This window comes from Kocuria aegyptia, assembly GCF_039530085.1.
GTDB classification, from domain to species: Bacteria; Actinomycetota; Actinomycetes; order Actinomycetales; family Micrococcaceae; genus Kocuria; species Kocuria aegyptia.
In genome coordinates, this window is sequence record NZ_BAAAOA010000005.1 from 86,784 (window position 1) to 138,930 (window position 52,147).

Here is a 52,147-nt window from a genome sequence, read left to right on the forward strand (position 1 = left end):
GCCCCCGCACCCCGACCCCGTACCCGGACCCCCACCCCGATCCTGGAGGAACACCCCGATGAAGCTCGCCACCCTGCGCACCGGAACCACCACCACGGCCGCCCGCCTCGACGGCGAGGTCTACACCGAGATCACCGGCTACCCGGACCTCGGCGCCCTGCTGCGGCAGGAGGACTGGCGCGCCATCGCCGCCGACGCCTCAGGGCCGACCCACCCGGCCGCCGACGCCGAGCTGGAGAGGATCGTCATCGACCCCGGCAAGATCCTGTGCGTGGGGCTCAACTACAAGTCCCACATCCAGGAGATGGGCCGGGACCTGCCGTCCTACCCGACGATCTTCGCCAAGTTCACCGAGACCCTCACCGGCCCGAACGACCCCATCGAGGCCGTGGCCGAGGACCCGCAGCTGGACTGGGAGGGCGAGCTCGTCGTCGTCGTCGGCAAGCGCGCCCACAAGGTGGACGAGGCCGAGGCCGGCCAGTACATCGCCGGCTACGCCGCGGCCAACGACATCTCGATGCGCGAGTGGCAGTTCCGCACCAAGGAGTGGCTGCAGGGCAAAATCTGGGCGGCCTCCACCCCGGTGGGCCCCGTCATGGTCACCGCCGACGAGTTCGCCCCCGAGGAGGCCACCCTGCACACCCGGGTCAACGGACGGACCATGCAGGAGCACTCGATCGGGGACCTGCTGTTCACCCCGGAGCACCTCGTGGCCTACTGCTCCACGATGCTGCCGCTGAACCCCGGGGACATCATCCTCACCGGCACCCCCGGCGGGGTGGGCCGGGCCCGCGACCCACAGGTCTTCCTGAGGTCCGGCGACGTGGTCGAGGTCGAGATCGACGGGATCGGCACGCTGAGCAACCACATCGTCGAACCGGCCGAGCCGTCCGCACCGGCCCCGGTCCAGCAGCACGTCCGGGGATAGGGGATCACCATGGCCGCCCGTCAGGACCGCACCACCGACGAGGAGCTGAAGGCCCAGCTGCTGCTGGTGCGCCGCGGCACGGCGAACTGGACCCGGAAGGTCAACGAGCTCACCGACGACGAGCTCGACGGCCCGTCGCTGCTGCCCGGCTGGTCCCGCCGGCACGTCATCGCCCACGTCGGCTACAACGCCCGCGCCCTGACCCGGCTGGTGCAGTGGGCGACCACGGGCGTGGAGACCCCGATGTACTCCTCCCCGGACGCCCGCAACGCCGAGATCGCCTACGGCGCGACCCTGCCGGCCCGGGCGCTGCGGCACCTCAACGACCACGCCGCGGTGTCCCTGAACGTCGAGTGGCGCGACACCCCCGAGGAGGCGTGGCACCACGAGGTGCGCACCGCGCAGGGCCGGACCGTGCCGGCCACGGAGACCGTCTGGATGCGCAACCGCGAGGTCTGGCTGCACGCGGTCGACCTCGACAACGGCGCCCGCTTCTCGGACGTCCCCCGCGAGGTGCTGACCCGGCTGCTGCGCGAGGTCGTCGGCAGCTGGGCCGCGAAGGACACCGACCCCGGGCTGCGGATCCAGGTCACCGACGCCCCGGAGCTCGGTGAGCTCGGGGCCGGCGCGCACCAGGACGCCGGGATCCCGGTGCGCGGGGACCTGCCCGCGGTCGCCCAGTGGGCCACCGGGCGCGGCGGTGCCCGCCTCGAGGCCGGCGCCGACGTGCAGAGCCCGCGCTGGATCTGAGGCCCGCAGGCCACCGCACGGCCCCGGGGCGAACCCCGGGGCCCGGTGCCGTCCCCGTCCGTGAGAGAATTCCCCGGTGATGGACACCCGTACCGAGAACCACCCCACCCGGCTCGACCTGCCGCCGCTGCACCTGGGCGAGCTCACGATCGACGTCCCCGTGGTGCTGGCGCCGATGGCCGGGGTCACCAACAAGGCGTTCCGCCGGCTGTGCCGCGAGTACGGCGGAGGCCTGTACGTGACGGAGATGGTCACGGCCCGCGCCCTCGTGGAACGGCGGCCCGAGTCGATGCGGATCATCGACCACGACCCGGACGAGACGCCCCGCTCCATCCAGATCTACGGCGTGGACGCCGTGCACGTCGGCCAGGCCGTGCGGATGGTCGTGGAGGAGGACCGGGCCGACCACATCGACCTGAACTTCGGCTGCCCCGTCCCCAAGGTCACCAAGCGCGGCGGCGGCTCCGCCCTGCCCTGGAAGACCGACCTGTTCACCGCGATCGTGCGCACCGCCGTCCAGGAGGCCTCCCGCGGGAACGTCCCCGTGACGGTCAAGATGCGCAAGGGCATCGACGACGGCCACCTCACCTTCCTCGAGGCCGGCCGGATCGCCCGCGACAGCGGCGTCGCCGCCGTGGCCCTGCACGGGCGCACCCTCGAGCAGCACTACTCGGGCACCGCCGACTGGGACGCCATCGCGCAGCTGCGGGAGGCGCTGCCGGACGTGCCCGTGCTCGGCAACGGGGACATCTGGAGCGCCGAGGACGCGGTGCGCATGGTCGAACAGACCGGTGTGGACGGCGTGGTCATCGGCCGCGGATGCCAGGGACGGCCCTGGCTCTTCGGCGACCTGCAGGCCGCCTTCGAGGGCCGCTCCGACCGCTTCCGCCCCGGGGTGGACCAGGTCGCGCGGACGATCTACCGCCACGCCGAGCTGCTCGTGGAGATGTTCGGCGACGAGGCCAAGGGGCTGCGCGACATCCGCAAGCACGTCGCCTGGTACTTCAAGGGCTACCCGGTGGGCGGGGAGCTGCGCGCCAGGATGGCCCAGGTGCCGGACCTCGCGACCCTGCGCGAGCTGCTGGACGAGCTCGACCTGTCCCTCGGCTACCCGGGCGAGGCGGTCGAGGGCCCGCGCGGCCGCGCCGGCTCGCCGAAGAAGCCGCACCTGCCGGACGGCTGGCTGGGCTCCCGCGAGCTGGGGGACGCCGAGCGGCTGGGGCTGGTCGCGGCGGAGCTCGACGCCTCCGGCGGCTGAGCCGGCCCCACGACACGGAAAGGACCGGGCATGCACCACACGTCCATCGAGATCGACCGCACCGGCGCGCCCGCCCCGGGCTACGAGGCCCGCGACGTCGCGCGTTGGGTGGCGGAGGACCACCACAACAAGTACCGCTCCGACTTCGAGCGGGACCGCGCCCGGATCCTGCACTCCTCAGGGCTGCGGCGGCTGGCGGCCAAGACGCAGGTCGTCTCCCCGGACACCGACGACTTCGTGCGCAACCGCCTGACCCACTCCCTCGAGGTCGCCCAGATCGGCCGGGAGCTGGGCCGGATGCTGGGCTGCGACCCCGACGTCGTCGACGCCGCCTGCCTCTCCCACGACCTCGGCCACCCGCCGTTCGGGCACAACGGGGAGTCGGCCCTGCACCGGCTGACCCAGCACATCGGCGGCTTCGAGGGCAACGCGCAGACCCTGCGCCTGCTCACCCGGCTCGAGCCCAAGGTGCTCGACGACGACGGGGGGCCTGCCGGCCTGAACCTCACCCGCGCCGTGCTGGACGCCGTGTGCAAGTACCCGTGGGAGGCCCACGAGGCGCCGCTGCGCCCGGACGGGACGCGCTCCCCGAAGTTCGGGGTCTACGCGGACGACCTGCCGGTGTTCGCGTGGCTGCGCGACGGCGCCCCGGCCCGCACGAAGTGTCTCGAGGCCCAGGCCATGGATCTCGCGGACGACATCTCCTACTCCGTGCACGACGTCGAGGACGCCATCGCCTCCGGGCTCGTGCAGCTGGGCTGGCTCGCGGACACCACCCAGCGGGACAAGGTGCTCGAGCTCACCCGGCGCTGGTACCTTCCCGAGGCGGCGCCGGAGTCCCTCGACGCCGCCCTGACCCGCCTCGAGGACTCGTCCCTGTGGGTGCGCGAGATGGACGGGTCCCGCAAGGACCTCGCCCGGCTCAAGAACATGACGAGCCAGCTCATCGGCCGCTTCGCGATGTCCGCGGTGGGCGCCACCCGGGACATCTACGGCGAGGACCCGCTGACCCGCTACGACGCCCAGCTCGTGGTCCCGGAGGGGACCACGGAGGAGATCGGCGTGCTCAAGGGCATCGCCACGACCTACGTCATCACGGTGCGCGACGCGCAGCCGATCTACGACAACCAGCAGGAGGTGCTCTCCATCCTGGTGAGCGCGCTGATGGACTCCGACGGCCGCCACCTCTCGCCCGCCTTCGCCGCCGACTGGCACGACATCGGCGAGGGGCCGGGCACGGAGACCGCCCGGCTGCGCCTCGTCGTGGACCAGGTCGCCTCCCTCACCGACCTGTCCGCCGTGTCCCTGCACGACCGGATCCGCGGCACCCACTGGCGCGTGGGGGACAAGCCGCTCTGGTGACCCGTGCCGCGCGGCCGACCCAGCATCCCGATCAATGACTGTGGGCCGGGTCGCACACGGCGGCGCTCCTTGGACTCGCCGCGTTCGTGCTCCTCCTCACGAAGGTCAGAATGCTCATGGGAAACCCCGCCCGACCCGCCCCGCAGGCGGCGTCATCCTCGTCCTCCCGGGCCCGGCCCGTCCTCCGCTCCCGCGCGTGGGTGGCGCCGCTGTGCTGGATCGCGGTGCTCCTGGACGGCTTCGACGCCGTGGTCCTGGGTGCCGTGCTGCCGTCCATGCTCGAGAACAACGACCTCGGCATGACCACCGCGCAGGGCACCGCCGTGGCGACCGCCGGCCTCGTGGGCATGATGCTCGGCGCGCTGACCATGGGCTACCTCACCGACAGGCTCGGCCGCCGCAAGATGCTCATCGGCGCCGTGGTGCTGTTCTCCCTGCTCACCTTCGCCGCCGCGTTCTCCCCGAGCGTCCTGGTCCTGGGCCTGCTCCGCTTCCTCGCCGGCCTGGGCCTGGGCGGGTGCCTGCCCACCGCGATCGCCATGGTGACCGAGTTCGCCCGCCTCGGCCGGGGCTCCAACGCCACGACCCTGGTGATGACCGGCTACCACGTCGGTGCGGTGCTGACCGCGGCGCTCGCCATCGTCGTGGTCCGCCAGTTCGGCTGGCAGGAGATGTTCGTCCTGGGCTCCCTGCCGGCGCTCGTGCTCGTGCCCCTCATGCTCGTCTTCCTGCCCGAGTCGCCCGCCTTCCTCGCGTCCAAGGGGCGCACGGCCGAGGCCCGCGCCGTGGCCGAGCACTACGGCCTGCACCTCGAGGACCACGCGCCAGGACAGGAGCAGACAGGGAAGGTCGGCGCCACGATGCTGCTCTCCACCGGCTGGCGCCGGAACTCGGTCGCGATCTGGATCGCCTCGTTCATGGGCCTGCTGCTCGTCTACGGCCTCAACACCTGGCTGCCGCAGATCATGCGGGCGGCGGAGTACGACCTCGGGAACTCCCTCGGCTTCCTGCTGGTCCTCAACGTGGGCGCCATCGTGGGCCTGACCGTCGCCGGGCGCGTGGCCGACCGGATCACCCCCCGCGCGGCGGGCATCATCTGGTTCCTCGGCTCCGCGGTGCTGCTGGCCGCCCTGGCGATCAAGCTGCCCGTGCTGGGCATCTACGCCATGGTCTTCGTCACCGGCTGCTTCGTGTTCTCCTCCCAGGTGCTCGTCTACGCGTTCACCGCCGCCAACCACCCGCCGCGCGTGCGCGCCACGGCGCTGGGCATGTCCGCCGGGGTGGGCCGGCTCGGGGCGATCTCGGGACCGATCATCGGAGGCACCCTGCTGACCGCGGGCCTGGCCTATCCGTGGGGCTTCTTCGCCTTCGCCGCGGTGGGCGCCCTGGGCGGGCTCGCCCTGACCGGCACCAGGACCCGGCAGGACCTGCGGGAAGGTCCCGGCTGAGCCCCTGCCGGCGGTCTGCCCGCCGCGGGCCGGCCCGACCGTGCGGTGCTCCACCGCGGGGTCCGGCCGGCCCTCGGGCGTCGGGCCGCGCACCTAGACTGTCGGTGTGGCAGGACTGATCAGACGCGAGGACATCGACGAGGTGCGGGCGCGCACCGACATCAAGGAGATCGTCGACGGCTACGTCACCCTCAAGAGCGCCGGCATCGGCTCCTGGAAGGGACTCTGCCCGTTCCACGACGAGCGCACCCCGTCCTTCCACGTGCGGCCGCAGATGGGCACCTACCACTGCTTCGGCTGCGACGAGTCCGGGGACGTCATCTCGTTCCTCATGACCATGGACCACACCACCTTCTCGGAGACCGTGGAGAAGCTCGCGGCCCGGGTGGGCTACGAGCTGCGCTACGAGCAGGGCTCCGGGCCGAACAAGGAGGAGGTCGGCCGCCGCCAGCGCCTGCTGGACGCGCACAAGGTCGCGGCCGAGTACTTCCAGCGCAACCTCTACACCCGCCAGGCCGCCCCCGCCCAGCAGTTCCTGGGCGAGCGGGGCTTCGACGGCGAGGCCGCCCGGCGCTACGGCGTCGGCTACGCACCCCGAGGCTGGGACCACCTCCTCAAGCACCTGCGGGACCGCGGCTTCACGGACCAGGAGCTCAAGCTCACCGGCATGTTCTCCGAGGGCAACCGCGGTCTCTACGACCGGTTCCGCGGCAGGCTGGTGTGGCCCATCCGCGCGGTCGCCGGGGAAGTCATCGGTTTCGGCGCCCGCAAGCTCCACGACGACGACCAGGGCCCGAAGTACCTCAACACCCCCGAGACCGCCCTGTACAAGAAGTCCCAGGTGCTCTACGGCATCGACCTCGCGAAGCGGGAGATCGCCAAGCAGCGCCGGCTCGTCGTCGTCGAGGGCTACACCGACGTCATGGCCTGCCACCTCGCGGGCGTCACCACGGCGGTGGCCACGTGCGGCACCGCCTTCGGGGCCGAGCACATCAAGATCGTCCGGCGGTTCCTCTCCGACGACGGCGGCGGGGGAGAGGTGGTCTTCACCTTCGACGGCGACGCCGCCGGGCAGAAGGCCGCCCTGCGCGCCTTCGAGGAGGACCAGAAGTTCGTGGCGCAGACCTACGTGGCGGTCGAGCCGCACGGGATGGACCCGTGCGACCTCCGGCTCGCCCGCGGGGACGCCGCCGTGGCCGAGCTCGTGGAGAACCGCCGACCCCTGTTCGAGTTCGCCATCCGGGCGACGCTGAAGAACTTCGACCTGGACACCATCGAGGGCCGCGTCCGGGCGATGCGGGCCTGCGCGCCCATCGTGGCGCAGATCCGGGACCGCTCCCTGCGCCCGGCCTATGCGCGGCAGCTCGCGGGCTGGCTCGGGCTCGAGCCCGCGGAGGTCCAGCGGACCGTCGACTCCGCGGGCCGCGCCCAGCGCGAGGGGGGCCCCGCACCGCACCGGCCGGTGGAGCCGGAGGCGCCGGGGCCGGTCCCGGTCGAGCTCCCCGACCCGCGCGAGCCCGTGGCCCGGATGGAGCGGGAGGCCCTCGAGACCGTCATCCAGTGCCCGGACCTCATGCTCGAGCGGCACTGGGAGGAGTTCGGCCTCAGCGCCTTCCGCTACCCCGTGCACGGGGCGGTGCACGACGCGGTCCTGGCCGCTCGTGCGGAACTCCTCGGCGACGGGACCGCCGTGCCGAACGGGCAGGTCTGGGTGGATGCGGTGCGCGGGCACCTGCCGGAGCCGCTGCACGGCTATCTCGCCGAGCTCGCGGTGACGCCGCTGCCGGCCACCACCCAGCAGCAGCTGGAGCGCTACACCGCGGACATCCTCAACCGCCTCTTCGAGCTGCAGATCAACCGGCGGAAGTCGGACCGGCTGGCGGAGCTCCAGCGCACGGATCCCACCGGTCAGCGCGAGCGCTACCAGCAGCTCCAGCGGGAGCTGCTGGAGCTGGAGATGCAGCGGCGCGGCCTCCGCCAGGACTGACGCGACCGGACGGGTCCGGATTTGTCGAAGCCCGGCGGGGACGGTAAAGTGATGGCTCGTTGCACGCGTGCGTGCACGGTCCCCCGTAGCTCAATTGGCAGAGCATTCGACTGTTAATCGAAGGGTTACTGGTTCGAGTCCAGTCGGGGGAGCGAAAAGAAGGGTCTCACCAGGCGTCATGCCGGTGGGGCCCTTTCGCTTTAGCCGAATTGCCGACACTTTGGCCACATTTTCGTCTCGTGAATTTCTCTGCTACGAGTTGTCAGTGGCCACTCACTCCTCCTCGGTTGCCCCCGTTAAGCCCATGCGGAGCGAATAGCGGTTCGTTGCGGCAGAGGCTTCGGTGCCCGGGGCGGACCGCAGATGCAGATGTCTCGGTGTCCCGAACTATGCAACCTCACACCATGCCACGATTCTTGCCGTTCAACATGCGAGGGGGCAGCCGCGTCGCGTGTCTGATCCGCGCGATATGACAGCCCAGTTGCGAGCGTGCTCGCCGGGAGACCACGAGCACAGGAGCTCCCGCATGTCTGTGGAGATCACCGAGGTCGGCGCCGTCGTGGCCGCCGGCCAGACCATCGGCTACGCCACCGCCTAGGATCGGGCCGTGGACAACCCGGCGAAGAACACCTCCCTGGTGGAGAACACCAAGGCTTTCGTCACGGTGATCGCCGAAGCGGGGACCGCCCCGGGCGAGCAGCAGAAATCCGCGGTGCGCGAAGCATGCACCGCTGGGCGTCCGAAGCGCCCTGCCGCCTCCTGGAGCGTTGGAGCACGGGGCAGGAAAACAGGGGAAGCCCCGTCCTCCTGAGCCCTCATGGGATCGGAGAGCGGGGCTTCGCCGTGTTCGCAGGGAGGTCTCGTTATTCGCAGGCGACCCCGTCGCCGTCGCGATCCATCTCGGGCGAGTAGCCCGGCGAGCCGGCGTAAGGCGGAGCGGCGCCGGCTGCCCTGGCCTCCGTGCAGTTGGCGAACCCGCCGGCCGGGGCAGCAGGAGCGGCGGGTGCCGGCTCAGCTTCTGGCGCTGGCACCACCGGGGCGGGCTCGGGCGCCGGGGCTTCGTTCACCGGGGCCGGTGCCCGGACCTCTTCGACGGGGGCCAGGGTGTTGCTGTCGACGTCGCCGTAGGCCGCGCCGGTCGGGACCTCCCGGCCCTTGCAGCCGGCCAGCACCTCGGTCATCGCAGTGTTCTCCGGAGCGGTGACCCACAGCTCGTACTCGGCCTTCACCGCAAACTGGATGGCGGCGAACTCACAGCGGAAGTCCACGTTCGGCGGCAGCCACTCAATTGGCCGGCTTGTCGGACCTCGCCTGATGGGTCGGCCCGTCCACCGCCAGTAGGTTCAGCGGGTCATGGGCCAGCTCGACACGCTGGTCCTGGGAAAGGCTCCAGGCCCCGGTGATCCACGTGTTGCCCAGCGACACGACGTGGTCGATCTGCACGTCGGACGAAGTCGCCGGCCCGCGCACGAAGTGGATCGTGGTGCCGGCCCAACCGAACTCAGGCGCGCTTCCATGACCGTCCTCGCTCACAAACAAGCTGCAGCCGGGCTCACTGTCGTCCACCCGGACGGTCCAACCACCACCCGCGTCTTCGTCGACGACTCCCGCCAGGAGCTCGACCCGTTCCACCGCGCCGAGCAGCGCCGCGACGCGATGCTGGCCGAGCACCCGATGTCGACGGTGACCAATGGGATCAACGAGCGTGCCCTGGACGCGGCGACCGTGACCAAGAGGCACGCCGCCGGCCCCACCGACTGGGACCTCCTCGACGCCGAGCAGACTCGCCAGGCACTGGAAGGACGCAGAGGGCCAGTCGTGAGTGTGATGACCGAGCAGGCCGTCGTCACGCGGATCGTCACCCGCGGCGACGGGTCCAGCTGACCACCCGGGTCACCGACAGCGAGGTCGCCACCGACCCGTTGGCCCAGGCGGCTGCCGTGGCGTCCTCGCTCGTGAGGGTGCGCCCGCAGCTGACGGTCTTGGTCACCGGCAACGACGCCGCCCGGCACCAGCACGCCTGCCAGCTCTGCCTGCTCCGCCTCATCGGCCGGAAGCCGTGCACCTGCCCGACGACCTACCGGCTGATGAACCAGTCCTGCCGGGTGGGCGATCAGGCGCGCCCGTTCGTCCAGGACATCACCGACCCGCAGTGCGACTGCCCGCGCTGCGGCCACTACCCGGCCGCGATGTGATGAGCACCGGCGAGCCCCGCGGCGCCCGCGCCATGCCGTCGATACGGTGGCGGCATGGCTGAGACAGGGGCGCCCGAGGTCGAGACGCTCACCCTCGGGGAGTTCTCCCGCACGCGCGGGATCGACTCCGCCCTGCTGCGGCTCCTGGCCGAGGGTGGGCACATCACCTCGATCACGAAGCGCAGCAACAGCTACCGATTCCCTGCGAATCACCCGCTGACGGCCGCGGAGGCAACGGCGAAAGGCCGTCACGCCTACGACGAGACGCTCGAGGCGGTCGGCCGGTTCGCGATGAAGACTCAGTCCCGGATGCGTCGGCTGCTGGCGGAGATCGAGGACCAGCAGGACCACCTTGACGACGTCATCCCGCTGGGCCCCGGTCTGCAGAGCGCCGTCGAGGACCTGCGCGGGCATGACCAGGTCAGCCGGGAGACGATCATTGCCGTCTATGAGCTCATCGCCTGGAACCGGGTGGTGTGCAACGTCGCCGAGGCCCGCCGCATCCACGCGGAGACAGACGGTGATGCCGAGATGGTCGAGCAGTACACCGTGCCGCTTCGCGATCAGATGGACATCTCCCGGCGACCCCCTCACAACGGTCCACGGGAGCGCCCCACCTCGTTGGCCGACGAACTGCCCGACGGCGTCGACGACCTCTCTCCAATGGCGCGGCGGACCGTGCTCGACCTGTTGCGCGTGCTGGTGGTCGCCGAGACCGGCAACGAGCCGCGCTGATGGAGGTGGACGAGATCTTCCGGCTGGTCGGCTGCTCGCTGCTGCTGGCCGGGTTCCTGTTCATGATCCGCTGGTGGGTCGAGACCCGCGGCAAGGACCGCACCGCCAGGGACCGGAAAATCGCCATCGTGCTGATCGTCGCCTCGGTGCTCTGCACGCTGCTCGCCGTCGTTCTCAGTACCGGAGGTGGCTGATGCCGACGTCGCTGAAGCTCAACTTCATCGCCCTCGGGTTCCTGTTCGCCGGGGCGCTGTTCATGGCCCGCGGCCTGGCCGAGGGCAAGGGCACGATGCCGAAAGGCCGGGACCGCCGGGCTGCTGCCGGGCTGCTCGCCGTCGCGGCGGCGATGTTCCTGACCGCCGGTGTCTTCCTCATGTCCGGGGACTGAGCGCCGGCTGGAGCTGGGCCAACGACTGGTCTGGGGATGAGGGCGGCGGCTCGTGAGCGGGCAGAGGGCGCGCCCGTCGTGCCGTGTCAAAGGCTTGCCGCGGCGGGACCTGGCGCGCACTCTGGTGGCGGTGAAGGCGGCATCGCCGCACGAACGCAGGAGGGGTCATGAAGAGGCTCGCTGCAGTCTCGGCAGCACAACTGTGTCTGGGCGCGATGGGGCTTCGCACAGCTCTCCGCGACCGGAGATCCTACGACGTCGGATTCCGGCGAGGCTCGGCGGAGAACATCGAACGTGACCAGTGGTTCATCGGCACCGCCCTGTCCGCGCCCAACTACATGCTCGTCCTCCAGGGAGTCTGCACTGTTGCTCTGCTGGTGCGTCCCCGACGCTGGGTGGCGCGAGTGCTGGGCGTGCTCGGCGTGGGGATGACGTGCGGCCAAGCCGCGGAACGATCGGCGCAGGCGGCCTGGCGTCACTGGGACGCCCAGATCACGCCCCTGACTGCTGCCGCAACCGTCCTGTCCGCGGTCATGGCGTGGTGGGGTCTGGCTGGTGACCCTGCTGAGAGCTGATCCGGTCGCTCGATCGACGGCGCCGGGCAGCGACGGATGGTGGGCGTGACGGCGCCCCTGTCCACCTGCGTTTCGGCGCCCAGTGGTCGCGGCTGCTGGTCTGGTCGGCTCCGTGGCGGCCCCGCCAACACATCGGGACCGCCACGGGCGACGCGCGCCGAGCAGGGGCGCTGCGTGCGACGAGACCACGCCCCCCGACGGGTCTCGCGCTGTGCCGGGCCGCTTGGGAGCGGCTCACCGACAGCTTCAGCTTAGAGAGCCCGACGGCGGCCCGGCAGCCCCACTTCTGTGCACAAGCATGAGTCCAACGGCGCCAGACCATGACCCTTTCCGTCGCCAGCAGCGGTGCGCCTTCGGGGCCCTTTCGAAACGAGGGGATCCAGGTGAGTCGACGCTGGGAATCACCCGACCCGTAGGCCTGATCGCGCCAGAACACCCCGCACCACGAAGCGATGCTTGCAGACCCGTCCTGTCTTCTCATCGGACGCGTACATATCCTCGTGGCGCAACGGGCGCAGCTCGATGGTAGTGACCAGCGGTGCCGAGACGTCGGAGCCGGCCGCGGAGGCAGCGGCTCGGTGGACCCCATCAACCCGGTGGGGGAGAGGGCGCGTGACGGTCGGGGTCTCCGGCCCGGCACCGGTGGATGTGGGACAGCTCGTGCCGGTAGCCCTCCTCTGGGTCCTCGGGCGGCCCGGGAGGCCCCAGGACGTGCTCCCGCTTGAAGTCCTCGTAGTCGTCGATGGAGGAAATCTTGTCGTTGCCGGCTAACCGGTCCAGCGCGGAGAGCATGTTCGCTTCGGCGGCGTAGCGGGTTGGGCCTGGAAAGTCCACCGCGACCCGCCCGGCGGCCTGGATCTTGAGCACGGGGCGGTCGAGGATGTCGAAGCAGTACTCCCCGTCCACCGCGGCGTCCGGTGCGGCACCGAACTGGGTGCGGAACGCCACTGCGCCGCGCTCGGAAGGGGTGTACTCGTAGGCGGGCCGGGGGTCCATGTCGTGGAAGCGCGGACCCCAGTCGCCGGTCGCCTCGGACAACGTGATGGCCGGCGCCGCGAGCTTAAGCTCGGCCCCGGCGTGATCCTTGGCGGTGAAGCGCCCGTCGTCGGCGCGCGGGTGCTGGTGGTCTACGAAGGTCGTCATGACCGGAATGTGTGCGGCCGGCTTCGGCGGTGTCCGTCCGTGCATGGCACCGCCCCGCTACCCGGTGCGGGCGGCGGGGCGGTGCAGGCGCTCAGGAGGCTGCTGCGGTGATGTAGGCGTAGGCCCGGTCGGAGCGTTCCAGCTTGCGAGCCTGCTCCTGACTGTCGACGTAGATCGGCTCGTTGCCCAGCAGGCCTAGGCGCACCGGGATCTGGCGGACCTCCGACGGCTTGGCCAGGACCATCAACACATTGGGATCAAGGTCCAGCGCCTGGGCGGCGGCGTCGATCTTCTCTGCGGATACGACCATGTCGCTCCTCCTCTCAGAGGGTCATGTCGTCATTATCGCTCTCCTTCCTGGGCGCCGTCCACGGCGGCGGACCCACCGGGCTGCGCCTCGCCCTCGATCTCTTCGACGGCCGCCGGATCCTTGCCGGCCGCGGTGAGGATCTCCTCCTTGAAGGTGTCGGTCACGGTGTGCGCTGTGTCCACGAAACCCGGCAGTTGATCGCCGCTGGCTTCGGCGCTTCGCTGGAGATCCACGAGGGCCTGACGTCCGACGTGCTGCTGCTCCGGCTCGCCCTCGGTGGCGCGGTCCACCGCCGAGCGGGCGTGCTCCAGCTGCTGCGCGGACTGGGTCGAGAGGTAGTTGAGGTAACTCACGGCGGCGACCGCGGCGGCGACCACCCAACTCATCACCTGGAGGCGTTCTAGGCTGCCGTCGAACCACCGCCAGAAGCCGTCGATCGCCCCACGGGCGCCGGGGCCGCCGAAGACGTAGACGAGGGTAGGGAGCACGATGACTGCGGCCGTGACGCCCAGGAGCACGCGGAACCACCGCCGCCGGAGCATGGGTGCTGGCCTGGACAACTTCCGTGATCGGATCGGACACTCACCGAGCGTACCGACGGGCCCGGACGGCCTTCACCGTGCCGAGCGGGTCAGTGCCGGCTCGCCTTTCATGTGTGCGGAGACAGCGCGCGACCGGGCTGACTACGCTGAGCCCACAGGCGATCCGACGGCGGGGGTGGCGCGGTGAGCACGGAGGGAACCGGCGACAGCGGAAGTGCCAGCGCGCCGCGGAAACGATGGCCGTTCCGGTGGTGGTGGGGGATCCCGGCGTACTTCGCCGCCTCCATCGTCTTCGACATGGTCGGAGAGGTTGTGTGGAACCGGCTGATCGTCATCGGTGGGTACGGGCTCACCAACTCCGTCGCCGGGCTCATCGCCCTGGCGGTCTGCTTCGCGATCTACTCGCGCACCCGGGCCCGTTACAGGAAACTCGAGGCTGAGGGCGACCCGGAGCGACTGCCGGCGACCACCGACTACGTGACCATGTCGATGCCCACGGTGGTACTGGGCTGGATGGCTGGAGTGGTGGTCTGGGGCGTCACCCTGCTGCTGCTCGTGATCGCCGGGTTCGGCTCAGCCTGGGTGCTCGGGCCGATCATCGGCACCGCCTTGATCCTGGGGGCCCGGATGGAAGCCGCCCACGCCCGGACCATGGACGCCCGCCGTGGAACGCCGCCGGTCACCACCTCGCGATCATGAGCTCGAATCCGTGCGATCAGAACAACGTGGGGTGGTTCGGGTCGACGTCGTGGACCAGCTGGCGGATGAGGTGCTGGTCCCAGCCGTGCTTCTTGAGCTGCTCGCGCAGGTGCCGGGACCGGTTGGCCCGCTCGGCATGGCTGAGCTTCCGCCATCTCACGGTGTTCGGGGTGGGGGAGCGTCCCTTGCGCGAGCGCTCCTTCATGTTCTCCGACCGGGCGCCCAGCCGCAGGTGCGTGGTCGGACCCAGGGAGGCGCGCACGCACAGCGGCACATCGCACCGGTGCAGGGCGGTCTGGTCCTCGATCGCCTCCAGTCCGCCGTGGACGGTCGCCAGGGCGAAGCGGTGCGCGGAGACGACCTTCTGGCCGGCGGTGGTGCTGACCCAGAACCGGCGCGTACCCGTCGTCGCTGATCGCTCTCGTCCGCAGTCCGCACGAATCCGCAGACGGCCCCTTGAGCACGTGGGCGTAGAACCGCTCGACATCGACCGGGTTCACGGCATCCTCCTCTGCGCCCCGGAGCCGCCATCGGCTCAGCCGCCGCGGCCTTCTCCTGGTGCCGAGTGCGGCACGCCGCCGACCGGTGCACCACGGCTGCCCGATGAGGGAAGAAGCGACCTCGATCGCCTCGTGGCACGATGCGTAGACCAGCCCGACGAGCACGGGGGATACCGATGGGCCAGGACAAGCAGCTGCGCGGGTATCTGGTCGCGATGCTCGCTGGCGCCGGGATCATGGTGCTCGCCCTGGTGGCCGGCTGGCCTCCGGGGGGACGCCTCGAGGTGCTGTTCGCCTGGTTCACCGCGGGCGCGACGGTCGTGGCTGTGTCGTTGACGCTCTACGAGTGGCGGCAGGCTCGGCGCCGGCGCGAACAGGATGGCCGGCCATGACCGTACCCGATGACCGGCCCGAGGGAGCGTGGTGGTCGGGGGCGCTGGTCAACGCTCTGGTCGTCTTCGTGACCGTCGTGGTGGGGCTGCTCTACGGGTGGGGTGTCTCCGTGCCGCTCGGCGTGGCGCTGTTCTTCCTGAGGCTGCGGTGGCAGCTCGGCCCATTCTGGACCCGGGAGCAACGATCGCAGATCCGCCGGCGGGCCCAGCAGCACGCCGGCGGCTGGCAGGGTAGCCGACACAGCGCGAACACCCTGGGATGCCACCGTGAAGCGTCGGTGCGTTCACTCTCGCACCGACTCTGAAGCATTTGTGACAGCGCATCCGGGGACCCCATAACGATCTCATCGCCATCCATTCGGCTCCAGCCCCCGCGCTCCTACGAGATGACGAGACTGGGCCCGTGGGCGCCGATCAACGCCGCCTGCGACTCCAGCTCCCATCCACTGCACCTTGCCGTGGACAGCGTCCGGTTCGTCCTCGGCACCCAGCCTTGAGGACCGCTCATGAACACCACCCAGCGCATCGTCGCCGCGGCCGCCGCCGCCCTCCTGCTCGCCGCCACGCCGGCCGGAGCCACCACCCACGAGCCCGCCCCGCCGGCCGAGCAGCCGGCCGGGGCGCAATGGCCTCCGGCCAGCACCCACGGCAAGTTCGTGCCCTACCCCGACGAGGCGAGCCAGCCCATCACCTTCCCCGCCTGCGACTCCGAGATCACCATCGCACCGGGGGACGTCGACGAGAGCGAGTACCGGGCCCTGGTCACCGCCGAAGGGGACCTGGTGGTGGAGCACCGCGGCGAGACCACGGCCGACATCACCCGTGCCTCCGACGGCGCCATGCTCGATGAGGTCGGTACGGACGGCCGCAGCTTCCAGACCTTCGCCGCCGACGGGACCTCGCTCACCGTCAGCGGGTCGGGATCCGGGATCGTGTTCCCCTACAGCGAGCAAGAGGCGCAGGCATTCGCCGAGGCGGGGCTGCCGGAAGCCTTCCTGTTCCTGTCCGGGGACCTGGCCGGGACACTCACCTTGGAGCCCGCATCGGAGCCGGGACAGGAGCCGACGGTGGTGTCGGCAGAGATCACCGAGAACACCACGGAGTACGTCTTCGACCTGTGCGACCTGCTCGACCAGGCGGCCGCCGACCAGCAGACCAGCACCTCGTGACGCAGCACCGCTGATCGCCGCGATACTGGCCCAGCTTCCGGGGGAGCAGAACGCCCCGGGCTCCGTGGTGGAGCCCGGGGCGTACTCGTCGTCTCGGTGGTCAAGTCAGTCGACGTGGCACAAGGTTCACCGCTGTCACCTCGCCAGCCTCAATGCCTCCTTCGATCAACAGGGCAACCGAGACTGCTTCCAGCAGTGTGACTGGACAACGGTATGCAGTGACCGCTTGGGTAGGTCGGGACTCGACTCAGGTGTGCACGGATTGCTGGAACCGCAGCAGACCGTGCGGGTCGTAGTGGGCTTTGGCCGCCGCGAGTCGGGCGTGGCCTTCCGCGGTCCAGACATGGGCAGAACCCGGTTCTCCGCCCAGGGCGCCTTGGAAGTTCACCATCGTCCGCTCGGAGACGTGCTCATCCAGTGCCCCCAGCAATTCGGTGATCGCAGGCGGCACCCGCTCGGCATCAGGCGGGACCGCGAGACCGACCAGGTTGATCAGGTAGGCGGCATCCCGGCCGGCCACCACATCGGCGGGTCCCTCCGGGGTGCGGCTGAGGGCCCCGCCCATCAAGCGGATTTCCACCAACAGCAGCGGACAGTCGGTGTCTGGTCCCGCGTGCGCCAGTAGCGCCTCGATCGTGGCGTCACTCATGTCGTTGAGTAGTCGCCCGGCGTCGAGGTATGGCAGGGGCACGGGTGGGTCCATATGGATTGCGTCCACGTCCCGGTAGCTCATGGGCCCGACGGTGTCCATGACCGGGCGGGAGATGGTGCGCATCGGCGACAGCAGCCGGGCAGCCTCTTCTTCGGGAGCCGTGGATGCATAGCGCAGGTGGACGACGAACTGGTTGCGCAGCGGTTCGGGGACGATGTCCATCTCCGGCAGCCGCAGCAACGCGATCGAGGTGGCAGCCGTCTCGGGGAGGTCCGCGGACCACTGCGACCACGCGGCGAGCACCTCCCGGGCGTCGGCGCCGGGGTAGAAGATGCCCCCGCCGTAGAGGCCCTCGAGCGGGATGAGCTGGAACTCCATCGCGGTGACGATCCCGAGGTTGCCCTTGCCCCCGCGCAGCAGGCCGAAGAGCTCGGGTTCGTGTTCGGCGTCGACCGTGCGGTGGCGTCCGTCCAGGGTGACGACATCGAAGGAGCGGACGTGGTCGGCGGCGAAGCCGAAGGTTCTTCCCAGGACGGGCAAGCCACCACCGAGGGTGGACCCGACGACGCCGACGTCGGTGGTGGACCCGTTGAGGACGGCGAGTCCGTGCGGCACGGCGGCCTCGAGCACGGTCTGCCACCGCACGCCGGCGCCCACGCGCGCGATGCGGGTGTCCGGGTTCACCGTGCAGTCCTGCAATCGGGCGGTGTTGACGAGCATCCCACCGTCGATCGGACGGTCGGCCCCGTGCCCGGTGGCCTGCACCCCGATGGGCACCTGGCGCGCGGCCGCCCAGGCGACGGCGGCGGCCACGTCGTCGGCATCCGTAGCGCCCACGACCACATCCGGGTGGATCGGTGTCGCGAGGTTGTAGGCGGCGGTCTCTCGTTCGTAGCCCTCATCCTGGGCGGTGAGCACCGGTCCGGTGACCTGCTGGCGGAGTTCGGCCACGTCGTCCGGGGAAATGCTGGGTGATTTCATCGAAGACCCCTCTGGTAGGACGCGCTCCCGCGAGGACGGGCGGGGGCATATGTTAAGTGACTCGGGAAGCGCGGAACCCGGAGCGTCGGTCTCAGCCCTGGCGGTAGTAGTGCTCCTCCAACTGCCGGTCGATTCCCTTGCGCCGGGCCGCACGGGCCAGCAGGTGCATCATCGGCATCAGCAACCGACCGACCCCAACGAGGTGGATGTCGGACTCCACCAGGATCAATGCACCGTGGTAGGGATTTTTCGGCCGCCCGTCGGGTGCCGTCTTCCCATCGGCGACCAGGCCCGCCGCGACCACTAGCCACTTCTCGAACACGGCATGGGCTGGGCGGACCTTCACCATGAACCGAGTCGTGCCCTCGGTGGGATTGCGCCACTGGTGCACTGCCCGCAGCGGAACGGTGACTTCCTGCCCAGCCTCCAGACGGTGACTGTCGCCGGCAACCCGCAGTTCAAGAACTCCCTCGAGAACGTGGAAGGTCTCCTCGTAAAGCGTGTGGAAATGCGGGAACACCGTGCTCCCAGCAGAGGCCTCCGCGTACAGCAGGCTGTACTCCCCGTCGGTTTCCTCGCTGGTGCGCACCCAGCTGATCAGGCCCTGCACGTCGTTGCGGTACTCAGGACGGCCGGTGCGCATCGTGGTGATCTGATCCTCGGTCCAGTTCATGACCATCGCCCCCAACATCCAGTCTAAAAGGGGCTATTTCGCACGGAAGCGTTGTACCGAAAGGCGCGGCAATGTGAACGAACCGGTCTCCGTCCCGCAGCACAGGTGCGTCATTCGCGCGCAACCGGAAAAGTCAGGCATCCTGAGCTTCGAGCTCGGCGATCTCGTCCTCGTAGTAGCGCACGGCCAGGGCCTCACGCAGCTCGACGGTGGCCTTCAGCAGCAGGACGTTGTCCGGGCGCACACCCACGACCTCGTAGCTCATCTGGAGCGGGAGGAGGGAGTCCTTGACCATCTGGTTGACGATGACGTAGTCCTCCCCGGGCTCCTCGTCCTCGTCGACGCGGGAGTCGATCAGGGACCAGATCCCCACCGGCACGACGGCAGCCAGGAAACCGTCCTCGTCCATCTCCTTCATCGCCGCGGCGACGCTCATCGGCTCCTCGAGCACGGTCAGGGCGGGGTCCAGCAGAATCTCGGTGGGGGCCTCGACGGCGGTCGTGGTGGCGGTGTCAACGGTGGTGTTCGCAGTGGTTCCCATACCCCTCATGTGTGCGGACACCAGTGGAATCCAGACAGCGCGGCGCCCCGATCTCCTGGCCGGTGGACGGTTCTGGGGCCTCAGCTCGGGCGGTAGTACCGCTCCTCCAGATGCCGGTCAATGCCCTTGCGTCGAGCCAAGGCCGCCAGCCCCCGGAACGCCGGCATCAACACCCGGCCTGGTCCGGGCAGGTGGATGTCGGACTCCAGGAGCACCAGTGCCAGGTGGTAGAGGTTCTTGGGCCGCCCGTCCGGAGTGGTCAGGCCAGCGGCGGTCATGTTCTGCAGCGTGACCACCCACTTCTCGAAGCCTGGGTGTGCCGGCCGGAGCTCCACGATGGCGCGGCCCATCCGGTCGCCGGAGATGCGGAACTCGTGCACCGCCCGCTTGGGCGCCACGGTTTCGTCCCCGGCCTCCAGCCGAACCGGTCGGCCCGCAACCTTGCCCTCGACGAGCCCCTCGAACACGTGGAAGGTCTCCACATAGCTCGTGTGGTAGTGCGGGAACACCCCGGCGCCGGCGGAGTACTCCACGTACATCAGGCCGTACTCCCCGTCGGTTTCCTCGCCGGTGCGAAGCCAGCTCAAGGACGTTCCCAGGTCCGGGTTGCGGTACACCGGCCGGCCGGCCCGCATCTGCATGATCTGACCTTCGGTCCAGTCCATCATCATCGCCCCTGCTCACCAGTCTAGGAACGAGCACGCGAGGCGAACACGGTTGCCGTCAGGGCGCGGAATTGTGAACACCCCGGTCTCCGCGTCGGGGACCGGGGCGCGCGGTGGGTGGATGGGACATCAGGCCATGCCTGCGGCGGTGATGACCGCCGGGTCATCGTCGGAGTTGGAGAAGGCATCCTGGACGTCGAAGCGGGCGACGGTCAGCGCGTTGCCGTTGCGGGCCCCGAGCACTCGTAGCCCGTCTGGAACGGGGCCGGGCAGTTCTCCACGAAGCGGCGGTCGATCAGGCGCTCCTCCCCGGAGTCCTCGCGCACACGGGCGACGAGGACCCGTCGGCCTCGGTCGCCTGCATGGCTTCGACGACGGCGTAGGGCTTCTCCAGCGGGGTCGGTTCCAGGGCCGCGGCGTGGGCGCACAGGGAGTCAGGGGGGTAGGTGGGTGCGGTGTTCCCCATGCACCTCATGTGCGCGGACCCGGGCCCTGACCACGCCTGGCGCGCCACCGAAGTGGGCCTGACGCAGGCCGTAGGGCACATGGCAGGATGCGGGAACCACGCCGGCGACTGGGGGAGGGGCATGCTGCGGCCGAGATCTGGTCGGCAACCCGTGGACCGGGCCGTGGTCGCAGCTGCGCTGCTCACTCGCGGGCAGGTCGCTGGAGCTCACCGGTGTCGCCGGCGATCTCCACGGACCCGGTGTAGTACTGGGTCTCCGGGGTGAGCCGCACGACCGGCTCATTGGGGGTGCCTCGGTGGGGCTTGTCGGGGCGCTGGCCGATGACCGTGGTGTAGCCGGCCGCCTCCGCCGCGGTCGTGAGCTCCTCGGCTGTCTCGTGGTCGTGGGCGGTGATGGCAGCGGGGTCCTGAAGCTCGAGGTCGGCCTCGACACGGGCGTGCGTGCCGAACTTGCCGTCGTGCTGACGGGCGTTCTCGCGGGCGGTGTCGACTGTGCTGCTGGCGTCCTGAATCATGCCTTGAATGTGTGCGTCTGGCCCCGCCTAGCGACAGGTGACGAGCGCCCGAGGCTGTGCCCGCGCAGCAGGTCGGGGCACCGGGGTTCTACGGGTCCTTCGGTGCCTGGTCGAGCAGATCGCACAGGTCGAAGACGTAGGCCGTGGAATCCTCGGTGATCTCCGCCGAGAGCATGGGTGGGACGTCCTGGCCGAGCTCGGTCGGCGCCGTCTCGTAGGTGACCGTCTCCATGAGGTCCCCGGAGAGGAACAGGAAAGCCTCCGGCAGCCCGGCGTCGGCGAACGCCTGGGCCTCCACCTCGTTGGAGGCCGCCACGATCGCCGGGCCGGTGCGCGCGTAGGTCACCGTCGTGCCGCTGGAATCGTAGACCTCGATCCGGGAGGCGGAGACGCCGACTTCGTCGAGATCGGCACCGTCGGGCAGGCGGCGGACGTCGAGGGTCAGGTCGCCGCGGTACTCCACCACGGTCTCACCTCGGTCGGTGACCAAGGCGCGGTATTGGAGGTCGAACACGTCCCCGGGGGAGACGTCGATGTGTGCGCCACAGGACGGGTACGAGCCGAGCAGATTGACGTTCTCCGGGTAGGGCAGGAACCGGCCGTGCGTGCTGGGCGGCGGCCAGGGCACCTGGGCCGGCGGCACGGCAGGGGAGCCGGAGGCGGCAGGGGTGGCGGCGACGATGAGGCAGACGGCCACTGCGGCCGCGCGGCGGGTGGTGTTCATAGCGAATCCTTGACTGGGGCCACCGGTCGGGGATCCGCGGGGTCGAGCAGGGCCGTGGCCGGCGGCGGTAGGCGCGGTGAGGTCGGATCTGCAGAGACGGCAGCATGGCAGCGTCGCCCCTGGGATCAGTGTCGTCCTGCGCCGCCAGTCCGCGTCCGGCCGCGGTGCGGATCAGCCCTGGATCGTTATGGCCCGGCTGCACGGGCGCGTCACACTCCGTGACGGGCGATCAGGGAACTGGCCTGAGGTTGGACACGGCACCGCCCTTGGACCGTCGTGCGGCGCGGGGGCGGTGCGTGCAGCTTGGAACGGGGCTACTGGACGAGGCCGGTGGCACGAAGCTGGTTGATCTCCTTGGCCTGCTCAGTGCGCTCCAACGCGAACTTCTCCATCTGCGGACCTTCCGGGCGTTCGCGGGCAACTCGTCAATGGGCTTCGACTGAAAGTACCGCTGCACCTGGCCGGTGTCACCGGCGATCTCAATCGAGCCGAGGTGCTGGGCGGTCTCCGAGGTGAAGCGCACGGTCAGGAACGCCGCGACCGGCGATGCCAGCAGCACGAACAGGGAGGCCCCGGAGATCACGGAGTAGACCAGCAACAGAGCGCAGAGCGCAGAGGGCGGGGACTGCGGCGAGGAACAGGCGCAGGTTGGCGGGAACGGGCATGGGAGTCTCCTTTTGGGACAGAACCAGGGTCAAGGGATGGTGGGAAGGTCGATGCCGGCGTCGATGCGCAGCCGCACCCGTCCCCGTTCCGGACCGGTGCCGGGCCCGACGTAGAGGCGGTAGCGGCGCCCGGCGGCGTAGGTCAGGGCAGACTCACCTGTTCTGTGGGCGACGGCGGACCATGGCCACGCTGTTGCCGGCGACGATTCCGTACATGAACGCCCCGACCAGCTCGAAGCCGTGCTCGTGGACCTGCCGGGCGATCTTCTCCTGGCCCTCATCAACCCCGGTGTAGTCGGTGACGGTGCCCGTGGCGAAGACCGGGCCGTCTCCCGTCTCGGACTCCACGACCTTCCACCGGGTGGGTCCCTCGTACCCGGGCCCGGCGTCCGCACCCCACTCCACGACCAGGGCGTAGAGGGTGTGGGTGCCCTCCTCCAGTTCCTCGATCGCGGCAGCGACGCTGTTGCGCAGGACGTGGATGTCCCCGCCGCAGTCCTTCTCCAGGTGCTCGCGCAGGAAGGCCAGCAGGGCATCGTAGTCAGGCAAGGGGGCTCCTCCTTCGGCTCCAGGGCGGGTTCTGTGGCACAGATGGTAGTTCTGATCCAGCGCCAGCAGAATGCCTCGCGGGGCGCCGCCGGGTCGCCCGCTCAGCGGTGGATGAGGTGACCCCAGTCCAGGGCCCGGCTCAGCGCACGGTCGCTGAACTCGGGGTGCGCGGCGCGCAGGTGAGCCATGTTCGGCTCGTGGTCCCAGGAGCCGGCGCCCATGCGGATACCCTCCTCGATCAGCGCGTCGGACCGGGCCACCGCCTCGTCGATCTGCTCGCGGGACCAGAGGTCGCCCAGCGCTTCGACGAGGTCGATCGGTCCCAGCCCGTACTCTCCGATGTGGCCGGAGAACCGCCAGTTGAAGTAGTGCAGGTCGAAGACGGCGTTGAGCAGGTCCAGTTCACGGGCCTCGGCAATGTCCTTGGCGCGGCGGGCTGCCACCCGGACCTTCTCTTTCTCGATGCCGGCCAAGGTGGCGTCGAGCTGAGTCTCGTAGCGCTCGGGCGGGAAGCCGCCGATGGTCTCTCGCATGTGCGCCAGCGCCCCGGCGCGGTCGGTCTTGCCTTCGGCCATCCGGGTGCCGTTGAACCAGGCGGCCGCGTACAGGCTGGACTCCCGCTCCTCCTCGGTCAGCATCCGCGGCGTGGGCTTGCGGCGCGGCGGCGGGGTCGTGGGAAGTCTCAGGGAAGGCGTGGGCGCCTGCGTCCGGGTGCGCGCGCGGCGCCGGCCCAGGAGGAATCCGATGCCGGAACCGAGACCGACGCCGGCAGCGATCCAGGACAGAGCCCCGGTGAACGCCCAGAGGGCCGTGCCGAGCCCGAGCCCGATGAGCAGACCCTTCTGATGAGGCTCCAGGCTGGTCCAGGCGTCCTCCTTGAAGATGCGTCGCCGGGAAGTCACGGGGTCACCTGCTGTCTGCGAAGCAGAGTGGATGCGGCCACGATGGCGGTCGCAGCCACGGTGAGGAAGCCGTCGAGCCCCGGGGCGAATCCGATGGACAGCGCGAGGGCTACCGCGGCCAGGCAGGCCCAGGACCCCCACGTCGCCTGACGCAGCCGGCGTGCGGTGACGGCGCCACCAGCCAGGACCGGCCAAGCGGTGACGGTGAGGGCGATCAGGCAGATGATCAGACCGGCAGGCACCACCAGGGGAATTTCGGTGAGGATCGGGTCAGTACCCACCGTAGCCTCCGTGCGATCCGGAGCCGTGCGTCTGGTGAAGCCGGACCAGGGTGAAGATCGCCGGGATGATCAGCAGTCCCACGAGAATCAATCCGAGAGGACTACCGGACAGCGCGGACGGCAGCGAGGAGAGCCCGCTGAGCAGGCACATCAGGGCAAGAACGCTCGCCGCGGCACGGCGTGGTGGCGTGAGCTCCCCCGAGCCGCGTAGCACCGGCCACGCGAACGCCACCATGGCGACGACCATGGCCAGCGGTACGCCCAGTCCCATGACGTAGTAGCCGACGCCGGACAGGTAGTGCAGCACGTTTTCCACGGGGAACCTCCGGTCAGGAAGTGGGTTCGGTCGGTGGCTGCTGGTGCAGGCGTGCGAGGGTCATGATGGACGGGATCGCCAGCCCGCCGAGCAGCAGCAGTCCGAAGAGTCCCAGGGACCAGGACATCACCGCCAGCGGGGCCGCGATGACCAGCGCGATGATCGACAGTGCGCGCGCCGCGGTACGGCGCCGTGGCGTGGCTGGTTCCCGGCGCAGCACCGGGGTGGCGACGATCAGCAAGGCGATGATCAAGCCCGTGGTGCCCAGCAGCGGCAGCGCGAGGGCCAGCCGCTCGAGCGCGGTGAACTGGAACATGGGATCAGTCACCGGTCCCGCTCAATGGTCTGTGGTTGAGGCGCTCTGCGGCCAGGACAAGGACCGCTGAGCCGATCAACCCGACCATCAGCACCACGCCGTAGACGCCGAGGCCCTGGAACCAGCCGATCAGCTGAAACGCCCAGAGCAGGCACAGGATCGCCATCAGGAGCGCGGCGATGCGGCGCTCGCGGCTCACCGGCGGCTGACGCCGACGCACCAGCGGGGCGGCGACGACGAACATGGCGATGATCAGCGCCGGTCCGATCAGGTGCGAGATGAGGAAGATCAGTCCGAAGATCGTCTCGATGATGGCGTTGTCACCCATGGCCGCCTTCCGGTCGGTGAGCGTGAGGGTCGCTCTTGGTCTGAACCTAGCGGTGGGGCGGGCGCTCAGGCGGTAACCGGGTCGGTGAGCCAGCCGCGCTCGCGCAGCAGTGCCCGCGCCTGGAGGGAGGGACGGCGTCGGGGATCTCCTGCCCTGCCCAGGGCCACTCGTCCTTGGAGGCAGAGAGGTTCCTGGCTGTGCGGATACCGTCGATGATCCGCCGTCGGGCCATCGCCGGGCGCCAAACGCGCGCGGCGAGCTCGTACCCAGCGCACGCGAGGACCCGACCCATCCCAGGCAGATGGGCCGTGCCACATACCAGGGCCGCATCATGGTCTTCTGCCAGCACCGCGTCCATGACCCGTTCGTTGCGCAGGTCCAGCAGGACTCGCTGTAGAACACCGAGCCTGGCTTCGCCGAAGGCGCCGGCCAGGACCAGCGCCGGCACCAGCACGGGCCTCATCAGGGCACCGACGGTGATGGCCGATCACCGGTCGTGGAGCGAGGCTCCCGGTTCGAGCACCTTCTTCAGCTCAGCGGGATTGTCGGTCCGGGCGAGCAGCTCCTCAACGGTCAGGTCCACGTTGCGCCAGTGCTTCTGCGGCGGCGGCGCGATGACCTGGTGGACGAGGTCCCCGAAGATCTCGTGCAGCACCAGCGTCTGCAGGATTCTCGTCCCGGGCACCGTGCCGTCGGCGTAGCAAACCCCTTCGACATAGACGACCGACCCGTCCTCCCCCAGGTTCTCGAGGATTCGGGTGGTGTCGGTGTGGAAGCGCGGGTCGGCCACATGGCTCATGCCGATCAAGGTGACGACACGGTCACCGTGGACCCAGGTCTCCACGAGGACTTCCAGGGCGTTGCGGGTGGCTCGGATGCACCGGGCCATCAGAGCTCTCCCTGCTCGGCCTGGAGCTGCCGGGCCCGACGCGCGGCGTCGGCGGCCGTGGCCTGGACGGCGGGGTCTGCGACAGCGCCGACGGCCACCGGGGAGGCACCGGTCGGCGCGGTCTCGCGGATGATGTCGACGAACTCGTCCTGGACCACGATCAGCAGGGGCGCGGTATCGGGCTGGGTCAGGGACACGGATCGGTCTCCTGTTCTCATGAGGGCAAGCCTGGCACACCGACGTCAGGTGATCTGAGCGAAGGGTGTCTGTCCGCGCAGAATGCAGCCGCGGTGCGGGCTGATGTGGGGGCCGTGGAGGCCGCAGCAGTAGTCGGTGTGGTTGCAGGCCAGGAATTCCTACTCGGTCTCCAGTTCGGTGATCGGCAGGTAGTCGCGCAGCTCCTGGGAGGCGCCTCCGGGAGAGTGCACGAGTCCGACGCGGGCCCCAGAGCGGCGAGCGACGAGCGTCCACGTCTTGCCGGCGACCCGCTCACGGTATGTGTAGCCGGACCCGACGGGGATGGACGGGGCCGGGGGACGTGTCAGGGGCTCAGGCATCGGTGGTCCTCTTCGTCTCGGTGAAGGCGTCGCACTCGCACGGGCTCATCGCTCCGTAGTACGAGCTGGTCTCCGCCGCGCACGAGGCGTCGAAGCTGTCGTGGTCGTCGCGGTCGTGGTAGCAGTCGGCGCAGGTGTCGTCGGGCCTCGGTTGCGGATCCGGGTCCTTCTCGGCGGCCAGGGACTCCTTCGTCATGGGGAACTGATGGGCGGTCATCTCCTTCTCCTGATCGACAGTCAGGTCCAGCTCGGCCAGCCGTGCGGTCAGCCACGTGCGCAGGGTCTCGCCCACGGCGGCGTTCAGCTTGGATATGTCCGGGACGACCTTGATGACTGCGCCGATCCGGTAGCTGGCGCGGTTGCGGGGCTGACAGGACTCGGCCACCGGGGCGGGGATCTTCAGCAGACCGATCGTGTTCTCGGGCAGGCCCCGGCGACGGTCCACGGCGTCGCTCAGGTGCCGGTCGATCACGGAGATCCGCTGGTCCTCTTCGATCGGCGGCAGCCACTCCACGACGAGCGATCCGTGGTCGAGCAGGCTCTCCAGCGTCATCCCGGAGCCGGAGCCGGAGCCGGCCGGCCAGCAGGTGCCGCGCCCGTCGACGAGCCAGCGCATGTTCAGCGCGCGGATCAGCGTCTCGGTGGGCAGGCCGTGGGCCGTGGCCAGGTCGGTGATCTCGGACGGGAAGACGTAGCGCATCGGGTAGATGGGCCGCGGCGGGCGCGGGGTGTCGGTCATGGCAACCATGTGTGCGGCGCGGCGGTCACAGGCAGTCACCGGGTCACGGTTGCGTCCCAGCCTGCCTGCCGGCGGCCCGCGCACGCGCGCCGGACCGGATCCTGGTGGCATGAGAACCACCGTCTACGGCCCCGTCGGGCCCGAGGCCGGGCACCTGTCGCTGATGGGCCCGCTGACCGCCCGGACCATGCTGCCGGCTGAACTGACCGAAGGCCGGATGTCGATCGTCGAACACTACCTGAACCCCAAGGAGCTGGCCGCACCCCTGCACCGCCACGCTCGGGAGGACGAGTACACCGTCGTGCTGGAGGGCAGGATGGGCGCGATGCTCGGTGAGGACGTCTACGAGGCCGGGCCAGGGGAGCTGGTGCTCAAGCCGCGGAACCAGTGGCACACCTTCTGGAACCCCGGTACGGAACGGGCCCGGCTGCTGGAAATCATCTCCCCGGCCGGCTTCGAGCAGTTCTTCCAGGAGATCGGTCAGTACTACGGCCCCGAGAGGAACATGGACCTGGAGAAGCTCATGGCCGCCTGCGACCGGTACGCCCTGGAGATGAATCTGGAGTCGATGCCGGAACTGATCGGCCGCTTCGGGCTCACCCCGCCGCCGGAGATGACCGCCGGCGGCGGGTGACGCGCTCGCCGGTCAGCGGCCGCAGGAGGCCAAGGCCAAGGCGGCCAGCGTCATCGCATCGCTGATCCGCCCACCGGTGATGAGCTCTGTCAGCTGCCCGGCCGGGATCCACACCTGGGTGGCGCCGGTGATGTCCTCGATGTGGCCGGCGGCCGGGGCGTGCTCGAGGTGGGCGGCGTAGACGGCGACCTGCGTGGTCAACAGCCCGGAGTCCGGGTGCAGAAGCCCCAGGCGCCGGTAGTCGGCGCGAGCCCAGTAAGGACCGAGCTCCTCGACCGCTTCGCGGATGGCGGCCGTGAGATAGCCCTCGCCGGCGTCAGCACCTCCGCGGGGGAACTCCAGCAGCGTCGCTGACACAGGGAAGCGGTGGACGGCCAGCAGTCCGTAGGAGGTCCCGGGGATCCCGGCGACCCCGTCCGCGGTGGGGACGATCAGCACACCGTGGCCGGTGCCGATGGTCACGGTCGAGTAGTTGCCCACCGCCCCGTTGGGGAAGGTCACCGGGGTGGTGTCGCCCCGGATGAACGGGTTTCCGTAGGCAGTGGTGGATCCGCCGGCGGCGACGGTGGCGGGGGCGTCGCGGAGAACGTGCGGGGCGGAGGAGAGTGTCTCGGTCATGGCCGGTATGTGTACGGGCGGGCACCACGAGCCCCGCGCCGGGTGTGCGGTGCGTGGCGGCCGTGGATCGGCCACCCCTTGGAAAGGACCCCCATGGCTGAACTCTCCTGGCTTCCCGAGCCGCTTCACCCGGTCGCCTACCGCATCGGCCGCGCCGACGAGCTGGGCTACCAGCTGGGGCTTGAGTCCTTCCAATGGTCCCGGTCGAAGCCGCTGGCACGTACCCGGCGCCGCGAGAACGGGACGGAGCAACTGGTGGTGACCGGCATCAGGCCGGTGCCGCCGCGGATCTCCATGATGTTCAGCGAAGCGGTCAACCATCTGCGAGCGGCAATCGACAATGTCGTCTTCCACCTGGCCGGCCAGACCGAGGAAGGGCCACTGAACGTCAAGCGGGAGAAGGCGGTAGCCTTCCCGATCTACGGCGATGAGGGGAAGTACGAAGAGTGGTGCAAGACCACGCGGCGCCGAGTGCCGCAGCTGACCCCGGGGGCGCAGCTGGGAGACCGGATCCGGTCCCTGCAGCCGTTCGCGAGTGCGGGTCGGGCGATCGCCTCCGTGGAGCCGCGGGTGGCGTACCTGAACGGCATGGAGGTGCACCGGGAGCATCCATTGTTGCTGCTGCAGGAGTACTCGAACACGGACAAGCACCGCGCCTTGCGGGTCGCCGTGCATCGCAGCCTTGAGACGGTGCGGGGCGACAACCCGGCCGGCGATGCACGGCCGATGCGCACGATCGAGGTCGGGGACGTGCTGCCCTCCACCCGGATCGGAACGCCGGTGTTCGCAGAGCACAGCCCGTTCGTGGCGATCGAACGCCCGGGGATCGAGGACGTGGTGGTCAACCCTGGTCACCGGGGAGCACCTCACAGAGAGCCTGCCGCCACAGCTGGACCTGGACGACACGGGCGCACCCAACCTTCAGCGCCTCAAGGCAGCCGGCTACGTCTCCGCGCACCAACGCATCCAGCCGGTGATCGCAGCTGGGCTCCGTGAGGCGGATGAACAACAGCTCTACATCCCCCCGCCGATGGACTGATCCGCAACGGGGCGAGCCCCGCATCGTGAGAACGATGCGGGGCTCGCGGCCCTCCTTGCGGGGTCAACAGGCGGACTCGACCGACAGCCCGTGAGAAGCGCTCGTCGGCCGACGCCGGCGGCGGAGCATCTGCCAGGCGACGTAGACCAGGACGGCCAGCGCCATGACGGCGGCCAGGGCGTTCACCGCCCACAGCAGCGCGTGGAGGTAGAAGTGCAGGGCCTGGTCGCGGATCAGCTCAGCGGCCGCAGTGAAGCTGAACGGCGAGGCATCCGACTCGAGCGGGCCCGAGACCAAGGTGGTAATGATCAGCATCAGCATGACCGGCAGCGACGCCCCGAACATCACCAGGTCGCTGGCCCTGTTCCGGCGCTTGCGGCGCTCGCCAGCGGTCTCGCCGGCCGGGGTGTCCAGTCCCGCCAGGGCGGCAGCGGTGAGCAGTCCGAAGCAGGTCACGGCGGAGGCTGCGACGGCGACGGCCTCGGCGGTGGAGGTCAAATCCATGCTGGGTCCTTCGGGGCTCGGGTGAAGTGGCAGGTCCCATGTGTGCGGCGGACGGGACGAGCCCCGCACCGCGGGGACGGTGCGGGGCTCGCGACGGTGACGGGCTACCCGGTCACAGGGCGCAGGAGACGCAACCCTCGACCTCGGTGCCCTCCAGGGACCGCTCACGACGCCGCGGCGTTCGCCGCCCTCTACGGACCCGCGGCCGTCGGCTGCGACTGCACCGTGCCGGATCCGATGCGTGAGCGGGAGGCGATCCGGCATCCGAGCAGTTCATGGTCGCGTTCCCGGACACAGTGCTGCAGGTGGAGGAGGTTCTCGTGGACGGTGACAAGGTGGTGACGCGCTGGGTGTGCGCGGGCACCCACACCGGCCTTCTGGCCCCACCCGCCGGGGAGATCCCGCCCACCGGGCGGAGGGTCTCGATCCCCACGGCGGTCGTCAGTCGCTGGGGCGAGGATGGCCTCATCGGGAGGAACACCGCTACTTCCACCTGATGAGCATGACCCGACAGCTCGGCCTCAGCTGAGCGTCCTGGACGCTCAACGCTCCGGTCTCCGTCGTGGAGTCCCAGAGCGTTCGCATCCGCAACGACTCCGCGGTGTTTGTGACGGACTGCCGGGCGCGACCGTAACGATCGTGCGGTCAGGTGACCTCGTGGCACCCATGCTCTCGCGGAGACGGTGACACTGGGCCCGTGGGCGCCGCACGACGCCGCCTGCAGCTCAAGATCCCATCCACTGCACCTGCCGTGGACAGCGTCCGGCCCGTCCTCGGCACCCAGCCATGAGGACCGATCATGAACACCACCCAGCGCATCACCGCTGCGGCCGCCGCCGTCCTGCTGCTCGCCGCCACACCGGCCGGGGCGACCGCTTCCGAACACGAACCGCCGGCCGAGCAGCCTGCAGAGGTCCAGTGGCCGCCGGCCAGCACTCACGGGAGATTCGTGCCCTTCCCCGAGGAGTTCCAGCAGCCCTACACCGTCCCTGCCTGCGACTCCGAGATCACCGTCGCCCCGGGCGACGTCAATGAGAAGGAGTACCGTGTCCTGGTCACCGCCGAGGGCGACACCGTCGTGGAGCATCGGGGAGCCGCCACGGTCGACTACACCCGAGCCTCCGACGGAGCCATGCTCGATGAAGTCGATGTCTCCAGCCACGTATTTGACACCTTCTACGCCGACGGCACCACCATCACCTTCAGCGGCTCTGGGCCGGGGGTTGTGATCGCTTCCCGGGAGGCGGAGTTGCAGGCGCACACCGAGGCCGGGCTGCCGCCGGCCTTCCTCTTCCTGTCCGGGGAGGTGACCGGGGCCATCACCTTAGAGTCCGCACCCGAGCCGGGACAGGAGCCGGCGGTGGTGTCCGTGGAGATCACCGAGAACACCACGGAGTACGTCTTCGACCTGTGCGATCTGCTCGACCAGGCGGCCGCCGACCAGCAGGCAACCTCTCCGTGAGCCGGCCTCGCTGAACATCAGCGCACCGCGCCGGGCCACCGGTGGCACGCGCAACGCCCCCCGGTCTCCGTCGTGGAGCGCCGGGGCGTTCAGCGTCTCGCGCGGACGGTTCCAGCTTCGGTGCCGAACATCTCGTCGTCTCCTCCTGGTGATAGCGGAAGGCCAGGGCCGCGCGCAGGTCGGAGCGGGCGAACAGGGTGAGCAGGGTGGTCGGGGACGCGCCGATGACCTCGTCGCGCGTCCGCACCGGCTCCGGGTCCTCCTCGACCATCTGCCGGGCGATTGGACAGGCCTCCCCGGATCCTCGTTGGCGCGGCCCTCCAACATGCCTAAGAGGGAGAGCACCACGGCCGCGGTCAGGAGCCCGTCCTCGGCGGCCTCGGCAATCGTCGTCGTCTTCTCCCGCATGGCCAGGTTCAGCCAGGTGGCGTGGACGGCAAGGAAGTCTAGGGCGTGGCCGGCGGCCGCCGGAGTGGTTCAGCCGCCGTGCGTGCGCGTGGCCACAGGCACGACGTTTGCCTCCGGCTCGAACGGCTGCGGGATCATCCTCGGGGCGTTCGACGGGTCTGGGACCCGGACCGGGGTGCGGCTGCCGGCAGTCATGCCCTGACACTGGGGCATCCCTCCCACGCAGGACCTGGGTGCCGAGCGCCAAGCATGTGACGGAAGGTTGCCTCCGCACCACAGACGCGCATTTCCTTTCGCACATGGGGTGACGGTGGCCAACGGCGCGGGTAGACGATTGTCCTGGAGACCACAGGGGGATGCCGCCTAGGGTGACCGCGGTTGGCCGATGACCCCCATCACGGCTGCATCGCACCGCCTTTTGCCCCCTCCATCAGCGACGGCGCAGGACCCTCCTGCTCTTGGGCTCCGTCGCGGAACAGGTCACCGTCATGCGCACTCCCTCCCCCCGCGCCCGCAAGATCGCCGGTCTCTCCTCCGCCCCCATCGCCGTCCTCGTGGCCGGCGTCATGGTGTGGCAGGGCTCCACCGCGGCCTTCACCGCCACCACCCGCAACGCCGGCAACTCCTGGGCCACCGGCCAGGTCGGACTGACCGACGACGACGCCGGCCGCGCCGGCTTCACCGTGGAGAACCTCGTTCCGGGGCAGACCGGAGAGAAGTGCATTTTGGTGACCTCCAACTCCACCGTCGCCGGTGAGGTGCGCGCCTACACCCAGAACCTCTCCGGCTCCGCCGCCGGGCTCGAGGACCACATCGACCTGCGCGTCGAGCGCGGCACGGGCGGGTCCTTCAACAGTTGCGACGGGTTCACCCCCGTCCCCGGTGCGCTGCCGGCCCAGTCGTTGTCCGTCCTGGCTCAGGCCAACCGCGACTACACCACCGGCGGCGCCGTCTGGGCCACCGAGGGCCGGGCGGGGGAGTCCTCGACCTATCGCGGCACCTGGACCTTCGACACCGAGGGCCTGACGCAGTCCCAGATCGACGCGCTCCAGGGCTCCCGGGTGAGCGTGGACCTGGTCTGGGAGCTGCAGAGCAACGACGCCTGATCCCTTTCCGTGAGGAGCCGGGCCCACCAGGAGTCCAGCCCCACTGCCGAGCCGCCACTTGACACGGTGCCGGCCGCGCTGTGGGGCTGGGCCCGGCTGGTCACCGGCGCCGCCGCCCAGATCTATCTCGTTCTGCTGGCCACCCTGGCCGCGATCGCCCTGATCCCGGCCCTGTTCGGCTGGCACTCCACCGTCATCGAGACCGGCTCGATGGAACCGCACATCGACCCCGGCGACGTGGTCGTGCTCGCCGCCCTGCCGGATGATCAGCAGGTGCCCCTCGGGGGGGTCGTGCAGTTCACCAGCCCTGCCGAAGCCCAGCCCAGCGGGGTGGAACGCTCGGTGCTGCACCGGATCGTGATCGACCACGAGGACGGCACCTACGCCACCGCCGGGGACGCCAACGCGGACGTCGACTCCACACCGCTGGTGAGGGAGCAGATCACCGGCCAGGCCCGCCTGCTGGTGCCGTTCATCGGGCTGCCCGCCCTGTGGCTGGGCACCGGCCAGCACCTGCCCCTGAGCCTGTGGGCCGCCGCCACCGCGGCGGCGCTGCTGATGACCCTGGCGGTCTTCGTTCCGCGGGGTCGGGACGACGACCAGGAGGGTGACGAGGGCGACGAGGACACGGAAGAGCTTCCTGTACTCGCTCGTCGGGGCGTTCTGGCCGTGGCGGGAGCCGCCACCCTGGCCGGGTTAGCGGCTTGGCCGGTCCCCCCGAGTACCGCGGCGTTCACGGCTCGCACCAGCACCAGCGCTTCCTGGCGCTACGTGGGAATGCCGGCGATCACTCTGGGGCGGGCCGGCCCCTATGCGCTCCTGGCATCCAACCGCCTGACTGACCACACCCCCTCCGGGCACCCCTCCGCGGTGGGCGGCAGCGTGGGCACCCACCCCGGTCTGGCCGTCGAAGGCCTGCAGTCCAGCGGAGCGCGGCGCAACGTCACCGGGACAGTCGAGCCCGGCACCGCAGCTGCCGCCGACGCCATGGCCGACGCCCGTGCCCTCGAGAGGGCCCTGCTCGCCCGACCCGCCACCGCTGGCCGACCTACCGTGCTGACGGGCAGGATCGCGCCGGGGATCTACACGAGCACCACCGGGAGCTTCACCGTCACCGGCGACCTGACCCTGGATGCCCAAGGGAACCCCGCCGCGCAGTTCATCTTCCGCGCCGCCTCCATCACCGCCGCGGACGGCAGCCGCGTGCTGCTCAGCGGACAGGCGAAAGCAGCCAACGTCTACTGGGCTGCGACCAACAGCATCACCCTGGGCATCAGCACCACCGCCCGGGGTACCTACCTCGCCCGCGGCAGCATCGCGGCCAACATCACGCCCGGAAGCCCTACCCAGCGACTCACCCTGGAGGGCCGCCTGATCAGCCTGGGCACCGCCGTCCAGGGCGGGATCGTCGAGGTGAACCGCCCCAGCACCACGCTCCCAGACCCCTAGGCCTCGGCACAGCGAAGGCCCGGACGCCTGTCCAGGAGACCGGGTCCTCACCACGTTCCGTCTCCCGGTGCCAGAGGCGGGGCCTCAATGGTGCGAGCCGGCACCGGGACCGACATGGTCCCGAACAGCTGCACGTCGTGGCCGGACGTGGGCATGGTGTCGATCGGCAGGGCGTTGGGGTCAGTGAAGGCGTCCGTCTTGTCCGTCTCGGTCGGGGCCAGGTCGTCGACGTCGTTGTAGTTGATCAACGCGAGCTTGAGCCCGTCCGTGAGGTCATGAGGTTCATTGGCGAACATTTCGGCGACAGCTTCGCGGGTGCGCTCGTCGGTGAGATCGATGCCGTGGCCGGTCAGGTGTTCGACGTCGGCCCGATCCCGGACCTCGTGGTCGACAGTGCGGCTCCACATGATCCCGGCCTCGCAGGCGCGTTGCTGGGAGTCACCTGCACAGTGGTCGTCGAGGCGCCGACGCACCAGCTGGGAGGGCGTGTTGGACGGCAGTCGCCTGTAGAGCTGTTGAGCTGCTGGACCGGCATCGCTGGAGGACGAGAATCGAGTTGGCCAACGCGATCTTCGACCACCTCGACATCTGGCGCAACGGGCGCCGGTACCACTCCACGCCGGGCTGGGTCTCACTGGTGGAGTACGAAGTGAAGCACACTACAGTGGCCCAGAAATCCAAGAACTCGACTCCGCGGAAGCAGCGGCACGTCAATGATGCGTGATGGTCTTCTCCGCCGGATTCCAGTCCATCGAGGAGACGACGGCGCAATTCCTGAGAGGTTTTCTCGGTCGACGGCAAGCCGAAGTTGCTGGTTCGAATACGGTCGAGAGAGCCACCCAGCAGGCCCTCATCAGCGTCACCGCCGGTGAGGGCCTCTGTCGTGCGAGGGCGCCGACTCCGCTCGACGCGCCTGCGCCTCGCCCGGCCGGGCCCATGCGGTCCGGCTCATCCGGTGATGCTGATCCGGACGCCTCCCGCGGGAGCCGGCACGTCGAAGACCGCCGTGTAGTTGAGGACGGCCGTCCACACGGCCACCCGCACATCGTTCTCAGACATGTCGGGCGGGTAGTGGGACACTATGACGGCCCACTCCAGCCCGTCGAACAGCATCTCGGCGGAGGTGACGGTGACGCCCCGGGCGCCGAGCGCTCCGACGACACCGGCCCGCACCAGGGACTCGGCGGGATGGGTGTAGGGGATGGCAGTCATGGTGGTCGTCCTTCCGGCAGGAGCCCGAATCGGCTCACTTCCATTGACCCGCATCCGGTCGCAAAAGTAATGCCCGCTCTTTGCCCGACAGCCGCCCCGCCCGGGCTGTTCCGCGCGCCTCCTGGGTCACCGGGTGGTAGTTCCGAACCGTGACCGTACCGCGCCCGGAACGTCACCATTTGCTATTGAGGCGCTTGTCAGAAGGGAATTACGCTGACCTCACCTGTTACACCGAGGGGGAGCACAGTGAAAACTCTGGAAAAGATGGTAGCGAGTGTCGCCGTGGCGGGTCTGCTGTTCGGGGGAGCGTCACCGGCCCTGGCTCATGGCGACGATTACCACGACAAGCACGACAAGGGGCACGGGTGGCACGACGAGCGCAAGAACGACGAGGTGGATGTCGTCGTCAAGTACAAGCACTACGGCCACTGGAAGACTAAGACCTACGAGGACAAGAGCCTCAAGGAGGCGGCGTCCATCGCGAAGGAGAAGTGCCACGGCGGCGACTGGTGGGAGTACTACAAGGACGCCCGCAAGGTGGATCGGACGGGCAAGTCCGACACGGCCTGCGAGAAGCGGTACGTGAAGGTCTACTTCGAGCAGGACAAGGACTGGGACAAGAAGCACAAGAAGCACTGAGCCCGGTTTTGACGCACTAATGGAGGGCCCGTCCGGGGAACCGGACGGGCCCTCCCGCGCGTCTCCGCAGGCCACTTCACGGCCACGTGCTCGCCCGCCCGCCTCGTGCCCGATGGTAGCTTGGTGCTCAGTCCACGTACTTTTCTCATCATCAACGGAGGCGGGCATGAGTCATTCGGTAGGCCCCAGCACGGGCGGGGCGTCGGGAGCGGGGTCGGAGCACTCCGACCCCGGGTCGGCGTCGGTCCTCGACGTCGTCAAGGTCTTCGCCCGGCTGCTGCCCAAGCAGCTCAAGGACGAGGCGCAGCTCGCCAAGCTCGAACTCACGGAGAAGGCGAAGACCCTGGGCAAGGGGGCGGCCTTCGTCGTCGTCGGCCTGGTCTTCCTGCTGCTGGCCACGATCGCCCTCGTCGGTGCGGCGATCGCCGGGCTGTCGCAGATCATGCCGGCTTGGCTCGCTGCCCTGCTGCTCGCCGTGCTGTTCCTGATCATCCTGGCCGTCGCGGCGCTCATCGGGGTGGCCACCATCAAGAAGGCCCTTCCGCTCGTGCCGCGCAAGGCCGTCTTCGGGACGAAGTACGACCTCGGTGTGGTCAAGGAGGGCTCCGCCTACACCGAGGGCCGCGTCCAGCGCGAGGAGCAGCTGGCCCGCGAGCGCAAGGAGCAGGAGAAGCGCGAGGCCGCGCAGGACCCGGCCCGGCAGGAGCCCCCGGCGCCCACCGAGGAGCAGCTGCGGCACCGGCTCAAGCTGCGCCGGGAGCACCTCAAGACCCTGCGCGACGACCTCCAGGGCCGCGTGGAGACCATCCAGTCCACCACCAAGGGCTTCGTGGACCGCACCAGCCGCACGGTGAAGACCACCCCGAAGGACGTCAAGGGCATGCTCACCAGGAACGGCTCGGCCTCCGGCGCGAAGTCCGGTGCGACGTCCGGGTCCCGGTTCGGTGCGACGGCCGGATCGTCGTCCACCACGACCGGGTCCGGGCTGGGCGAGCGGTGGCAGCCGCTCACGGTGCTGGCGGTGGCGGGGAGCGCGTTCGTCGTCTTTCTCCGCAAGCTGTTCCGGTGACGCCGCCGTCCACGGGCCGCCCGTGGACGAGCGCACCGGTCCAAGGCCCGGAAGCCACAGGCTTCCGGGCCTTTCCCGTGCGTTCACCCGGTGTCCTCGCGCCCCCGGGCGGACGGGCGGGCCGGCTCGATAGACTCCCGGGCGTGACGACAGATCGGTGGGTGCCATGAGCCAGTGGCTGGCCGTCGCCCTGGCGCTGCTCTCGGCCGTGTGCCTGGCCGTCGGGACGCAGCAGCAGGGCAGCGCCGTGGCCGACGTCGCGGACGGCCGGCTCGCCCTGCGCAGCATCCCGGCCCTGTTGCGCAGGCCCCGCTGGCTGCTCGGACTGGCCCTGCTGGGCGCCGGCACCGGCCTCAACGTCACCGCTCTCGGCCTGGCCACCGTGACGGTGGTCCAGCCGATCGGCGTCGTGGCCCTGGTCATCACCACGCTGCTGCACGCCCGGCACCGACGGCTGCGGATCAACCGGCGCACGTGGACGGCCATCGGGCTGTGCACCGCGGGCGGCGCGGTCTTCGTGACGTGCGCCGTGGCGGTGACCGACCCCGCCCAGGGCATCTCGCAGTGGGCCGAGCACACCGTGGTGGTCATGCTCGTGGTGCTGACCTGCGTCCTGGGGGTCTCCGCCGCGATGTTCGGCCGCAGCCTGGGCGGGACCTTCTACGTGGTGGGGGCCGGCATACTCTACGGCTTCGTCGCCGTGCTCGTGCGGTTGACCCTCATCCGCATCCAGGGCAGCGCCGGGACACCCCTGGACGACGTGAACTGGCTGGCGGTGGGCACCGCCGTCGTCGCGGCGATGCTGGGCGGGTGGTTCGTGCAGACGGCCTTCGCGGCGGGACCGCCGGACCTCGTGATCGCGGGTCTGACCGTGATCGACCCCATGGTGGGCGTCCTCCTGGGACTGCTGGTCCTGGGCGAAGCGGTGCCGGGCTTCTCCGTCCCGCTCGGGGTGCTCATGGCCGTGGCGGGAGGCGTTGCTATAGTCGGGGTCGCCGTACTCTCGCAGCACCACCCGGAAGTGCTCGAACGCCGCGCCGAACTCGCACGGCGGGACCGGGCGCAGCCCGTCCCGGGCTCCTCGGCACCGCGCCCCGCAGCACCCGACCGCCCAGCACACGACCGACCGGGAAGACACGCTTGAGCGCCCACACCCCGACCGCCGACCGCCGCCTGACCGTCCTCCTGGGCGCCGAGACCTATCCACCGGACGTCAACGGAGCCGCGCAGTTCGGGCACCGTCTCGCCCGGGGCCTGCACGAGCAGGGCCACCGGGTGCACGTGCTGTGCGCCCGCCCCGGGTCCGGGCCGTCCCACCGGGCCGACGACGACGGCGTGGTCGAGCACCGCCTCCGCTCGCACCGGGCGTTCACGCACCCGTACTTCCGCCTGTGCTTCCCGTGGCAGGTCGCCGGGGAGATCCGTGACGTGCTGGACGAGGTGCGTCCCGACGTCGTCCACGTCCAGAACCACTACATCCTCGGCCGGATGCTGGTGCGGGAGGCCCGGCGGAGGGGCATCCGCACCGTGGCCACCAACCACTTCGTCCCCGAGAACCTGGAACCGTTCCTTCCGTTCCCGGCGTGGGTGCTGAAGCGGTACCGCGCGGTGTCGTGGCGCGACATGGTGCGGGTGTTCGGCGCCTGCGACGTGGTCACCGCGCCCACCCCGCTCGCGGTGGAGGCCATGCGCCGCAACGGCTTCCCCGACACCGTGCTCGCCGTGTCCAACGGGATCCGGATCGCCGACTACGAAGCCCACGAGGGCGAGCGGCGGCGGCCGGCCGGACATCCGACCGTCCTGTTCGCCGGCCGGCTGGCGGTCGAGAAGAACGTGGACGTGCTCATCGAGGCACTCTCCCTGCTGCCTGCCGAGCTCGACGCCCACCTGGAGCTCGTGGGCGACGGCGAGCAGCGGCCTGCGCTCGAGAAGCTCGCCGGCGCCCTCGGGGTGGCCCAGCGGGTCCACTTCCTGGGCTACGTCCCGGACGAGGACCTGCGCGCGGCCTACCTCCGGGCCGACGTGTTCTGTCAACCGGGCACCGCGGAGCTGCAGTCGCTGGTCACCCTCGAGGCCATGGCGGCGTCCCGACCCGTGGTCCTGGCCGACGCGCGGGCCCTGCCGCACCTGGCGGAGGACGGCGTCAACGGCTGGCTCTTCGTCCCGGGCGACGCACAGGACCTGGCGCGCAAGCTCGCCCTCGTCCTGGGCGCCCCGCCCGAGGAGCGCGAACGGATGGGCCGCGAGAGCCGCCGCAAGGTCGCGCAGCACAGCTTCCCGCGGACCCTGGAGACGTTCCTGCGGCTCTACCTCGGCGAGCACCCGGAGCCCGCCCGCGCCAGCGTCGCGGGCCCGCGACGGATGCGGACCAGGCTCGCCTCGCTCGTGCGGTAACGTGGTGCGCGCCGCCGGGTCCGTCCCGGCGTGGGGCCGTAGCTCAGCTGGTCAGAGCAGAGGACTCATAATCCTTCGGTCGTGGGTTCAAGCCCCACCGGCCCTACCCGTCACCCCTTCCGCCGAGCACCGGTGGGAGGGGCGCACCCGCCGGCCCGTGCGCCGGGTGCGCGTGGCCCGCTGATGTGGTGCACTGGTGTTCCGATCCGCCACCCACCGAGAGGACGCCGAGATGAGCCGCCGTACGCCGTGGAGCCTCCTGTCCGTCACCGCCCTGGCACTCGCCGCACTCACCGGCTGCGACACCACCGCCGAGGAGGTCGAGCAGGGCGCGGACCAGGTCCAGCAGGAGGTCGAGGAGGGCGTCGACCAGGTCCAGGAGGGCGCCCAGGACGCCGTGGACCAGGTCGAGCAGGGCGTCGACGACGCTCAGGGCAACGACAACGAGGGCTGAGCGGCCGCGCGCAGCCGCTCGGGCACGGGCAGCAGCACCGACGGCTCGAGCGCCCCGACGAACTGCAGGGGGTTGACGTAGTCGCCGTCCCGGCGCACGCCCCAGTGCAGACAGGCGCCCGGGTCGCAGTGGCCGCGGCCGCGCAGCACTCCTACGGCCTGACCACGGCGGACCCGGTCCCCGGCGGCCAGGCCCGATTCGACGGGCTCGAAGCTCGAGCGCAGCCCCCCGCCGTGATCGAGCGTGAGTACCGGGCGGTCCACCACGAACCCCGTGAAGCTCACTGTTCCCGCCGCCGGGGCGCGCACGGTCGCCCCCGGGCCCGCGCCCAGGTCCACGCCCCGGTGGCCCTGCGCCCACCGCTGGGCGGGCGGGGCCCACTCGCCCACCACGGCCGGCCGCGGCGAGAGCGGCCACGTCCACCCCTGCGCTGCCGCGCCGGGGGAGGGGAGCCAGACTCCGAGCACGAGCACGAGCATCAGCGCCCCGGTCCGCACCGCCCCGGACCGCACTGTTCGGGAACGCGGCGGGCCCAGGTCCCGGCGGGGGCGGGGGCGCGGGACGGGGCGGACGGCCATGCGCCCACTGTCGGTCCCCGGTGCCGGGCGCAGGGCCGCCCGGCACCGTGCTGTGGACGCACTCCGAGCCCGTCCGGCAGCCCCGGGCCGTGTGCAGGGCGGACGAGGCCCTGTAGTACACTCGATCCCGCAGTGTGCTCTCACGCGCCCTCCGTGGCGTGCCCTCGTGACCATCACGGACCCGGCCCCGACGCCGGAGCCGACGGCGCGTCGGCGAGCAGCTGACTTCGCGCGCAGCGCCACCGGGGCCTCCTGTCCCGGTCCGGCCGCCCCGGTCCGCGTTCCCCGTTCCGGCGGGGTGCGGCACGGCGGCCGGGAGACGGACTCGCAGGGTCCGCCCACCGCTGCGCCAGGGGCTCGTCCGCCGGACGCAGCCGAGAACCGTACCCGCGGGCCGGGCGTCGTCGCACGCCCTCCCGCACGAGAGACCAGGAGACGACATGTCCGTCGTTACCATGCGCCAGCTCCTCGACAGCGGCGTGCACTTCGGCCACCAGACCCGCCGCTGGAACCCGAAGATGAAGCGCTTCATCTTCACCGAGCGCAACGGCATCTACATCATCGACCTCCAGCAGTCGCTGTCCTTCATCGACCGCGCCTACGAGGCCGTCAAGACCACCGTGGCCCACGGTGGCACCATCCTCTTCGTCGGCACCAAGAAGCAGGCCCAGGAGGCCATCGCCGAGCAGGCTACCCGCGTGGGCATGCCCTACGTGAACCACCGCTGGCTCGGCGGCATGCTCACGAACTTCGCCACGGTCTCCAAGCGCATCGAGCGCATGAAGGAGCTCGAGGAGATCGACTTCGACGACGTCGCCGGCTCGCAGTACACCAAGAAGGAGCTCCTGCTCCTGCGTCGCGAGAAGGAGAAGCTGGAGCGCACCCTCGGCGGCATCCGCAACCTGACCAAGGCACCGTCCCTGATCTGGATCGTGGACACCAAGAAGGAGCACCTCGCGGTGGACGAGGCCCAGAAGCTGGGCATCCCCGTCGTCGCGATCCTCGACACCAACTGCGACCCCGACGAGGTCGCCTTCCCGATCCCGGGCAACGACGACGCCATCCGCTCCGTCAACCTGCTGACCCGCGTGATCGCCGACGCCGTGGCCGAGGGCCTCATGGAGCGCCACAACAAGAAGTCCGGCGGCGCCGACCAGGCCGCCGAGCCGATGGCCGAGTGGGAGCGCGAGCTGCTCGAGCAGCACGCCGCCGAGCAGGCCCCCGCGACCGAGGCTCCGGCCGAGACCGCCGCCCCGGCCGAGGCCCCGGCCGAGGCCGCTGCCCCGGCCGAGACCGAGACCGCCGCCGAGTAGTCTCCGTCCACCGTCCGTTTCCCCCGGCGGGGCACCGTCCCCGCCCGGTGCCGGCCGGGGCGGGTCCACGCCCGCCCCGGCCGGCACCACCGACTGAGTGAGGAGTTCCCATGGCGAACTACACCGCCACCGAGATCAAGGCCCTGCGCGAGCGCACCGGCGCCGGCATGCTCGACGTCAAGAAGGCGCTCGACGAGGCCGACGGCGACCTGCAGAAGGCCCAGGAGATCATCCGCGTCAAGGGCCTGAAGGGCGTCACCAAGCGTGAGGGCCGAGCCACGGCCGAGGGCCTCGTCGCCGCGCGCGTCGAGGGCAGCGTCGGGTACATGGTCGAGGTCAACTCCGAGACGGACTTCGTGGCGAAGTCCGCCCCGTTCGTCGAGTTCGGCAACAAGGTGCTCGATGCCGCGGTGGCCGCCGACGCCAGCACGCTCGAGTCCCTCATGGACGCCCAGGCCGACGGCAAGGCCGTCTCCGAGCTCGTCACCGAGACCGGTGCCCTGCTCGGCGAGAAGGTCGTCGTCCGCCGCATCGCCCGCGTCGAGGGCGAGAACGTGGCCGTCTACCTGCACAAGACCTCCAAGGACCTCCCGGCGCAGGTCGGCGTGGTGCTGGCCGTCACCGGTGCCGATGCCGGACCGGTCGCCCACGACGTCGCCGTGCACATCGCCGCGATGTCCCCCACGTTCCTCTCCCAGGAGGACGTGCCCGCCGAGACCGTCGAGTCGGAGAAGCGCGTCGCCGAGGAGACCGCCCGCGCGGAGGGCAAGCCGGAAAAGATCCTCCCGAACATCATCAACGGCCGGCTCAAGGGCTACTTCAAGGACGTCGTCCTGCTCGACCAGGACTTCGCCAAGGACTCCAAGAAGACCGTCGGCAAGGTGCTCGAGGAGGCCGGGGCGACCGCCACGGCCTTCGCCCGCTTCCGCGTCGGCGCCTGACCGGTCCCGTTTCGGGCGCCCCGCGCGGCGCCCGCTCCACGAGGGAGGCGCCCCTGCACCGCAGGGGCGCCTCCCTCGTCGTTGCGACTCCCACCTGCGGCGACGCCAGTGAGGTCCCGGGGGCGGGCGTCGGGGGGCGGACGTGTTCTGTATGCTGAGGGAGGCCCGCCCCCGAGCCAGCTGCACCCTCGCGGGGTCGAGCCGGTCCACGCAGCTCCGTCGTCGCCGGGAGGAACCATGCCCACCACTTCTGCCTCCGAGATCAAGGACGAGGCCCTGCGCCTGAGCAGGGATCCCCGGGTGGCGCCCGCCCGCCGCCGGGTGCTGCTCAAGCTCTCGGGCGAGGTCTTCGGCGGTGGCTCCATCGGGGTGGACACGCGTGTGGTCCGTGACATCGCCGAGCAGATCGCCGCCACCGTGGGCCAGGTCGAGACCGCCGTCGTGGTGGGCGGCGGGAACTTCTTCCGCGGCGCGGAGCTCTCCCAGGCCGGCATGGACCGCTCCCGGGCGGACTACATGGGGATGCTCGGCACCGTGATGAACTGTCTGGCCCTGCAGGACTTCCTCGAGCAGTGCGGGGTCGACACCCGGGTGCAGTCCGCGATCAAGATGGAGCAGGTGGCCGAGGTGTACATCCCGCGCCGGGCCATCCGCCACATGGAGAAGGACCGCGTCGTGATCTTCGGCGCCGGCGCCGGGCTGCCCTACTTCTCCACCGACACCGTCGCGGCCCAGCGGGCCCTGGAGGTCCACGCGGACGAGGTCCTGATGGCGAAGAACGGGGTGGACGGGGTCTACACCGCCGACCCCCGCACCACCCCGGACGCCCAGCGGCTGTCCACCCTCACCTACGGCGAGGCCCTCGCCCGCGACATCCGGGTCATGGACCAGACGGCCTTCAGCCTGTGCCGCGACAACGACGTGACGATGCGCGTGTTCGGCATGGAGGGCGAGGGCAACGTCACCCGCGCCATCCTCGGGGAGCAGATCGGCACCCTCGTCACCGCCTGAGCCGGTGCGGGACGGCCCCCGGTTAGACTGTGGCCAGCACGGCCCGGCCGCGCGGTTCCCGCGCGGCGACCGGCCGGACCGACCCCGCGCGGAGGACTCCGTGCGACCCGACGAAGGAGCCCCTACGTGATCTCAGAGACCATGTCCGAAGCGAAGACCAAGATGGGCAAGGCCGTCGACGGCGCCAAGGACGACTTCGCCGCGGTCCGCACGGGCCGGGCCAATCCCTCGCTCTTCTCGAGCGTGCTGGTCGAGTACTACGGCACGCCCACCCCGCTCCAGCAGCTCGCCTCCTTCCAGAACCCCGAGGCGCGCACGCTGCTCATCACGCCGTACGACCGCTCCGCCCTCAACGACATCGAGAAGGCGCTGCGCAACTCGGACATCGGGGCGAACCCGGCCAACGACGGCAACGTCATCCGCGTGGTCATGCCGGAGCTGACGCAGGAGCGGCGCAAGGAGTACGTCAAGATCGTCGGCCACAAGGCCGAGGAGGCCCGCGTGTCCGTGCGGAACATCCGCCGGCACGCCAAGGACCAGATCGAGAAGGCCGTCAAGGACGGCGACATCGGCGAGGACGAGGGCAAGCGCGCCGAGAAGGACCTCGACGCCGCGACCAAGAAGCACATCGACCAGATCGACGAGATGCTCAAGAACAAGGAAGCGGAGCTGCTGCAGGTCTGATGCCGGACCAGCCGCGACCGCACCAGGAGGCGAAGGCTTCCCCGGGAACCGCCGGGGGGGCCTTCTCCCCACGTGCCCGGCCGGCGACCGCCCCGGCCGCCGCCGCGCCGGTCCCGGGCACGCCGGGGCGCCGGCACACCGCTCCCTCGCGCGCCGGCCGGAACCTGCCGGCCGCCGTGGGCGTCGCGGTGGTGCTCATCGGGACCCTGCTCGTCGGGCTGTTCGTCCAGCCCCTCGTCCTCGCGCTGTTCGCCGGGACGGCCGCGGGGATCGGCGTCTGGGAGGTCGGCCGGTCGCTGCGCTACCGGGGCATCGTCATCCCGCGCGTCCCGGCGGTGACCGCGGGGGTGCTGATGCCTCTCGCCGCGTTCGCCGGGGGCGGCGAGGCGCTGATGATGGCCGTGATCGTGGGGCTGACGCTCGTGATCGTCTGGCGGGCCCTGGGGGACCGGGACGGCATGATCCTGTCGATCATGGGCTCCGTCTTCGCGCTGGTGTGGGTGGGCTTCCTGCTCAGCATCGCCCTGCTGCTCTACCACACCGAGGCGGGCGCCCTGAAGGTGCTCACGGTCATCCTGCTGGCCGTCGGCTCGGACACCTGCGGCTACGCCGTGGGAGTGGTCTGGGGACGCCATCCCATGGCGCCGCGGATCAGCCCCAAGAAGTCGTGGGAGGGCTTCGCCGGCTCGCTGGGCGGTTCGGTGGTGATCGGCGTCCTGAGTGCCGTACTGCTGCTCGACCACGCCTGGTGGGAGGGCGCCGTGCTCGCCGCGGCCCTCGTGTTCGCCGCCACCCTCGGCGACTTCTCCGAGTCCATGGTCAAGCGCGAGCTGGGGATCAAGGACATGGGCACCCTGCTGCCCGGCCACGGGGGAGTGATGGACCGGATCGACTCCATCCTCTTCGCCGTCCCCGCCGGGTACCTGCTCTTCGAACTGTTCGCCGCGAGCGCCTGACCCGGGCCCCAGGACCCGCAGCCCATGCCCCCCGACCGTCCCGGACCTCCGGCGGCCCCCGCCCGCGTCCCCCGGTGCGCCGAGTCCGAGCGCGGCTACGACGTCGCCCAGGTGGACGACCTCCTGGCCGCCGTGCGCGCGGCCCTGCAGCCCGATCCGGCCGCCACGGGGCCGGAGGGCTGCTCCGGGCCCGTGCTGAGCACGCAGGTGCGGGCCGCCGTGTTCACCGGAGCCCGGGGCGGCTACCGGCCGGAGGCCGTCGACGAGCTGCTGGAGGCCGCGGAGGACGCCCTCGCGGAGGCCGAGCGCGAGCAATGCCTGCGCACCCGCGGCCCCGAGGCCTGGCAGGAGCACGTCGACGCCCTGACCGGGCTGCTCCGGAACCGCCTCGACCGTCCCCGCACCCAGCGGTTCCGGCGCCCCTCCCGGGCGCGAGCCCAGGGCTACTCCGCGGCCCACGTGGACGTGCTGTGCGAGCGCCTCGGCGCCCGGCTGGAGGGCACCGCTCCGCTCGAGCCGGCCGAGCTGCGCGGGGCCGTCTTCCCGCCCGCGCACGGGGAGCGCAGCTACGAGGAGCAGCAGGTGGACGCCTTCCTGGACCGCGCCGTCCAGCTGCTCCTGGCTTCCCGCTGAACCGAGCCGTCGGAGGCGGTTGTGTATACAGGCTCGACCAGGTGACGTCCAGAAACACGGCGGCACGTGATTCCTGACCCCCGGAAAGCAAGTTTTGGTTGTTTCGCCTTGCTCCTGTGCATACAACGGCCTACTGTGGGCCACATCACATGAGGAGGTAGCCCATGTCCAACCAGCCACCCATCGACGCCGACGACCTCGTCGCCGACGTCGACTTCCCCGCGGCCCAGCGGTCGCCCGAGTTCCAGGAGCTGCGGAAGACCCACCGCGGCTTCGTCTTCCCGCTCGCCGTCGCCTTCCTGGTCTGGTACCTGCTGTACGTGGTGCTCGCCATGTACGTGCCGCAGCTGTTCGCCGTCCAGGTCATCGGCAACGTCAACCTGGGCGTCGTCCTGGGTCTGCTCCAGTTCGTCACGACCTTCGCCATCACGGGCGCCTACGTGGCCTTCGCCAACCGCAAGCTGGACCCGAAGGCCACGGCCATCCGGGAGCGGCTCGAGCCCAGCCTCGGCACCGCCGGTGGCGCCCACGGACAGGAGAACTGATCGATGAACCACCTGCACTCCGCGCTCGCGCCCATGGCGACCACCACCACAGAAACGGTCGGCACGCCCTGGGTCAACATCTCCATCTTCGGCGCGTTCGTCGTGGTCACGATGGTCGTCGTGCTCCGGGCCTCCAAGTCCACGTCCACGGCGGCCGACTACTACGCCGGCGGCCGCGGCTTCAGCGGCACCCAGAACGGCCTGGCCATCGCGGGCGACTACCTCTCGGCGGCGTCCTTCCTGGGCATCGTCGGCGCCATCGCCATCCAGGGCTACGACGGCTTCCTGTACTCCATCGGCTTCCTCGTGGCCTGGCTCGTGGCCCTCCTGCTCATCGCCGAGCTGCTGCGCAACACCGGCAAGTTCACGATGGCGGACGTCCTGTCCTTCCGGCTGCGTCAGCGTCCCGTGCGCGTCGCGGCCTCCATCTCCACCCTCTCGGTCTCCGCGTTCTACCTGCTGGCCCAGATGGCCGGCGCCGGTGCGCTGGTGTCGCTGCTGCTGGGCATCGGCTCGCGAGCCGGTCAGTCGCTCGTCATCGTCGTCGTGGGCGCGCTGATGATCGTCTACGTCCTCGTGGGCGGGATGAAGGGCACCACCTACGTGCAGATCATCAAGGCCGTGCTCCTGGTCTCCGGCGTGGCGGTCATGACCATCTGGATCCTGGCGCTCTACGGCTTCAACTTCTCCTCGCTGCTCGGGGACGCGGTCGCCGTCTCCGGCAACCCGGCCATCCTGGAGCCGGGCCTGCGCTACGGGGCCTCCGAGACCAGCAAGCTGGACTTCATCTCCCTGGGCCTCGCCCTCGTCTTCGGCGCCGCGGGCCTGCCCCACGTGCTGATGCGCTTCTACACGGTGCCCACCGCCAAGGAGGCCCGCACCTCCGTGGTCTGGGCGATCGGCCTGATCGGGCTGTTCTACCTCTTCACGCTCATCCTGGGCTTCGGCGCCGCGGCCCTCATCGGCGCGGAGCGGATCCAGGCGGCTCCGGGCGGCGTGAACTCCGCGGCCCCGCTGCTGGCCTTCGAACTCGGCGGCTCCCTGCTGATGGGGATCATCGCTGCGGTGGCGTTCGCCACGATCCTCGCGGTCGTCGCCGGCCTGGCCATCACGGCCTCGGCCTCCTTCGCCCACGACATCTACACCAGCGTCATCAAGAAGGGGAACTCCGATCCCCGCAAGGAGCTGCGGGTCGCGAAGACCACGGTGGTGGTCATCGGCCTCGTCTCCATCGCGGGCGGCATCGGCGCGCAGGGCCAGAACGTCGCGTTCCTCGTGGCGCTCGCCTTCGCGGTCGCGGCCTCGGCGAACCTGCCGACCATCCTGTACTCCCTCTACTGGCGGCGCTTCACCACCCGGGGCGCGGTCTGGTCGATGTACGGCGGCCTGTTCATCTCGGTGGGCCTCATCATCTTCTCCCCGGTCATGTCCGGCACCGAGACGTCGATGATCCCGACGGCCGACTTCGCGTGGTTCCCGCTGCAGAACCCGGGCATCGTCTCGATCCCGGCGTCCTTCCTCCTCGGCTTCATCGGCTCCATGACGGAGCGCCGTCTCGAGGACCCGGTCAAGCAGTCCGAGATGGAGGTGCGCTCGCTCACAGGCATCGGCGCGGAGAAGCCCGTCGCCCACTGACGGATTCCCGCTCCCACCTGGGAGGATCCCCGGCCCGCCCGAAGCCCCGGCTTCCGGCGGGCCGGGCCGCGTCCGGGGCTCACCCGCTGATTCACCAACGTGAACAGACAGGTGGCTGACCGTCGGCTAGGGTGGTGAGCAGAAGCAACCTCAGGGTATTCCAGGGATACTGGCCGGTTGCGTACAATGAAAGTCCCTCCCGGGACGGATAAGGAGCCATCATGGGAATCATCAGCTGGATCATCCTCGGCCTCATCGCCGGTGCCCTCGCCAAGCTCATCATGCCGGGCAGCCAGGGCGGCGGCATCATCGTCACCATCGTCATCGGCATCGTGGGCGCCCTCCTGGGAGGCTTCCTGGGCTCGCTGATCGGCATCGGCAGCCTGGAGTCCGCGTTCGACATCGGCACCATCATCACCGCCGTCGTGGGAGCCCTCATCGTGCTCTTCATCTGGGGCGCGGTCAGCGGCCGCAGGGGCCGCGCCACGCGCTGATCCGACCCCGTCGGTCGCCGAGGCCCCGTCCACCGTTCCCGGTGGGCGGGGCCTCGGTCCGTCCCGGGACGCCCTGGGTGCCCGCCCCGGACACCGCCCCGGCAATCGCCGGGGCGCGGCAGGCAGGAGGCCCGCTGGGGGATACTGGGGGTCATGACGCCCCCCGCCACCCCGCCCCGTCCCCGTCAGACGCCCGAGCTGCGCGCGCTGGCCGCCGCCGGTCCCCGCAGGATCAGCGTCCTCGGCTCGACGGGCTCGATCGGCACCCAGGCGCTCGACGTCGTGCGCGCCGCCCGTGAGCTCGAGGGCGGGGCCCCGTTCACCGTGGTCGCACTCGCCGCCGGCGCGCGCCACCTCGAGCTGCTCGCGGACCAGGCCGTCGAGACCCGTGCCGCGGTCGTGGCCACGAGCGGCACCGGTCAGGACGCGGCCCGCCTGGCCCGCCTGATCGCGGACCGGGCCGCGGCCGCCGGGGCGGGGGACCACCGCCCCGAGATCGTGCACGGGCCCGACGCGGACCTCGTGCTCAACGGCATCACCGGCTCCATCGGGCTCGCCCCCACGCTGGCGGCGCTGCGGGCCGGGCACAAGCTCGCGCTGGCGAACAAGGAGTCGCTGATCGCCGGGGGGGCCCTCGTCAAGGCCGCCGCCGCGGCGACCGGGGACCCGGACGCCCTGATCCCGGTGGACTCCGAGCACTCGGCGCTGGCCCAGGCGCTGCGCGGCGGCACCGCCGGTGAGGTCGACCGGCTCGTGCTGACGGCCTCCGGCGGCCCGTTCCGCGGCCGGTCCCGGGCGGAGCTGGAGACGGTCACTCCGCAGGACGCGCTGCGCCACCCGACGTGGGACATGGGTCTGATGGTGACGACCAACTCGGCGTCCATGGTGAACAAGGCACTCGAGGTGCTCGAGGCCCACCTGCTCTTCGACGTCCCCCTCGGGCGCATCGACGTGGTGGTCCACCCCCAGTCGGTCGTGCACTCCATGGTCCAGTTCGTGGACGGCTCCACCCTCGCCCAGGCCTCGCCGCCGGACATGCGCCTGCCCATCGCCCTCGGTCTGGCCTGGCCCCACCGGGTGCCCGGCGCCGCCCTGCCGTGCGACTGGACGCGCGCCACGGCGTGGACCTTCGAGCCCCTCGACCCGGTGGCGTTCCCGGCCGTCCGGCTCATCAAGGCGGCGGGGGAGCGGGGCGGGACCTTCCCCGCGGTGTTCAATGCGGCCAACGAGGAGGCGGTGCACGCCTTCCACGACGGCCGGATCCGGTTCCCCGCGATCGTGGACACGGTGGAGGCGGTGCTGGGCGAGCACGACGACGACGGCCCGCTCGAGCTCGAGGCCGTGCTGGCGGCCGAGGGCTGGGCCCGCCGCCGGGTCCGGGAGCTCCTCGCCCGCTGACGGGGCGGGATCGGCCCTCGCCGCACGTGCTAGTCTGTCGGGCGGATGACGAGTCCCAGCGTGAAGCCCTGGCTGGCTGGGCGGCAACCCTCTCCCGTAGTGGGGTGCCCCAGGAGAACCATCTGGCACCGGCCATCGAGGGCCGGCGGCAAGTACGGTCCGACCGCGCATGCGCCCTCCGGCGTGCCCTCGACCGTGGCCGCCGGGCCCGTCGGAGCCGGTGGAGACCTCGGACACCCCGGACACCCCGGACCCACGGAAAGGCATCACATGCGATCGCAGCGCCTCCCCTTCCTCGCCCTGGCCACGACCCTCGGCCTCACCCTCGCCGCCTGCGGAGGCTCCGCCGGGGAGTCCTCCGGCGAGGGCGCCCTCGCCGACGGCAAGGTCACCATCGGCGTCGTCGGCTCCCACCCGACCCACGACGTGCTCCAGCAGCTGGCCGAGGAGCAGGGGCTCACCGTCGAGTACGTCGACTTCTCCGACTACAACCAGCCCAACCCGGCCACCGAGTCCGGCGACGTGGACATGACCTGGTTCCAGCACGTGCCCTTCCTCGCGGACTACAACAACTCCGCCGGGGGCTCGATCACCCCGATCGGCTCGACGTCGATCTACCCGCTGGGCCTGTACTCCAACGAGCACGACTCCGTGGAGCAGTTCCAGGAGGGCGACGAGATCGCCGTGCCCAACGACGCGGTGAACCTCTCCCGGGCCCTGATCGTGCTCGAGTCCGCCGGCCTGGTCGAGCTGACCAGTGACACCCTCATCCCCACGGAGCTGGACGTCGACACCGAGGCCTCGAAGGTGCGGGTCACCCCCGTGTCCGCGGAGCAGACGGTGCTCTCCCTCGACTCGGTGGCCGGCTCGGTGATCAACAACGACTTCCTGGCCCGCGCGGACATCGACCCGAAGTCCGCGCTGGCCCAGGACGACCCCGAGGCGGAGGGCTCGCGCGCCTACGTCAACCTCTTCACCACGACCGAGGAGCTCGCCGGCGACGAGACCCTCCGGCAGGTCGCGGACCTCTACCACGAGCAGGCCGTCGTCGACGCCGAGATGGAGGAGACCAAGGACACCGCCGTGCCGCTGCAGCTGGAGCCGGAGGAGCTCCAGGAGCTGACCGCGCGCTACCAGCAGGAGCTGAAGGACCAGGGACGGTGAGCGCGGCGGTCCCGGCCGGGCCGTCCGCCCCCGGGCGCCCGGACGAGGTGCTCGTCTCCTTCCGCAACGTCTCCAAGACCTTCCGCACCGGCTCGGGGCGCGCGGCGCGCGAGGTGGTGGCGGTCGACGACGTCAGCCTCGACGTCCGCCGCGGCGAGATCTTCGGGGTGATCGGCTACTCCGGGGCGGGCAAGTCCACCCTCGTGCGCCTGATCAACGGGCTCGAGCCCGTGTCCTCGGGGTCCCTGACCGTCGAGGGGTTCGAGGTGGCCGGCCGGCGCGAGACCGAGCTCGCGCCGGTCCGGCAGGAGATCGGCATGATCTTCCAGCAGTTCAACCTCTTCACCTCCCGCACCGTCGCGGGCAACGTCGAGTACCCGCTGAAGCGGGCCGGCTGGCCCAAGGAGAAGCGCCGGGCCCGGGTGGCGGAGCTGCTCGAGTTCGTGGGCCTGTCGGCCCGCGCCGGCAACTACCCGGAGCAGCTCTCCGGCGGGCAGAAGCAGCGCGTGGGCATCGCCCGGGCCCTGGCGACCAGCCCGAAGCTGCTCCTGGCCGACGAGTCGACGAGCGCCCTCGACCCGGAGACCACGCAGGAGGTCCTGCAGGTGTTGCAGCGGGTCAACCGCGAGCTGGGGATCACGATCGTGATCATCACCCACGAGATGGA

69 protein-coding genes, 2 tRNA genes and 1 riboswitch (1 of these 72 running past the window's edge) are annotated in these 52,147 nt (G+C 70.6%); of the genes, 43 read left to right on the forward strand and 28 right to left on the reverse strand.

All coding sequences use genetic code 11. The annotated features are described in order from the left end of the window. Positions 1–58 precede the first annotated feature (58 nt). The 9 genes from ABD220_RS01050 (at position 59) to ABD220_RS01090 (ending at position 8,544) form a co-directional block, all read left to right on the forward strand. A complete protein-coding gene (locus tag ABD220_RS01050; protein ID WP_344119042.1) occupies positions 59–928 on the forward strand; it encodes a fumarylacetoacetate hydrolase family protein in 870 nt (289 codons plus the stop codon). Positions 929–937: 9 nt separating this feature from the next. Continuing rightward, positions 938–1,678 (forward strand): maleylpyruvate isomerase family mycothiol-dependent enzyme, encoded by a 741-nt coding sequence (locus ABD220_RS01055; protein ID WP_344119044.1) that lies wholly within the window; start codon positions 938–940, stop codon positions 1,676–1,678. A gap of 79 nt (positions 1,679–1,757) precedes the next feature. Next, positions 1,758–2,936: a tRNA dihydrouridine synthase DusB gene (gene dusB / locus ABD220_RS01060; protein ID WP_344119046.1), complete on the forward strand. Its 1,179-nt coding sequence runs from the start codon at positions 1,758–1,760 to the stop codon at positions 2,934–2,936. Positions 2,937–2,966: 30 nt separating this feature from the next. Beyond that, positions 2,967–4,298, forward strand: a complete 1,332-nt coding sequence (locus tag ABD220_RS01065; protein ID WP_344119047.1) for a deoxyguanosinetriphosphate triphosphohydrolase — start codon at positions 2,967–2,969, stop codon at positions 4,296–4,298. A 116-nt stretch (positions 4,299–4,414) separates the two neighbouring features. Next, complete coding sequence (locus ABD220_RS01070) at positions 4,415–5,746, forward strand: MFS transporter (protein ID WP_344119049.1); 1,332 nt, start codon at positions 4,415–4,417, stop codon at positions 5,744–5,746. Between the two features lie 106 nt (positions 5,747–5,852). After that, positions 5,853–7,733: a DNA primase gene (gene dnaG / locus ABD220_RS01075; RefSeq protein WP_344119051.1), complete on the forward strand. Its 1,881-nt coding sequence runs from the start codon at positions 5,853–5,855 to the stop codon at positions 7,731–7,733. A gap of 79 nt (positions 7,734–7,812) precedes the next feature. Next, positions 7,813–7,885: transfer RNA gene (locus ABD220_RS01080), tRNA-Asn, on the forward strand. Between the two features lie 317 nt (positions 7,886–8,202). After that, positions 8,203–8,331, forward strand: coding sequence for a hypothetical protein (locus tag ABD220_RS01085; RefSeq protein ID WP_344119052.1), 129 nt, complete (start codon positions 8,203–8,205; stop codon positions 8,329–8,331). Between the two features lie 9 nt (positions 8,332–8,340). Further along, a complete protein-coding gene (locus tag ABD220_RS01090; RefSeq protein ID WP_344119054.1) occupies positions 8,341–8,544 on the forward strand; it encodes a hypothetical protein in 204 nt (67 codons plus the stop codon). Between the two features lie 52 nt (positions 8,545–8,596). On the opposite strand, the gene ABD220_RS01095 is transcribed toward ABD220_RS01090, so the two are convergent. Continuing rightward, on the reverse strand, positions 8,597–9,001 hold the full coding sequence (locus ABD220_RS01095; protein ID WP_344119055.1) for an excalibur calcium-binding domain-containing protein: 405 nt from the start codon (positions 8,999–9,001) through the stop codon (positions 8,597–8,599). Positions 9,002–9,017: 16 nt separating this feature from the next. Next, positions 9,018–9,266 carry a GmrSD restriction endonuclease domain-containing protein gene (locus tag ABD220_RS01100; RefSeq protein WP_344119057.1) on the reverse strand — a complete coding sequence of 83 codons (249 nt, stop codon included), beginning with the start codon at positions 9,264–9,266 and terminating at the stop codon, positions 9,018–9,020. Here ABD220_RS01100 and ABD220_RS01105 point away from each other — a divergent pair. The 6 genes from ABD220_RS01105 to ABD220_RS01130 all read left to right on the forward strand — a co-directional run bounded on the left by ABD220_RS01105 (position 9,249) and on the right by ABD220_RS01130 (position 11,626). Further along, positions 9,249–9,617, forward strand: coding sequence for a hypothetical protein (locus ABD220_RS01105; protein WP_344119059.1), 369 nt, complete (start codon positions 9,249–9,251; stop codon positions 9,615–9,617). The two genes, ABD220_RS01100 and ABD220_RS01105, sit on opposite strands and share 18 nt — an antisense overlap. A 56-nt stretch (positions 9,618–9,673) precedes the next feature. Next, positions 9,674–9,928, forward strand: coding sequence for a hypothetical protein (locus ABD220_RS01110; RefSeq protein WP_344119061.1), 255 nt, complete (start codon positions 9,674–9,676; stop codon positions 9,926–9,928). 54 nt (positions 9,929–9,982) lie between these two features. Beyond that, the gene (locus tag ABD220_RS01115; protein WP_344119062.1) at positions 9,983–10,663 is read left to right on the forward strand and encodes a hypothetical protein; all 681 of its coding nucleotides are present in this window, start codon (positions 9,983–9,985) and stop codon (positions 10,661–10,663) included. Further along, positions 10,663–10,857: a hypothetical protein gene (locus tag ABD220_RS01120; RefSeq protein ID WP_344119064.1), complete on the forward strand. Its 195-nt coding sequence runs from the start codon at positions 10,663–10,665 to the stop codon at positions 10,855–10,857. The genes ABD220_RS01115 and ABD220_RS01120 overlap by 1 nt, the downstream gene beginning before the upstream one ends. After that, positions 10,857–11,051: a hypothetical protein gene (locus ABD220_RS01125; protein ID WP_344119066.1), complete on the forward strand. Its 195-nt coding sequence runs from the start codon at positions 10,857–10,859 to the stop codon at positions 11,049–11,051. The genes ABD220_RS01120 and ABD220_RS01125 overlap by 1 nt, the downstream gene beginning before the upstream one ends. 167 nt (positions 11,052–11,218) lie before the next feature. After that, positions 11,219–11,626, forward strand: a complete 408-nt coding sequence (locus tag ABD220_RS01130) for a hypothetical protein (RefSeq protein WP_344119068.1) — start codon at positions 11,219–11,221, stop codon at positions 11,624–11,626. 588 nt (positions 11,627–12,214) lie between these two features. On the opposite strand, the gene ABD220_RS01135 is transcribed toward ABD220_RS01130, so the two are convergent. The 3 genes from ABD220_RS01135 to ABD220_RS01145 form a co-directional block, all read right to left on the reverse strand. Then, on the reverse strand, positions 12,215–12,769 hold the full coding sequence (locus ABD220_RS01135) for a hypothetical protein (RefSeq protein WP_344119069.1): 555 nt from the start codon (positions 12,767–12,769) through the stop codon (positions 12,215–12,217). 91 nt (positions 12,770–12,860) lie between these two features. Further along, positions 12,861–13,079 carry a hypothetical protein gene (locus tag ABD220_RS01140; RefSeq protein ID WP_344119071.1) on the reverse strand — a complete coding sequence of 73 codons (219 nt, stop codon included), beginning with the start codon at positions 13,077–13,079 and terminating at the stop codon, positions 12,861–12,863. Positions 13,080–13,111: 32 nt separating this feature from the next. Beyond that, positions 13,112–13,621: a hypothetical protein gene (locus tag ABD220_RS01145; RefSeq protein ID WP_344119073.1), complete on the reverse strand. Its 510-nt coding sequence runs from the start codon at positions 13,619–13,621 to the stop codon at positions 13,112–13,114. Positions 13,622–13,804: 183 nt separating this feature from the next. On the opposite strand from ABD220_RS01145, the gene ABD220_RS01150 reads away from it, so the two are divergent. Further along, a complete protein-coding gene (locus ABD220_RS01150) occupies positions 13,805–14,320 on the forward strand; it encodes a hypothetical protein (protein WP_344119075.1) in 516 nt (171 codons plus the stop codon). 16 nt (positions 14,321–14,336) lie between these two features. On the opposite strand, the gene ABD220_RS01155 is transcribed toward ABD220_RS01150, so the two are convergent. Then, positions 14,337–14,807 carry a hypothetical protein gene (locus tag ABD220_RS01155; protein WP_344119077.1) on the reverse strand — a complete coding sequence of 157 codons (471 nt, stop codon included), beginning with the start codon at positions 14,805–14,807 and terminating at the stop codon, positions 14,337–14,339. A gap of 189 nt (positions 14,808–14,996) precedes the next feature. On the opposite strand from ABD220_RS01155, the gene ABD220_RS01160 reads away from it, so the two are divergent. The 3 genes from ABD220_RS01160 (at position 14,997) to ABD220_RS01170 (ending at position 16,381) form a co-directional block, all read left to right on the forward strand. Then, complete coding sequence (locus tag ABD220_RS01160; RefSeq protein WP_344119079.1) at positions 14,997–15,212, forward strand: hypothetical protein; 216 nt, start codon at positions 14,997–14,999, stop codon at positions 15,210–15,212. Then, a complete protein-coding gene (locus ABD220_RS01165; RefSeq protein WP_344119081.1) occupies positions 15,209–15,517 on the forward strand; it encodes a hypothetical protein in 309 nt (102 codons plus the stop codon). Before ABD220_RS01160 ends, ABD220_RS01165 begins: the two co-directional genes overlap by 4 nt. Before the next feature lie 201 nt (positions 15,518–15,718). Beyond that, positions 15,719–16,381, forward strand: a complete 663-nt coding sequence (locus ABD220_RS01170) for a hypothetical protein (protein ID WP_344119083.1) — start codon at positions 15,719–15,721, stop codon at positions 16,379–16,381. Positions 16,382–16,628: 247 nt separating this feature from the next. Here the strand turns inward: ABD220_RS01170 and ABD220_RS01175 are convergent, their stop codons facing one another. The 17 genes from ABD220_RS01175 to ABD220_RS01255 form a co-directional block, all read right to left on the reverse strand. Beyond that, on the reverse strand, positions 16,629–18,014 hold the full coding sequence (locus ABD220_RS01175; RefSeq protein ID WP_344119085.1) for an FAD-binding oxidoreductase: 1,386 nt from the start codon (positions 18,012–18,014) through the stop codon (positions 16,629–16,631). A 91-nt stretch (positions 18,015–18,105) separates the two neighbouring features. After that, positions 18,106–18,687 carry a cupin domain-containing protein gene (locus ABD220_RS01180; RefSeq protein WP_344119087.1) on the reverse strand — a complete coding sequence of 194 codons (582 nt, stop codon included), beginning with the start codon at positions 18,685–18,687 and terminating at the stop codon, positions 18,106–18,108. 133 nt (positions 18,688–18,820) lie between these two features. Continuing rightward, a complete protein-coding gene (locus ABD220_RS01185) occupies positions 18,821–19,228 on the reverse strand; it encodes a hypothetical protein (protein WP_344119088.1) in 408 nt (135 codons plus the stop codon). A gap of 80 nt (positions 19,229–19,308) precedes the next feature. Further along, positions 19,309–19,899: a cupin domain-containing protein gene (locus ABD220_RS01190; RefSeq protein ID WP_344119089.1), complete on the reverse strand. Its 591-nt coding sequence runs from the start codon at positions 19,897–19,899 to the stop codon at positions 19,309–19,311. Positions 19,900–20,188: 289 nt separating this feature from the next. Further along, positions 20,189–20,359 carry a hypothetical protein gene (locus tag ABD220_RS01195; RefSeq protein ID WP_344119091.1) on the reverse strand — a complete coding sequence of 57 codons (171 nt, stop codon included), beginning with the start codon at positions 20,357–20,359 and terminating at the stop codon, positions 20,189–20,191. A gap of 182 nt (positions 20,360–20,541) precedes the next feature. Beyond that, positions 20,542–20,874, reverse strand: a complete 333-nt coding sequence (locus tag ABD220_RS01200) for a hypothetical protein (protein ID WP_344119093.1) — start codon at positions 20,872–20,874, stop codon at positions 20,542–20,544. An 88-nt stretch (positions 20,875–20,962) separates the two neighbouring features. Beyond that, positions 20,963–21,598: a hypothetical protein gene (locus tag ABD220_RS01205; protein ID WP_344119094.1), complete on the reverse strand. Its 636-nt coding sequence runs from the start codon at positions 21,596–21,598 to the stop codon at positions 20,963–20,965. 818 nt (positions 21,599–22,416) lie between these two features. Then, complete coding sequence (locus ABD220_RS01210) at positions 22,417–22,812, reverse strand: hypothetical protein (protein ID WP_344119095.1); 396 nt, start codon at positions 22,810–22,812, stop codon at positions 22,417–22,419. A gap of 101 nt (positions 22,813–22,913) precedes the next feature. Further along, positions 22,914–23,714 (reverse strand): hypothetical protein, encoded by an 801-nt coding sequence (locus tag ABD220_RS01215; protein ID WP_344119096.1) that lies wholly within the window; start codon positions 23,712–23,714, stop codon positions 22,914–22,916. Next, positions 23,711–23,995 carry a hypothetical protein gene (locus ABD220_RS01220; protein ID WP_344119098.1) on the reverse strand — a complete coding sequence of 95 codons (285 nt, stop codon included), beginning with the start codon at positions 23,993–23,995 and terminating at the stop codon, positions 23,711–23,713. The genes ABD220_RS01215 and ABD220_RS01220 overlap by 4 nt, the downstream gene beginning before the upstream one ends. Next, complete coding sequence (locus tag ABD220_RS01225; protein ID WP_344119100.1) at positions 23,985–24,311, reverse strand: hypothetical protein; 327 nt, start codon at positions 24,309–24,311, stop codon at positions 23,985–23,987. Before ABD220_RS01225 ends, ABD220_RS01220 begins: the two co-directional genes overlap by 11 nt. Positions 24,312–24,324: 13 nt before the next feature. Further along, complete coding sequence (locus ABD220_RS01230) at positions 24,325–24,639, reverse strand: hypothetical protein (protein ID WP_344119102.1); 315 nt, start codon at positions 24,637–24,639, stop codon at positions 24,325–24,327. Next, positions 24,632–24,955 (reverse strand): hypothetical protein, encoded by a 324-nt coding sequence (locus ABD220_RS01235; RefSeq protein ID WP_344119104.1) that lies wholly within the window; start codon positions 24,953–24,955, stop codon positions 24,632–24,634. The genes ABD220_RS01230 and ABD220_RS01235 overlap by 8 nt, the downstream gene beginning before the upstream one ends. 487 nt (positions 24,956–25,442) lie before the next feature. After that, positions 25,443–25,844, reverse strand: a complete 402-nt coding sequence (locus ABD220_RS01240; protein WP_344119105.1) for a hypothetical protein — start codon at positions 25,842–25,844, stop codon at positions 25,443–25,445. Then, entirely contained in the window at positions 25,844–26,041 is a 198-nt protein-coding gene (locus tag ABD220_RS01245) for a hypothetical protein (protein WP_344119107.1), read from the reverse strand. The genes ABD220_RS01240 and ABD220_RS01245 overlap by 1 nt, the downstream gene beginning before the upstream one ends. Positions 26,042–26,200: 159 nt before the next feature. Further along, entirely contained in the window at positions 26,201–26,401 is a 201-nt protein-coding gene (locus ABD220_RS01250; protein WP_344119109.1) for a hypothetical protein, read from the reverse strand. Continuing rightward, positions 26,394–27,140: a hypothetical protein gene (locus ABD220_RS01255; RefSeq protein WP_344119110.1), complete on the reverse strand. Its 747-nt coding sequence runs from the start codon at positions 27,138–27,140 to the stop codon at positions 26,394–26,396. The genes ABD220_RS01250 and ABD220_RS01255 overlap by 8 nt, the downstream gene beginning before the upstream one ends. Positions 27,141–27,249: 109 nt before the next feature. Between ABD220_RS01255 and ABD220_RS01260 the strand changes: the two genes are divergently transcribed. Further along, positions 27,250–27,774 carry a cupin domain-containing protein gene (locus tag ABD220_RS01260; RefSeq protein WP_344119112.1) on the forward strand — a complete coding sequence of 175 codons (525 nt, stop codon included), beginning with the start codon at positions 27,250–27,252 and terminating at the stop codon, positions 27,772–27,774. Between the two features lie 12 nt (positions 27,775–27,786). Here the strand turns inward: ABD220_RS01260 and ABD220_RS01265 are convergent, their stop codons facing one another. Continuing rightward, the gene (locus tag ABD220_RS01265; protein ID WP_344119114.1) at positions 27,787–28,392 is read right to left on the reverse strand and encodes an NUDIX hydrolase; all 606 of its coding nucleotides are present in this window, start codon (positions 28,390–28,392) and stop codon (positions 27,787–27,789) included. A 93-nt stretch (positions 28,393–28,485) separates the two neighbouring features. Between ABD220_RS01265 and ABD220_RS01270 the strand changes: the two genes are divergently transcribed. Further along, complete coding sequence (locus ABD220_RS01270) at positions 28,486–29,388, forward strand: hypothetical protein (protein ID WP_344119116.1); 903 nt, start codon at positions 28,486–28,488, stop codon at positions 29,386–29,388. Positions 29,389–29,494: 106 nt separating this feature from the next. Here the strand turns inward: ABD220_RS01270 and ABD220_RS01275 are convergent, their stop codons facing one another. Beyond that, positions 29,495–29,935 carry a hypothetical protein gene (locus tag ABD220_RS01275; RefSeq protein ID WP_344119118.1) on the reverse strand — a complete coding sequence of 147 codons (441 nt, stop codon included), beginning with the start codon at positions 29,933–29,935 and terminating at the stop codon, positions 29,495–29,497. A gap of 275 nt (positions 29,936–30,210) precedes the next feature. On the opposite strand from ABD220_RS01275, the gene ABD220_RS18000 reads away from it, so the two are divergent. The 4 genes from ABD220_RS18000 (at position 30,211) to ABD220_RS01290 (ending at position 34,360) form a co-directional block, all read left to right on the forward strand. Further along, positions 30,211–30,432 (forward strand): ester cyclase, encoded by a 222-nt coding sequence (locus tag ABD220_RS18000; RefSeq protein WP_425552487.1) that lies wholly within the window; start codon positions 30,211–30,213, stop codon positions 30,430–30,432. A 302-nt stretch (positions 30,433–30,734) separates the two neighbouring features. Next, positions 30,735–31,397, forward strand: a complete 663-nt coding sequence (locus ABD220_RS01280) for a hypothetical protein (protein ID WP_344119120.1) — start codon at positions 30,735–30,737, stop codon at positions 31,395–31,397. Positions 31,398–32,293: 896 nt separating this feature from the next. Then, positions 32,294–32,911 (forward strand): hypothetical protein, encoded by a 618-nt coding sequence (locus tag ABD220_RS01285; protein ID WP_344119121.1) that lies wholly within the window; start codon positions 32,294–32,296, stop codon positions 32,909–32,911. A gap of 9 nt (positions 32,912–32,920) precedes the next feature. Continuing rightward, the gene (locus ABD220_RS01290; protein WP_344119122.1) at positions 32,921–34,360 is read left to right on the forward strand and encodes an ice-binding family protein; all 1,440 of its coding nucleotides are present in this window, start codon (positions 32,921–32,923) and stop codon (positions 34,358–34,360) included. A 47-nt stretch (positions 34,361–34,407) separates the two neighbouring features. Here the strand turns inward: ABD220_RS01290 and ABD220_RS01295 are convergent, their stop codons facing one another. Both ABD220_RS01295 and ABD220_RS01300 read right to left on the reverse strand, forming a co-directional pair. Next, the gene (locus ABD220_RS01295; RefSeq protein WP_344119124.1) at positions 34,408–34,767 is read right to left on the reverse strand and encodes a hypothetical protein; all 360 of its coding nucleotides are present in this window, start codon (positions 34,765–34,767) and stop codon (positions 34,408–34,410) included. A 541-nt stretch (positions 34,768–35,308) separates the two neighbouring features. Beyond that, positions 35,309–35,572: a hypothetical protein gene (locus tag ABD220_RS01300; protein WP_344119125.1), complete on the reverse strand. Its 264-nt coding sequence runs from the start codon at positions 35,570–35,572 to the stop codon at positions 35,309–35,311. Between the two features lie 264 nt (positions 35,573–35,836). On the opposite strand from ABD220_RS01300, the gene ABD220_RS01305 reads away from it, so the two are divergent. The 6 genes from ABD220_RS01305 (at position 35,837) to ABD220_RS01330 (ending at position 40,128) form a co-directional block, all read left to right on the forward strand. Next, on the forward strand, positions 35,837–36,211 hold the full coding sequence (locus ABD220_RS01305; RefSeq protein ID WP_344119127.1) for a hypothetical protein: 375 nt from the start codon (positions 35,837–35,839) through the stop codon (positions 36,209–36,211). 166 nt (positions 36,212–36,377) lie between these two features. After that, on the forward strand, positions 36,378–37,280 hold the full coding sequence (locus tag ABD220_RS01310; RefSeq protein ID WP_344119128.1) for a phage holin family protein: 903 nt from the start codon (positions 36,378–36,380) through the stop codon (positions 37,278–37,280). Between the two features lie 166 nt (positions 37,281–37,446). Further along, positions 37,447–38,424, forward strand: coding sequence for a DMT family transporter (locus ABD220_RS01315; protein WP_344119129.1), 978 nt, complete (start codon positions 37,447–37,449; stop codon positions 38,422–38,424). Then, complete coding sequence (locus tag ABD220_RS01320) at positions 38,421–39,674, forward strand: glycosyltransferase (protein WP_344119131.1); 1,254 nt, start codon at positions 38,421–38,423, stop codon at positions 39,672–39,674. The genes ABD220_RS01315 and ABD220_RS01320 overlap by 4 nt, the downstream gene beginning before the upstream one ends. A gap of 32 nt (positions 39,675–39,706) precedes the next feature. Next, a tRNA-Ile gene (locus ABD220_RS01325) sits at positions 39,707–39,780 on the forward strand. A gap of 126 nt (positions 39,781–39,906) precedes the next feature. After that, positions 39,907–40,128 (forward strand): hypothetical protein, encoded by a 222-nt coding sequence (locus ABD220_RS01330; RefSeq protein WP_344119132.1) that lies wholly within the window; start codon positions 39,907–39,909, stop codon positions 40,126–40,128. On the opposite strand, the gene ABD220_RS01335 is transcribed toward ABD220_RS01330, so the two are convergent. After that, complete coding sequence (locus tag ABD220_RS01335; protein WP_344119133.1) at positions 40,104–40,706, reverse strand: murein hydrolase activator EnvC family protein; 603 nt, start codon at positions 40,704–40,706, stop codon at positions 40,104–40,106. The genes ABD220_RS01330 and ABD220_RS01335 overlap by 25 nt on opposite strands. A 440-nt stretch (positions 40,707–41,146) precedes the next feature. On the opposite strand from ABD220_RS01335, the gene rpsB reads away from it, so the two are divergent. From rpsB to ABD220_RS01395, 12 genes are all read left to right on the forward strand, one after another. After that, positions 41,147–42,019, forward strand: coding sequence for a 30S ribosomal protein S2 (gene rpsB, locus ABD220_RS01340; RefSeq protein WP_344119134.1), 873 nt, complete (start codon positions 41,147–41,149; stop codon positions 42,017–42,019). A gap of 110 nt (positions 42,020–42,129) precedes the next feature. Next, positions 42,130–42,960 (forward strand): translation elongation factor Ts, encoded by an 831-nt coding sequence (gene tsf / locus ABD220_RS01345; protein ID WP_344119136.1) that lies wholly within the window; start codon positions 42,130–42,132, stop codon positions 42,958–42,960. A 237-nt stretch (positions 42,961–43,197) separates the two neighbouring features. After that, positions 43,198–43,971 carry a UMP kinase gene (pyrH, locus tag ABD220_RS01350; protein ID WP_344119138.1) on the forward strand — a complete coding sequence of 258 codons (774 nt, stop codon included), beginning with the start codon at positions 43,198–43,200 and terminating at the stop codon, positions 43,969–43,971. A gap of 126 nt (positions 43,972–44,097) precedes the next feature. Continuing rightward, on the forward strand, positions 44,098–44,655 hold the full coding sequence (gene frr, locus ABD220_RS01355; protein WP_344119139.1) for a ribosome recycling factor: 558 nt from the start codon (positions 44,098–44,100) through the stop codon (positions 44,653–44,655). Beyond that, entirely contained in the window at positions 44,655–45,611 is a 957-nt protein-coding gene (locus ABD220_RS01360) for a phosphatidate cytidylyltransferase (protein ID WP_344119141.1), read from the forward strand. The genes frr and ABD220_RS01360 overlap by 1 nt, the downstream gene beginning before the upstream one ends. A 24-nt stretch (positions 45,612–45,635) precedes the next feature. After that, on the forward strand, positions 45,636–46,244 hold the full coding sequence (locus ABD220_RS01365; protein ID WP_344119143.1) for a hypothetical protein: 609 nt from the start codon (positions 45,636–45,638) through the stop codon (positions 46,242–46,244). A gap of 164 nt (positions 46,245–46,408) precedes the next feature. After that, positions 46,409–46,789 carry a DUF485 domain-containing protein gene (locus ABD220_RS01370; RefSeq protein ID WP_344119145.1) on the forward strand — a complete coding sequence of 127 codons (381 nt, stop codon included), beginning with the start codon at positions 46,409–46,411 and terminating at the stop codon, positions 46,787–46,789. A 3-nt stretch (positions 46,790–46,792) separates the two neighbouring features. Beyond that, complete coding sequence (locus tag ABD220_RS01375) at positions 46,793–48,424, forward strand: solute symporter family protein (RefSeq protein WP_344119146.1); 1,632 nt, start codon at positions 46,793–46,795, stop codon at positions 48,422–48,424. A 221-nt stretch (positions 48,425–48,645) separates the two neighbouring features. Then, positions 48,646–48,918 carry a GlsB/YeaQ/YmgE family stress response membrane protein gene (locus ABD220_RS01380; RefSeq protein WP_344119147.1) on the forward strand — a complete coding sequence of 91 codons (273 nt, stop codon included), beginning with the start codon at positions 48,646–48,648 and terminating at the stop codon, positions 48,916–48,918. A 153-nt stretch (positions 48,919–49,071) separates the two neighbouring features. Beyond that, positions 49,072–50,316 (forward strand): 1-deoxy-D-xylulose-5-phosphate reductoisomerase, encoded by a 1,245-nt coding sequence (gene dxr, locus ABD220_RS01385; protein WP_344119149.1) that lies wholly within the window; start codon positions 49,072–49,074, stop codon positions 50,314–50,316. A gap of 44 nt (positions 50,317–50,360) precedes the next feature. Continuing rightward, a riboswitch (SAM riboswitch) is annotated at positions 50,361–50,477 on the forward strand. Positions 50,478–50,586: 109 nt separating this feature from the next. Further along, positions 50,587–51,480 (forward strand): MetQ/NlpA family ABC transporter substrate-binding protein, encoded by an 894-nt coding sequence (locus tag ABD220_RS01390; RefSeq protein ID WP_344119151.1) that lies wholly within the window; start codon positions 50,587–50,589, stop codon positions 51,478–51,480. Continuing rightward, on the forward strand, positions 51,477–52,147 hold the 5' portion of the coding sequence (locus tag ABD220_RS01395) for a methionine ABC transporter ATP-binding protein (protein WP_344119152.1). 409 nt of this gene lie beyond the right edge of the window; 671 of the gene's 1,080 nt are visible here — the first part of the coding sequence; its start codon is at positions 51,477–51,479; its stop codon lies off the right edge, out of view. The genes ABD220_RS01390 and ABD220_RS01395 overlap by 4 nt, the downstream gene beginning before the upstream one ends.

What these genes read in the sequence shown, in the direction of transcription:
- ABD220_RS01050 (WP_344119042.1), top strand. Translation starts at nt 59, where the DNA reads ATGAAGCTCGCCACCCTGCGCACCGGAACCACCACCACGGCCGCCCGC.
- ABD220_RS01055 (WP_344119044.1), top strand. Translation starts at nt 938, where the DNA reads ATGGCCGCCCGTCAGGACCGCACCACCGACGAGGAGCTGAAGGCCCAG.
- dusB (WP_344119046.1), top strand. Translation starts at nt 1,758, where the DNA reads ATGGACACCCGTACCGAGAACCACCCCACCCGGCTCGACCTGCCGCCG.
- ABD220_RS01065 (WP_344119047.1), top strand. Translation starts at nt 2,967, where the DNA reads ATGCACCACACGTCCATCGAGATCGACCGCACCGGCGCGCCCGCCCCG.
- ABD220_RS01070 (WP_344119049.1), top strand. Translation starts at nt 4,415, where the DNA reads ATGGGAAACCCCGCCCGACCCGCCCCGCAGGCGGCGTCATCCTCGTCC.
- ABD220_RS01085 (WP_344119052.1), top strand. Translation starts at nt 8,203, where the DNA reads ATGACAGCCCAGTTGCGAGCGTGCTCGCCGGGAGACCACGAGCACAGG.
- ABD220_RS01105 (WP_344119059.1), top strand. Translation starts at nt 9,249, where the DNA reads ATGACCGTCCTCGCTCACAAACAAGCTGCAGCCGGGCTCACTGTCGTC.
- ABD220_RS01115 (WP_344119062.1), top strand. Translation starts at nt 9,983, where the DNA reads ATGGCTGAGACAGGGGCGCCCGAGGTCGAGACGCTCACCCTCGGGGAG.
- ABD220_RS01120 (WP_344119064.1), top strand. Translation starts at nt 10,663, where the DNA reads ATGGAGGTGGACGAGATCTTCCGGCTGGTCGGCTGCTCGCTGCTGCTG.
- ABD220_RS01125 (WP_344119066.1), top strand. Translation starts at nt 10,857, where the DNA reads ATGCCGACGTCGCTGAAGCTCAACTTCATCGCCCTCGGGTTCCTGTTC.
- ABD220_RS01130 (WP_344119068.1), top strand. Translation starts at nt 11,219, where the DNA reads ATGAAGAGGCTCGCTGCAGTCTCGGCAGCACAACTGTGTCTGGGCGCG.
- ABD220_RS01135 (WP_344119069.1), bottom strand. Translation starts at nt 12,769, where the DNA reads ATGACGACCTTCGTAGACCACCAGCACCCGCGCGCCGACGACGGGCGC.
- ABD220_RS01140 (WP_344119071.1), bottom strand. Translation starts at nt 13,079, where the DNA reads ATGGTCGTATCCGCAGAGAAGATCGACGCCGCCGCCCAGGCGCTGGAC.
- ABD220_RS01145 (WP_344119073.1), bottom strand. Translation starts at nt 13,621, where the DNA reads ATGCTCCGGCGGCGGTGGTTCCGCGTGCTCCTGGGCGTCACGGCCGCA.
- ABD220_RS01155 (WP_344119077.1), bottom strand. Translation starts at nt 14,807, where the DNA reads ATGTCGAGCGGTTCTACGCCCACGTGCTCAAGGGGCCGTCTGCGGATT.
- ABD220_RS01160 (WP_344119079.1), top strand. Translation starts at nt 14,997, where the DNA reads ATGGGCCAGGACAAGCAGCTGCGCGGGTATCTGGTCGCGATGCTCGCT.
- ABD220_RS01165 (WP_344119081.1), top strand. Translation starts at nt 15,209, where the DNA reads ATGACCGTACCCGATGACCGGCCCGAGGGAGCGTGGTGGTCGGGGGCG.
- ABD220_RS01170 (WP_344119083.1), top strand. Translation starts at nt 15,719, where the DNA reads ATGAACACCACCCAGCGCATCGTCGCCGCGGCCGCCGCCGCCCTCCTG.
- ABD220_RS01175 (WP_344119085.1), bottom strand. Translation starts at nt 18,014, where the DNA reads ATGAAATCACCCAGCATTTCCCCGGACGACGTGGCCGAACTCCGCCAG.
- ABD220_RS01180 (WP_344119087.1), bottom strand. Translation starts at nt 18,687, where the DNA reads ATGAACTGGACCGAGGATCAGATCACCACGATGCGCACCGGCCGTCCT.
- ABD220_RS01185 (WP_344119088.1), bottom strand. Translation starts at nt 19,228, where the DNA reads ATGGGAACCACTGCGAACACCACCGTTGACACCGCCACCACGACCGCC.
- ABD220_RS01190 (WP_344119089.1), bottom strand. Translation starts at nt 19,899, where the DNA reads ATGATGATGGACTGGACCGAAGGTCAGATCATGCAGATGCGGGCCGGC.
- ABD220_RS01195 (WP_344119091.1), bottom strand. Translation starts at nt 20,359, where the DNA reads ATGGGGAACACCGCACCCACCTACCCCCCTGACTCCCTGTGCGCCCAC.
- ABD220_RS01200 (WP_344119093.1), bottom strand. Translation starts at nt 20,874, where the DNA reads ATGATTCAGGACGCCAGCAGCACAGTCGACACCGCCCGCGAGAACGCC.
- ABD220_RS01205 (WP_344119094.1), bottom strand. Translation starts at nt 21,598, where the DNA reads ATGAACACCACCCGCCGCGCGGCCGCAGTGGCCGTCTGCCTCATCGTC.
- ABD220_RS01235 (WP_344119104.1), bottom strand. Translation starts at nt 24,955, where the DNA reads ATGGGTGACAACGCCATCATCGAGACGATCTTCGGACTGATCTTCCTC.
- ABD220_RS01240 (WP_344119105.1), bottom strand. Translation starts at nt 25,844, where the DNA reads ATGGCCCGGTGCATCCGAGCCACCCGCAACGCCCTGGAAGTCCTCGTG.
- ABD220_RS01250 (WP_344119109.1), bottom strand. Translation starts at nt 26,401, where the DNA reads ATGCCTGAGCCCCTGACACGTCCCCCGGCCCCGTCCATCCCCGTCGGG.
- ABD220_RS01255 (WP_344119110.1), bottom strand. Translation starts at nt 27,140, where the DNA reads ATGACCGACACCCCGCGCCCGCCGCGGCCCATCTACCCGATGCGCTAC.
- ABD220_RS01260 (WP_344119112.1), top strand. Translation starts at nt 27,250, where the DNA reads ATGAGAACCACCGTCTACGGCCCCGTCGGGCCCGAGGCCGGGCACCTG.
- ABD220_RS01265 (WP_344119114.1), bottom strand. Translation starts at nt 28,392, where the DNA reads ATGACCGAGACACTCTCCTCCGCCCCGCACGTTCTCCGCGACGCCCCC.
- ABD220_RS01270 (WP_344119116.1), top strand. Translation starts at nt 28,486, where the DNA reads ATGGCTGAACTCTCCTGGCTTCCCGAGCCGCTTCACCCGGTCGCCTAC.
- ABD220_RS01275 (WP_344119118.1), bottom strand. Translation starts at nt 29,935, where the DNA reads ATGGATTTGACCTCCACCGCCGAGGCCGTCGCCGTCGCAGCCTCCGCC.
- ABD220_RS18000 (WP_425552487.1), top strand. Translation starts at nt 30,211, where the DNA reads ATGGTCGCGTTCCCGGACACAGTGCTGCAGGTGGAGGAGGTTCTCGTG.
- ABD220_RS01280 (WP_344119120.1), top strand. Translation starts at nt 30,735, where the DNA reads ATGAACACCACCCAGCGCATCACCGCTGCGGCCGCCGCCGTCCTGCTG.
- ABD220_RS01285 (WP_344119121.1), top strand. Translation starts at nt 32,294, where the DNA reads ATGCGCACTCCCTCCCCCCGCGCCCGCAAGATCGCCGGTCTCTCCTCC.
- ABD220_RS01295 (WP_344119124.1), bottom strand. Translation starts at nt 34,767, where the DNA reads ATGTGGAGCCGCACTGTCGACCACGAGGTCCGGGATCGGGCCGACGTC.
- ABD220_RS01300 (WP_344119125.1), bottom strand. Translation starts at nt 35,572, where the DNA reads ATGACTGCCATCCCCTACACCCATCCCGCCGAGTCCCTGGTGCGGGCC.
- ABD220_RS01305 (WP_344119127.1), top strand. Translation starts at nt 35,837, where the DNA reads ATGGTAGCGAGTGTCGCCGTGGCGGGTCTGCTGTTCGGGGGAGCGTCA.
- ABD220_RS01310 (WP_344119128.1), top strand. Translation starts at nt 36,378, where the DNA reads ATGAGTCATTCGGTAGGCCCCAGCACGGGCGGGGCGTCGGGAGCGGGG.
- ABD220_RS01315 (WP_344119129.1), top strand. Translation starts at nt 37,447, where the DNA reads ATGAGCCAGTGGCTGGCCGTCGCCCTGGCGCTGCTCTCGGCCGTGTGC.
- ABD220_RS01330 (WP_344119132.1), top strand. Translation starts at nt 39,907, where the DNA reads ATGAGCCGCCGTACGCCGTGGAGCCTCCTGTCCGTCACCGCCCTGGCA.
- ABD220_RS01335 (WP_344119133.1), bottom strand. Translation starts at nt 40,706, where the DNA reads ATGGCCGTCCGCCCCGTCCCGCGCCCCCGCCCCCGCCGGGACCTGGGC.
- rpsB (WP_344119134.1), top strand. Translation starts at nt 41,147, where the DNA reads ATGTCCGTCGTTACCATGCGCCAGCTCCTCGACAGCGGCGTGCACTTC.
- tsf (WP_344119136.1), top strand. Translation starts at nt 42,130, where the DNA reads ATGGCGAACTACACCGCCACCGAGATCAAGGCCCTGCGCGAGCGCACC.
- pyrH (WP_344119138.1), top strand. Translation starts at nt 43,198, where the DNA reads ATGCCCACCACTTCTGCCTCCGAGATCAAGGACGAGGCCCTGCGCCTG.
- ABD220_RS01360 (WP_344119141.1), top strand. Translation starts at nt 44,655, where the DNA reads ATGCCGGACCAGCCGCGACCGCACCAGGAGGCGAAGGCTTCCCCGGGA.
- ABD220_RS01365 (WP_344119143.1), top strand. Translation starts at nt 45,636, where the DNA reads ATGCCCCCCGACCGTCCCGGACCTCCGGCGGCCCCCGCCCGCGTCCCC.
- ABD220_RS01370 (WP_344119145.1), top strand. Translation starts at nt 46,409, where the DNA reads ATGTCCAACCAGCCACCCATCGACGCCGACGACCTCGTCGCCGACGTC.
- ABD220_RS01375 (WP_344119146.1), top strand. Translation starts at nt 46,793, where the DNA reads ATGAACCACCTGCACTCCGCGCTCGCGCCCATGGCGACCACCACCACA.
- ABD220_RS01380 (WP_344119147.1), top strand. Translation starts at nt 48,646, where the DNA reads ATGGGAATCATCAGCTGGATCATCCTCGGCCTCATCGCCGGTGCCCTC.
- dxr (WP_344119149.1), top strand. Translation starts at nt 49,072, where the DNA reads ATGACGCCCCCCGCCACCCCGCCCCGTCCCCGTCAGACGCCCGAGCTG.
- ABD220_RS01390 (WP_344119151.1), top strand. Translation starts at nt 50,587, where the DNA reads ATGCGATCGCAGCGCCTCCCCTTCCTCGCCCTGGCCACGACCCTCGGC.